The organism is Streptomyces hesseae (genome assembly GCF_031845785.1).
In the GTDB taxonomy this organism is placed as follows: domain Bacteria; phylum Actinomycetota; class Actinomycetes; order Streptomycetales; family Streptomycetaceae; genus Streptomyces; species Streptomyces hesseae.
In genome coordinates this window covers 1-57671 of sequence record NZ_JAVRFI010000018.1, presented here as the reverse complement: position 1 = coordinate 57671, position 57671 = coordinate 1, and the positions used below count along the sequence as shown (strand labels likewise).

The following is a 57671-nucleotide window of genomic DNA, read 5'->3' as shown; positions in this document are numbered from 1 at the left end:
GCCGTGAATGGCTCGGCGGACGCAGCGAAGGCCCGGGCAGAGGCCGAGCAGGCGTGGAAGGCCGTGGCCGACCACTCCGAGGCCGCACGCAAGGCGTGGCTGGCCGAGCAGGAGACGGCCTCGGCGCAGGCGGACAACTGGAAGAACATCGCCAAGGCCGCCCAGGAGAGCTCCGACGAGCTCTGGAAGAACATCGGCCGGTCGGCCGACGCCACCCAGAAGACCTGGTCCCAGGAGCAGGCCAACGCGCTGGAGACGTCCGGGTTCTGGCAGAGCATGTTCGACAAGGCCCGGGACGGCGAGATCCGCGTCAAGGGCTGACGTTTTCACGTACTTCGGCCGGCCTGACCTGTCGGCCGAATTTCCCTGACCGCCGGATTCCGTCGGTCATCCGGGCCCGGTTCTCGTGACCGGGTCCGCTCCGCCCTGCCCGCGTGCGCGGGCGGGCTCAGGGGCTTTTTTCCATTTCATTTCATTGGGGGGTTCTTCCTGTGATGGGTAGATTCCGGCCGAGAGCCGGACGACGGCTGCGTGGTGACGTGGCCGGTGTGGTGAGAAAGGCCGTCTCCACGGCCGTTGTTGTCGCGATATTGGGTGGCGCGACGGGGGAGGCCACGGCGGCCACCACGACGGCGCGTGCCCAAAGTGCCGCTTTGAAGCCGACCGAGGCGATGGCGGCACTGGACAAGCTGGCGGCGGCGCTGCCGAAGCCGGCCGCGGGTGCGGTACCGGCGCCGCGGACGGAGCTGGACAAGCTCTCCGCGGAGCGTGACCGGCAGATGGTGGAGGACTTCGCGGAGTTCGATCCGGAGCCGGAGGTCCAGGAGGCCGCGAAGAAGGCCCTGGAGAGCTCGGACCCGAACGCGATCCGGGAGTTCCTGGCGCATGGCGAGGCCGAGGCCCGCCAGCGCGCGAAGGAGAAGAAGGACGGCGCGGACGTCAAGAACCGCGCGGAGATCGAAAAGCTGCGCGGCACGGGCGGGGCGAACTTCAACGCCGAGGTCGAACGTGTCCTGGGCCCGAAGGCGACCGCGAAGGACCGCGCCGACTTCCTCGCCTTCGGCGGGGCGATCGCCAAGCAGCGTGACGAGAAGGACAAGCAGAACGCGGCGCAGCAGGCGGCGGAGAACCGCAAGCGCGTCGAGATGCTCGTGGCCTCCGGTGGCCCGGAGGTGAAGAAGGCCGCCCAGGCCGCTCTGGACACCAAGGACGACGCGAAGATCGCGGAGTTCCTGGAGAAGGGCTACCTGGTCGCGGCCCAGAAGGACGCCGACGCCCGCGCCGCCATCGAAAAGGCCCAGAAGGAGGCGCAGGAAGCGGCGGAGAAGCTGCGCGAGCTGGCCGAGAAGGCGGCGCGTGCGGCGGAGGCGCGTACGAAGCTGATCGCCGCGCACGGTGACGCGGTCAAGGCGCTGAAGAACGTCTCGAACGCGATGTCGCTGGCGGCGGGTTCGGCGCGTCAGGCGGACCGGATGCTGTCGGCCGACCGCGCCGGCAAGACGCTCTCGTCGTACGACAACGTCAAGGCCGACGTCGCCCGTCAGGTCGAGTTCGCCGGCGTCGCCGCCAAGCAGGCGCAGGTCGCCGCGGCGCAGGCGAAGGTCCAGGCCGATGTGCTGGTCGAGACCGGCCTGACGTACGGCACGCAGTGGTCGGAGGTCGCGTCGGGTATCGCTGCGGCTGCTGACGCGGCGGTGAAGGCGAGTGAGACCGCGCAGCACGCGGTGGACGCCACCGAGGCGGACGCGAAGGGCCTGAACGCCAAGAACCAGGCCGAGCTGCACGAGCAGCAGGCCAAGATGTGGCGCGCCAACGCCGAGCAGCACGCCGCCACCGCGGCGAAGCTGGCGGAGGCGGCCGACAAGCAGGCCAAGATCGCCGCCGACGCCGCGGCGCGTGCGCGGACGGCGCGGATCGCGGCGGAGAAGGCCGAGGCCGAGGCGTGGGAGCACGCGAAGAAGACGCGTGAGGCCCGCCAGGAGGCCGAGCGCCAGGCGAAGATCGCCGCCGAGCAGCGGGCTATCGCCGAGCGCGAGCGCGACCTCGCCGCCCAGGCACGTGCCCGGGCCGAGCACGAGCGCGACATCGCGGCTGCGGCGCGGGCGCGTGCGGAGGCCGAGGCCCGTGCGGCTTCCGCCGCACGGGCAGAGGCTCAGGCCGCCGCAGCGACGGCGGCGTCGGCCCGGGCGGACGCCGAGAAGCAGGACGGCATCGCCGCCAAGGCGGACGACAACGCCCGTGGCATGGAGACCCAGGCCCGCGAGGCCCGGGACAAGGCGTACTCGGCCCGGCAGAAGCACCAGGCCGAGGAGGCCAGGGCCCAGGCCACCGCGTCGATGGCCGCGGCGGCCAAGGGCACCTCGTACTCCGTCGAGTCGCAGGCCGCCGCTGCCGCCGCCCGGTCGGACGCCGACACCGCCAGTGCCGCTGCCGATCAGGCGCAGGGTGCCGCTGACACGGCCAGTGGTGCCGCTGTCCGGGCGCGTTCCGCCGCGACGGAGGCCGCCGGCGCGGCCGCTCGCGCCCGCGCCGCCGCCGCCGAGGCGACCGCGCACGCCGCGGCCGCCAACGCCGCCGCCAACAAGGCCGAGGCCGCCGCTGCCGCCGCGAACGCCGCTGCCAACCGCGCTGAAGCCGAGGCTGCGGCGACCCACGCCGCCGCCACCCGGGCGAATGTGAAGGCCGCCGAGGCGACCGCGCAGGAGGCCCGCGCCGGTGTCGCCGCGCACGAGGCCGCCCGCCTTGCCGGTCTCGCGGCGATCGAGGCGAAGAACGCGCTCCAGGCCGCGAACCGGACCAAGGACGAGGCCGAAGGCGCCACTCGCGAGGCCGCCATGGCCCGGCTCCAGGCCGGCGTCGCCGTGCAGGCGTCCAGCGCCGCCAAGGCCTCCGCTGCCGGTATCGCCGATCCGGCGAACACCGCGATCGAACTGACCGCCCCGTTCGCGGGCAAGGACATCGACGCGGACTTCGCCGCCGAGGTCGCCACCGCCGCCCAGGAGCTGGGCGAGGAGCAGGTCGCCTCCGCCCAGGCCAAGGCCACCGAAGCGGTCAAGGCCGCCGAGGACGCCGAAGCCGCCGCGAAGCGGGCGAACGCTCAGGTCGCTCCGGCCTTCAAGGCCGCGGCCGACGCCGCCCGTTCCTCCGCGAATGCCACGCGGTCCATGGCCGCCGCCATGCGCTCCGCCGCCGACGCGGCCATCGACGGCGCCAAGGCACGTGCCGCCGCTGCCCGTGCCAACCAGGCCGACGCACAGGCCCAGGCCGACGCCAAGGCAGCCCGCGAGGCCGCCAACCAGGCCTACGCCGACGCCGCGGCGGCCCGCCAGGCCGCCAACGACGCCGAAGCCGAAGCAGCCCGCGCCCGAGGCGCCGCCGCCGAAGCCGAACAGCACGCCGCGGCCGCCTCAAGCGCCGCCGACCTCGCCGAGAGCGAGGCCGCCACCGCCCAGGCCGCGGCCACCAAGGCCAAGGAGGACGCCGACGCCGCAGGCAAGCTCGCCGAATCCGCGGAGAAGCACGCCGCGTCGGCGAAGGAGGCCGCCAACAATGCCCTCGGCTACGCCAAGCAGGCCGACGAGGCCGCCAAGAAGGCCGAGGCAGAAGCACGCGAGCAGGAGCGCAAGGCACGCGAGGAAGCCGCCGAGGCGGGCAAGAGCGACAGTCCTCAACTGACCGACGACGAGCTGGAGGTCCTCGAGAAGAGTGGCATCTCCCGTGAGGAATACGAGAAGGCCCGGCAGCTCGCCGGCAAGGACTTCGCGGACCTCCTGGTGGAGATCGGTGGTGGTCTCCTCGCGGACTACTTCGACATCAAGAACATCAAGAAGTGCATCAGCGACGGCAACGTCGAGGCGTGCTTCTGGGCGCTGGTGAACAACCTCCCCTGGGGCAAGGCTCTCCGGGCCATCGAGAAGTTCCCGGAGATCGCCAAGGCCATCAAGCGTCTGGCCAACATCGGCAAGCTCCTCGAGGAGTCGGCCACGGCGAAGAAGCTCATCGACAAGGGGAAGGGCGTCCTTGATGCCCTCCGCAAGGTACATGCGGAATGCCTCATCGAAGCGGCCGAGGAACTCCCCGACAACAGCTTCACGCCGCGGACCCCGGTCCTGATGGCGGACGGCACCCGCAAGCCGATCGAGGACGTCCGGACGGGTCAGGACGTCCTGGCCACCGACCCCGGGACCGGCAGGACCGAGGGGCGCATGGTCACCAACGTGATCATCGGCCAGGGTCAGAAGAACCTCGTCGAGGTCACGGTCGACACCGACGGTGCGGCGGGCGACGCCACCGGCAAGGTCACCGCCACCGGCAACCACCCGTTCTGGGTGGACAACCAGCACCGCTGGCTCACGGCGGCGGACCTCAAGGCGGGCGACCGGCTCCGCACCCCCGACGGCGGGCTGAACGAGGTCGTCGGCACCCGGGCGTGGACCGAGACGCGCAAGGTCTACAACCTCACCGTCGAGGGCGTCCACACCTACTACGTCGGTGTCGGCACCACGGCGATCCTCGTCCACAACGCCAAGAAGAAGAAGTGCCTCGAGATCGATCACGTGGCCCAGGTCTCCGGTGACTGGGTCCACAAGGGCGCTCACGTCAATATGGCGGACGAGACCGAGGTGCTGATCCGCGCGGACGGCAAGGGTGGCATCATGGGCCTGCCCTACCGCCGAGGTGGTTCGATCGGCGAGCCCTCGCAGAAGCAGATCGACGCCGCCATCGAGGAACTCAGGACGAATCCGAAGCGGCGCGAGGACATGCTGAGAGTCGCGCGGGCCGCCAAGGAGAAGTTCGAATACAGCGCCAAGGCGATGAAGGAGGGCCGTAAGCCGGAGTGGAAGTTCGACAACGACCGGACGAAGGAAATTCAGGACCTGATCGACGCGCTGGAGAACATTCCGTAACCGGCGCATGGGAGAAGACGCGGATGTCCGACCTGGAGTTCTACGCCCACGTCGCCACTCGTGGTGACGTACTGGGGGCGGGTATCGGGTCCCCTCCTGCCGCATGGGAGGAAGAGCTGGGGCCCGACTACGCCGACAACACGTCGGCGGGCCTCATCGGCCGGGACTACGGACTGGTGCAGTTGTCGTTCCAGGAGGACGAGGGCATCTGGGCGTGCACCGATATCAAGGTGCGGGTGCGCAGCCTGATCCGCGGCGCGGGCGTCGTACCGCCGCCCCTCCGGGAGGCGTACGGTGAATTCACTCATCGAGTCGGATTCGACGACCTTCGTGCCCTGATCACGGACCTGGGGCATTCGGTCGAGCCGGACGACGACGCGTCGGTGACGGACGACTTCCACAGGTACCGGGTGTCCGGGTCCGGCGCGAGGATCTTCGTCGTCGCCGACGCGGATCCCTACGGAAACGGCGACATCGATCCGGACGACCCCACGGAAAAGCGCGTGGGGGACGTGCTGTACATCGATGTGTCACCGGCCTGGTGGTCGGACCGGGACTGATTCGGTCCCTGAACACGGCACGACAAGGAGTGGCGGGTACTCGCTCGAGTACCCGCCACTCCTTTATTTGTACACAACCGCCCGCCCACCCCCCACCGCTTCCGCCGGGACGTCCGGGAACACGCGGCGGGCCAGGCCCGCCAGGGTGCGGCCCGGGCCGAAGTCGGTGAAGCGGGCGCTGCCCAGCTCGGTCACCAGCGTGTGGAGGGTGTCGTTCCAGCGGACCGGGGAGATCAGCTGGCGCGCGCAGAGGGCCGGCCAGTCGTGGCCGTCGGTGTGGGGGCGGGCGTCCACGTTGGAGATCACCGGGGCGTGTGCGGGGCGGAATGTGATCTCGTCCAGTGCCGCGGCGAGTGCCTGGCTCGCGGGTGCCATGTACGCGGTGTGGCAGGCGGCGGACACCGGTAGGACGCTGTAGCGCCAGCCGTTCGCGAGGGCCTGCGCGCCGGCGGTCTCGACCGCGTCCGGGGCGCCCGCGATCACCGTCTGTTGCGGGGAGTTGAGGTTGGCGACCCACAGGTCCGCGCCGTCGCGGCGTACCCGGTCGGTGAGTTCCTCGACGGCCGTGGGGTCCGCGCCCATGACGGCGGCCATGGCTCCGGGCCGGTGGCGGGCGGCGTCGGCCATCGCGCGGCCGCGTACCCCGACCAGCCGGGCGCCGTCGGCGGTGGTGAGGGCCCCGGCCGCCACCAGGGCCGTGTACTCCCCCAGGCTGTGCCCGGCGAAGGCGGTGACGCGGGCCTCCGGGTGGGTGTCCCGGAATTCCGTCCAGGACAGCAACGACGCCGTGAAGACGCTGATCTGGGCGAGGTCGGTACGGGCCAGGGTGTCCGTGCCGGCCTCCAGGAGCAGTTCCGCGACATCGTGTCCCGACGCCTCGGAGACCGTGTCGACCAGGGACCACGACGGCGTGTCGCGCCAGCGGGCGCCCATGCCCTGCCGCTGTACCCCCTGCCCCGGGAAGAGGGCGGCGAACGACGTCGCACCAATGCCGTGTGTGTCGTGTGTAGCAGCCATCGGTGTTTTTCCTCCGGTCTGTTCCATGCCTCCGGTGAATCGGGTGCCGGATCGAGTGTCGGCACCCGCGACTCAAGCGGAGGACAAGCGCCGGTCATCGCCGGGCCACTGGTGCGGGACTTGAGTTGAATATTGGCCGGGGCGCTGAATGCTGGTTCTCGCACCGGGCTCGCGGCCCGGTTTTACGACCGGTGCCGACGTCGGGAGACCCTCATTACGCCCACCACCGAGATGACCAGAGAGATAGCCGGAGATTTGTACGCCGGAAACGCGATAGCGGAGGTTCTGGAGGTGTTCATGGAATCCAAGGTCCCTCGAAGCGGGCTGTCCGGAACGGATACCCTCGAATTCAACCGGACCGTCGACCGGTCCTTGCTGCACCGCTGGGCCCTGTCCGAGGTGTTCCTGACGGACGCCCGCCGGGTGAGCGAGTCCGCGTACCTCGCGGCCGCTCAACTGCCGCCGTCGCACACCTATTACACGGAGGGGTGCTCCCGGCTCGGCGTGCCGGATCCGCTGCTCCTGCTGGAGTGCTGCCGGCAGGCGGAGACGTACGGGGGCCACGCGTTCTTCGGCGTGCCCCGGGACAGCAAGTTCCTGCTGCGTTCGTGGTCGATGTCCCTGCCGGGGCTGCTGACCGCGCCCGTCACGGACCGGCCGGGCGAGCTCGCGATGCGGGTGCGTACGAGCAACCGCCGCGGGGCGGCCGGTGATGTCCGCCGGCTGACGTACGAGGCGGAGATGGAGCTCTCCCGGCACCGCCTGGGCACGGTGCGCATCGACGTCGGGTACATACCCGGCGAGGTGTACTCCATGGTGCGCGAGCGGGGCCGGGGCAGGCCGCTCACTCCGTTCGGGGACCTCCCCCGGGTGGGTTCGCGGCTGGCGCCGTCCCTCGTGGGCCGGGTGGATCCGGCCAACGTGGTGCTCGGCGATGTGCGCACCGGCCCCGACGGGGCCTCCGCGTCGCTCCGTGTGCCCGTGGACAACCGCAGCATGTTCGACCACGCGCAGGACCACGTGCCGGGCATGGTGCTGATGGAGGCGGCCCGGCAGTTGTGCCTGTTCACCGCCTCCGAGTTGCACGGCGCCTCGACGCCGCGTACCACGGTCGCCGGTTTCGACTTCTCCTTCGCTCGCTACGCGGAGCTGGACTCCCCCACGACCGTGCACGTCCGCAGGACCGAGCCGTACGCCCATGTGGACGAGCTCGGCGCCGCGCTGCCGGAACTGTGGACCTTCCACGTGGAGTTCGAGCAGGACGGCGCGGTCATCGCCACCGGCCGGATGCACACGACGACGTCCCGCGCCTACGCGGCCGCCATGCAGGAGGTGATGGTGTGAGGGCGCCCGATGGAGTCCTCCTCACTCCCGCCGAGTGGCTGCCGGCCACCACCGTCAAGGCGGTGGAGGCGCTCGCCGACGGCCTGGTCACCCGGGACGAGAGCGAGGCGATCGGCTATGACGAGCTTCCCGTGTCCGGACGCGAGTCGGCCCCCGAGATGGCGGTGCTGGCCGGCCGGGAGGCGCTGGAGCGGGCCGGAGTGGCACCGGCGTCGGTACGGGCCGTGCTGCACGCGTGGACGTACTACCAGGGGCACGACTTCTGGTCCCCGGCGCACTACGTGGCCGACCGGACCGGCGCGACCGGCAGTGTTCCCATCGGCATCCAGCAGATGTGCAACGGCGGCGCGGCGGCCCTGGAGACCGCGCTGACCCGGCTGGTGGCGATGCCGGACCACGGCCCGGTGCTGGTGACGACGGGCGACCAGTTCTGCGGCCCCGGGTTCGACCGCTGGCGCGGTGACTACGGGGTCTGGTACGGGGACGGGGCGACGGCCGCGGTGCTGGAGCGCCGCGAGGGGCCGGCGGGAGCCGCGCTCGTCCTGGACGCCCTGGTCACCGAGGCCGCGCCGGATCTGGAGGTCGTCCACCGCGATGTGTCCCGTTTCCAGGAGGCGCCCCTGTCGGCCGGTCCCACGGTCGATGTGCGGCGCACCAAGAAGGCGTTCCTGACGGGCACGGGCCGGGAGCCGTTCGTCGGCCGGCTGCGGGAGACTACGACCCGCGTGGTCGCGGCCGCGCTGGCCGAGGCGGGCCTCGGACCGGACGGCCCGGCCCCGCGCGCGGTGCTGCTGCCCCGTCTCGGGCGGGCGACGGCGCGTGACATCTACGGGCCCGCGGTGGCGGCGGTCACTCCCGCCCCGGTCGTCGACCTGGGCGCCGGCACCGGCCATCTGGGCGCGGGCGACCTCTTCTCGAACCTCGCGGCACTGGCCGGCGATGGCCCGTGGGGGCTCCGGTCCGGCGAGCACGCCGTCGTGCTCAGCGCGGGCGCCGGGTTCACCTGGAGCGGTGTCGTGGTGCACCGCCCCTGAGCCCCGGCCCCCTCCTCAGCTTCTCAGCTTGGCCCCGGGTCCGTTCGGCGATCCGGCGATAGAACGGCAAACGGAAAGGCGTGATGATGACGATTCCCCTGCGTGAGCACTCCGGTGGGGAACGGCCGGTGCTGATCGTGGGCGGCGGGCCGGTGGGTCTGGTCCTCGCGTGCGAACTCCTCGGCCAGGGTGTGCCGGTGCGGGTCGTCGACGGCACCCCGCCGGACTCCTCGCTGCACTCCCGCGCCATCGTGGTGTGGCCGCGCAGCCTGGAGCTGCTCGGCCGGATCGGGGCGGCGGAGCCGCTCGCCGAGGCGGGCAACCGGCTCGACGCGGTGACCTACTTCTCGCAGAAGCGGCCGCTCGGCTCGATCGAGATGAGCCGGCTCAAGGACACCCCCTACCCCTTCGGCCTGGTCATCCCCCAGCACCGCACGGAGGACGTGGTCCGCGACCGGCTGATCGCGCTCGGCGGGAAGGTCGAGCAGGGCACGGTGACCGGGCTCGACAACTCCGGCCGGCGGCCCGTGGTCGACGTGGCGTGGACGGACGGCCGTACCGAGCAGATCGAGGCCGACTGGGTCATCGGCGCGGACGGCGCGCACAGTTCGGTGCGCCGCTTCGCGGGCATCGAGTTCCTCGGCAGCGGTGAGGACGTGCTCTTCGCCATCGGCGACGGGCCGATCGACGGCGATCTGCACGACAACGAGCTGCTCTACTGCTACACGCGCGGCGGGGCGCTCGGCTTCGCCCCGTTCGGCGACGGCCGGTTCCGGCTGGCGGTGAGCGTGCCGGGCTGGACGGAGGACCACGCGCCGCCGCGCGAGCTGTTCCAGCGGGTGATGGACGAACGGGCCCCGCGCCCCGGCATGATCGGGCCGCTGGACTGGACGACGATCTTCCGGGCGCGGCGGCGGGTCGCCGAGACCCTGCGCGACGGCCGGGTCTTCCTCGCCGGCGACGCGGGCCACATCTTCAGCGCGGCGGGCGCCCAGGGCATGAACACCGGTATCCAGGACGCGGTGAACCTGGGCTGGAAGCTGGCGGGCGTCATCCGGGGCACCCTGGAGCCCGGGATCCTCGACACCTATGACTCCGAGCGCCGGCTGGCCGCCGAGCGGGTGGTCCTGACCACCGCCAAGCAGACCAGCTGGGGGCTGTTCCGGGGCCGCAGGGAGGTCGCCGTCCGGGACACCCTGGTGCGGTCCGCGCAGCGCACGGGCGTCCTCCAGCGGTTCGGCGCCCCGCTGATGGCGCAGCACGACGTCACCTACCGGCCCGCCGAGTCGCTGTGGCAGACGCTGCCGGGGCTCACCCGTGCCGTGCGGGCGGGCGACCGGCTGCCGGTCTTCAGCCGGCACGCCTCGGCCGGTGACGGCCCGGCGGCGGGCGGGGGCCGCTGGCCGTCCGTCGACGCGGCGGGCCCGACCGTCCTGCTGTGGGCCGGCGAGCGGCAGAACGACGAGTGGGTCCGGCAGCGCGACGCGCTGCTCGCGACCCTCCCGGCCGGCTTCCCGGCCCAGGACGTCTCGGCCTGGCCCGGCTTCGCCCCGCTGCTGGGCAAGGAGCCCCGGGCCGTACTCGTCCGCCCGGACGGCCACATCGCGGCCCTGACCGGTCTGGACCCGGCGGAGCTGCGGATGGCTCTGCGGCGCGCCCGCGTGGTGCTCTCGGCCCTGCCGCGTACCGAGCGTGTGGGCACCGAGACCGTCACCGAGATGGGCGCGAGCGCCGCGGCGGGCGCCCCGGCACCGCAGGTGATACCCAGGAAGGCGGAGAAGCCCGCCCCGGAAAAGCCCGAAAAGCCCGAAGAGCCGGAAAAGGCGGCGTCGTGAGCCGGGCCGCCGTGGTGTGCGGTCTCGGCGCCTGGGTGCCGCCGAGGGTCGTGCCCAATGACGTGCTGGCGGAGCAGCTCGACACCTCGGACGAGTGGATCCGCACCCGGACGGGCATCGAGCGACGGCACGTGATCGAGCCGGGCGACGCCACCTCCGACCTGGCGGTCGAGGCCGGGCGCAGGGCGCTGGCCTCGGCGGCCGCCCGAGGCGGGGCGGAGGCCGAGGGAATCGACCTGGTCGTCCTCGCCACCAGCACCCCCGACCACCCCTGCCCGGCCACGGCGCCCGTCGTGGCCGAGCGGCTGGGCCTGGGCGGCGTCGCGGCCTTCGACGTGGGCGCCGTGTGCACCGGCTTCGTCTACGCCCTCGCGGTCGCGGCCTCGATGCTGACGGCCGGGACGGCGCAGCGCGCGCTGGTCATCGGCGCGGACACCTTCTCCACGATCCTGGATCCCGGGGACCGCACCACCCGTGCCATCTTCGGCGACGGGGCGGGCGCGGTGGTGCTGCGCACCGGGGACGCGGACGAGCCGGGAGCGTTGCTGGGCTTCGACCTCGGCAGCGACGGCGCGGGCTCCGACATGATCACCGTCCGCGCCGGCGGCTCGCGGCAGCGCTCCACCGGGGAGCCAGCCCCCGAGGGCGACCAGTACTTCTCGATGGCCGGCCGCGCGGTCTTCACCGAGGCGGTGCTGAACATGAGCAAGTCCGCCCAGAACCTGATCGACCGGATCGGCTGGACCGGGGACGCCTCGGTCGACCGGGTGGTGGCCCATCAGGCCAATGTGCGCATCCTGCGCGCGGTCGGCGATCAACTGGGCCTGGCCGACGAACAGATCGTCGTCAATCTCGACAAGGTCGGCAACACCGTGGCGGGTTCCATCCCGCTCGCCCTCGCCGACGCGGTGGCCGCCGGGGACGTCCGGCCGGGCCACCGGGTGCTCCTCACCGGCTTCGGCGGCGGCCTGACCTGGGGATCGGCCGCCCTGCGCTGGCCGGATCTGGCCCTTGTCCCCGACCCCACGCCTACCCTACGGAAGGAACAGTCATGACCACGGCAACAGCGACGCAGAAGATCAAGGACCGTGTGGTGTCCATCCTGAGCGAGAAGTTCGGCCTGCCGGAGGAGGAGATCCTCTCCGGCGCCGTCTTCGAGGAGCTCGACATCGACTCGCTGATCCTCGTCGAGCTCGGCCTCATTCTCCGCAAGGAGATGGGCGTCGTGCTCCAGGAGGGCGAGCTGAAGTCGACCCACACGATCGACGACGCGGTGACCGTCATCGAGGCGAAGGGCCCGCGGGTGTGAGCGCCACCGCCATGGAACGCGCCGTGTCGATCACCGGAATGGGGCTGGTCACCCCCGCGGGCTCCGGTGTCGAGGACAACTGGCGGCGCGTCACCTCCGGTGTCTCCGCGGCCGCCACGGACCCCGCGCTGGAGGGCGCCGAGGTCGACTTCTCCTGCCGCGTCCCGGACTTCGACGCCGACGCCCTGCTCGGCAGGCGCACCGCGTGGAAGCTGGACCGCTTCGTCCAGCTGGCGCTGGTGGCGGCGCGGCAGGCCGTCGCGGACTCCGGCCTGGACTCCGCCTCCTGGGACGGAACACGGGTCGGCGTGGTCCTCGGCAACTCCCTGGGTGGCACCGCGACGTTCGAGAAGCAGCACCGCACGTTCTACGACGGCGCTCCCGAGGACGTGTCACCGCTGATGGTCCCGATGGGGATGGTCAACATGGTGGCCGGTTACGTCGCCATGGACCAGAAGATCCTCGGCCCGAGCCTGGTGACCGCCACCGCGTGCGCCTCCGGCGCCGCCGCCGTCGGCATCGCCCGGGACTGGCTCGCCGCCGGTCTGTGCGACGTCGTCCTGGCCGGCGGCACCGAGTCGGCGCTCAGCCCGGCGACCCTGACCGGGCTCTCCCGGATGGGCGCGCTCTCAAACCGCCGGGACGACCCGGGCGCGGCGTCGCGCCCGTTCGCCGCCGACCGGGACGGCTTCGTGGCCGGCGAGGGGGCCGCGGTGCTCGTCCTGGAGCGGGAGCGGGACGCGCGGGCCCGGGGCGCGCGGACGTACGCGCGGATCACCGGCTTCGGCGCCTCCTCGGACGCGTACCACGCCACGGCCCCCCACCCGGACGGCGCGGGGCTGGAACGGGCGTTGCGCACGGCGCTGGCCGACGCGGGGGTCGACCCGGGCGACGTGGGCCACGTCAACGCCCATGGCACGTCGACGCCGATGAACGACCTGGTCGAGGCGCGGGCCCTGCGCCGGGTGCTCGGCACCCGCCCCGCGGTGACCTCCACCAAGGGCGTCACCGGCCACACCCTGGCCGCCGCCGGGGCGATCGAGGTCGCCTACACCGCCCTGGCGCTGCGCCACGGCTCGGTGCCGCCCACGGCCAACGTGCGCGAACTCGACCCCGAGGTCGACGTCGACGTGGTCACCGGCGGCGCCCGGACGGTGGATCTGGACGTGGCGGTCAGCACCTCCCTCGGTTTCGGCGGGCACAACGCGGCACTCGTGCTCACCGCGGCCTGAGACCGGGGCGGGGCCCTCCCCGCCCCGCCCCGGGCCACTCCACCACCATCCGACGAACACATAGGAGAGCGCGTGCGCACGCGTCAGTTGAGCGGTACAGGTCCCCTGGTCGGCGCCATCGGCCTCGGCTGCATGGGGATGAGCTGGGGGTACGCGGAGTCCCGGCGCGACGACGAGTTGTCCGTGGCGGTCATCGAGCAGGCGCTCGACTCGGGTGTCACGCTCATCGACACCGCGGACGTCTACGGCGACGGGCACAACGAGTCCCTGGTGGGCCGGGTGCTCGCGCGTCGCCGGGACGAGGCCGTCGTGGCCACGAAGGTGGGCATGGTCGTCACGGACCTGGCCACGCGCGCGATGCGCCGCGACGGCTCGCCCGCGCACATCCGGCGCTCCGCCGAGGCCAGCCTGCGACGCCTGGGCACCGACGTCATCGACCTGTACTACCTCCACCGCGTGGACCCGGCCGTTCCCCTGGAGGAGTCCTGGGGGCAGCTGTCCGAGCTCGTGCGCGAGGGCAAGGTGCGCCGGCTCGGCCTGTCCGAGGTGACCGTCGAGGAGGCCGAACGGGCCCACCGCGTGCACCCCGTCTCCGCCGTCCAGTCCGAGCTGTCCCTGTGGACGCGGGACGCCCAGGCGCCGGGCACGGACGTCGTCGGATGGTGCGCCGCCAACGGCGCCGCCTTCGTCCCCTTCGCCCCGCTCGGCCGGGGCTTCCTGACCGGCTCGTTCGAGCGGCCGGACTTCGAGGAGGGGGACTTCAGGGCGACCAACCCCCGTTTCGGCGACGCCGCGTTCGCCGCCAACCTCCGCATCGTGGAGGCCGTCCGCTCCGTCGCCGCCCGGCACGGGGCGACCCCCGCCCAGGTGGCCATCGCCTGGACGCTCGCACAGGGCGAGCACGTCGTCCCCATCCCCGGTACCAAGAACCCGCGCTACCTGGCCGACAACATCGGCGCCGCCGCGCTCCGGCTGAGCCCCGAGGACCTCGCGGAGCTGAACGCGGTGCCCGCGCCCGTCGGCGACCGGTACTGACCCCCGGCGGGCCGGCCGGTCGCCGGCCGGCCCGCCCCGGAAGGCAGGAACCCCATGACAGCGAGCACTACCGGCACCGCCGCGGTCGTCGGACTCGGCGCCGCAGGCGCCGGACTGGCCCGGCGGCTTGCCGCCGCCGGCATCCGCACCATCGGCGTGGAGCCGGACGCCGAAGCCGCCGCGCGCGCCCGGCGCACCGGGGTGGAGGTGACGGCGGACCTCTCCGCCGTGGCCGCCGCCGATGTGGTGCTGGAGGCCGTGCCCGAGCCCGAACCCGGCAAACGGGAGGTACTCGCCGCGATCGCCCGCCACCGCCGGACCGGCGCGCCCGTGGTGACCACGGCGCTCACCACGCCTGCGGCCGAACTGGCCGACGTGGCGGGCGGCGAGCTGCTCGCCCTGCGCTTCGCCCGCGCCGACCGGCTCGACGCGGCCGAGCTGGCCCGCGCCCCCCATACCTCGGACGAGGCCGCGGCGAGTGTCGCCGCGCTGCTGGACCGGGCCGGGGTGACCACGCACGCCGTGCCCGACGTGCCCGGTTCCCTCGCCCCGCGGCTGCTCTTCGGCTTCCTCAACCAGGCGGCGTGGATGCGCCACGACGGCTACGCGGACCGGGACTCCCTCGACACGGCGGTACGCCTGGGCTGCGGCTGGGCCGAGGGGCCGCTGGAGATCCTGGACGCCGTCGGCCACCGCACGGCCGGGGACATCCTGCGCGGGCTCCACCGGCGTCTGGGCGACCGCTTCGCGCCGGCCCCGCCCGGCACGGACCCGGCGGGCGCGACGGCCCGCCCCCCGGCGGGCGGGGCCGGTGGACCGGCGGACCCCACCGGGACCGTAGCCGTCATCGGCTCCGGCACGATGGCCACCGGGATCGCCGAGGTGTTCCTGCGCGCCGGCTACCGCACCGTGCTCGTGGCCCGCACGGAACGCAAGGCCGCCGACGCCCGGGAGGCCGTCGAGTTCGGGCTGCTGCGGGCCGGCGCCGACGAGGAGCGGCTCGCCGAGCACCTCGGCCGGTGGACCGGCACCATCGATCTCACGGCGGTCGCCGGCGCGGGCATCGTGGTGGAGGCGGTCGTCGAGGACCTCGGCGTCAAGCGCGACCTCTTCGCCCGGCTCGGCACGCTGTGCGCCCCCGGCACCCTGCTGGCCACCACGACCTCCAGCCTTTCGGTGCGCGATTGCGCCGCCGCGTCCGGGCGCCCCGAGGACGTCCTGGGCCTCCACTTCTTCAATCCGGCGCCCGCCATGGAGCTGGTGGAGCTGGTCCGCGGCGAGCACACCGGCGAGGCCGCGGTCGCCCGGGCCCGCGCCGTCCTCGCCCGTCTGGGCAAGGCGGGCGTGGAGTGCGGCGACCGTACCGGCTTCATCGTCAACGCCCTGCTGTTCCCCTACCTGAACGACGCCCTGGCCGCGCTGCGGCACCCCTCGGTCACGCCCGCGCTGCTCGACTCCGTCATGAAGTCCGTCGGCGGTCAGCCCGTCGGCCCCACCCGGCTCCTGGACGTCGTCGGCGCCGACGTCGCCCTCGAGGTGCAGCACCGCCTGTACGAGGACTCGGGCCGGCCCGAACTGGCCCCCGCCGACCTGCTGCGGAACCTCGTGGACCACGGGTTCCTCGGCCGTAAGACCTCCGGCCGGGGCGTGCGCGCCTTCCTGGCCCACGAGGCCCGGACAGCCGCTGTCTGACCGCCCTTCCGGGCCGTCCACGCCGTCCTTCCTCTCTTTTCTCAGCGAACCTTTCTCAGCGAAATCGCCCATCACTTGAACCACATCAAGGAGCACGCGATGTCCGTTATGCCCTTTTTCCGTGCCCACCGGCGCGCGCTCGGCTACACCGCGATGGTCGCCGCGCTGTGCCTGACGGCGGGCGGGGTGGCCAACGCCGCCGCGTCGGCCGGGCAGCCGGCCCCGCAGGCCGCCCCCGGCCCGATCACCAGCGAGACCCTCTCCGAGGGCGATTCCAGCCTGCCGTTCAAGGTCGACGCCGACGGCCCCCGGCATCTGGTGTACCGCAAGGCGGTCATCCCGCCGGGCGTCGCCACCGGCTGGCACTACCACGTCGGAGCGGAGATCGCCGTCATCAAGTCCGGGACGCTGACGCGCATCAACGGCGCCGACTGCACCGTCCGCGCCATCAAGCCGGGCGACGCCCTGGTCGAGCCCACCGGCCCCGACGAGGTGCACTACGGCGTCAACCGGGGCACCGAGCCGGTGGTGCTCTACATCACGGACGTCCTGCCGGCCGGCGCCCCCTTCTCCAAGCCCGCGGCCGACCCGGGCTGCCCCACCGCGAAGTGAGCGCCCCGATCGAGCGGACGGCCCCCGCGGGCGCCGTCGACGCACCGGTGGACGTGGCCTTCTTCGACGTGGACGAGACCCTGCTCACCTTCAAGAGCATGTTCCGCTTCCTCGCCCACCACTTCGCCGAGCGCGGTCTGCCGCCGGACCGCGCCCGGCTCGCGGAGGAGGAGCTGCGCCTGCTGGCCGCCGAGGGCGTCCCCCGGGACGAGACCAACCGCGAGTACTACCGCAATTACACGGGCCGGCCGGTGGCCGAGGTCATGGCCCACGGCCGGGCCTGGTTCGCCGCGGAACTGGCGGCCGGCGGCGCGCTCCACGACCCGGCGGTGGCGGCCCTGAACCGCCACCGCGAGGCGGGGGCGCTCACCGTCCTGGTCTCCGGCTCGTTCCCGCCCTGTCTGGAGCCGGTCCGGGAACTCCTGGGCGCCGACCTGCTGCTGTGCAGCGAGCCGGAGATCGAGGCGGGCGTCTACACGGGCCGGCTGCCGACGCCCATGATCGGCCCGTACAAGGCGGCCGCGGCCCGCGGGCTGATGGCGCGCCGCGGCATTCCGCCGGAGCGGGCCGCCGCGTACGGCGACCACTCCTCCGACCTCGCCCTGCTGCGCGCCGTGGGCCATCCCGTGGCGGTGGGGGACGATGCCCGGCTGGGCGCCTACGTCCGGGAAGTGGGGGGCGGACAGCTCCCTGGCATCAGCGGCTGACCTGACGGGTCCGCCGGGGAGGGAAAGCCCGCACGGCGCGCTCCCTCTCCCGGTGGGCCCGCCGCCTTACCGGGCCGCGCCCGACAACGCCAGGAACTGCTCGTCCGGTTCGTCCTGGAGCATCACATGGTGGAGGGTGTTGACGCTCGGTGAAGGGGAGATGCCGAGCGCCTCGCCCATCCGGCTGCGCAGCCGCTGGTAGACCTCGAGCGCGGCCGCCCTGCGGCCGGCCCCGTACAGCGCGCGCATCAGCTGCGCGTGGACGTTCTCGTGGTACGGGAACTCGGAGGCGAGCTCCGTGGCCTCCTCCACGGCCTCCTGCGACCTGCGCATCCGCAGCAGCGCCTCCACCAGCAGCTCCCGGGCGCCCAGGTGCAGTTCGCCCAGGCGCTCGGCGTACGGGGCGAGGATCCTGCCGAGGCGTACGTTGCCGAGGGGCTGCCCCCGCCAGCGGGAGAGCGCCATTCTCAGCAGCCGTTCGGCCTCCGCCGCGTCGCCCTGGGCGACGGCCTCCCGGCCGCGCTGGACGAACAGGTCGAAGGCGGGCTTGTCCCATTCGTCGTCGGCGACGCGCAGCACATAGGTGTTGCCGTCCGTCATCAGCCGTTCCGCCGTGACCTGTTTGACCGTGGTGCCGCCGGCCTCGGCCATGGTGCGGCGGATGACCCCGATATAGGTCTGGAGGGCGGTCATGGCCGTGCGCGGCGGGCTGCCGTCCCAGATCTCGTCGATGAGCGTGGGCATGCTGACGCGCTGCCCGGTGCGCAGCAGCAACAGGGCGAGGGCCTGTCTCTGCTTGGGGGCGGTCGGTGTGATGTCCCGTCCGTCGATGCAAAGGGCCAGGTTTCCGAGGGTGCGAAATTCCATAGCGTCTTCCCGAGTGTGAGTCGTGGAACGGGCCCTGAGGGCTGGTCGCACGGATCAGGTGCCGGGCGTCCGTTCGTGAAGCCGGGAAACGGACGCGGAATCGGTCCGGGCGGCTTCCCGTCTGTCGAGACAGGGCGCGGCGTACGCACATGGCAGCGCCCACGGCGGGAGGGAAGGGCGGCCGACGTCATCGGCGGCCGCGGCCACGATTCGCCTGTCCGGCACGTCCCCGGACTGCAAACCCTTGCGGTGTCGCGCCTCACCAGGCGGCGCGCATCGAAGCCCTGGCACGGTCTCCGTGCCCGGGACAGAGCGAGCGGACGCGTCATGGCCCGGCAAGGCCGTCGCAGGCGCGCACGCCACTCTCATCCCCCCGTTGACAGCGCGTGTCCAGACTTGCGTCGCTGTCTGTTGCCGATTTTCCCACTGACCGGTGAGTTCAGACAACAGACCTATGCGCTTCGTTAGCTACCTTGCAATGATCGAGCCATGGTGAAAGATTCCGACATTCTCGATGAAGACGACAGACGCGTGGTCGCGGCTCTCCAGATCAGTCCGCGGGCCGGAGTGGGCGGAATCGGGCGGATCCTGGGGGAGCACGAGCGCACCGTCGCCCGGCGCGTCCACCGGCTCATCGCCTGGGGGGCCATCCAGCCGACGGCGGTCTACGACACCATGCGGTGCGGCCTGGGAAACGCTGTTCAACTGCGGCTCGAGACGGAGTGCGGGGCGCTGGAGGAGGTGGCGCGGGCGCTGGTCCGGCGGGACGACCTGCGCCGGGTCGTCGCGGTCAGCGGGCGCAGCGACGTGCTGTGGTGCGAGATGATCGTGGCGCACCGGCCGGGCCTCCACACCCTGATAGCAGAGGGGTTTCCGGAAATCCCCCGGATCAGGAAGGTCGAGGTGCACACCACCCTCAAGACCTTCGTCACCGCGGCCGAGTGGCGCGTACCGGTGCTGACGGCGGAGGAGGAGACGGCGCTGCGCAACTGCGCGATACGGCCCCTCCCCGATCCCGCGGACCGCTACGAGCTGACCGCCACGGACCGGCGCGTGGCGGAGGAGCTGATCCGGAACGCCCGGGTCAGCCTCACCGACCTGGCGCGGGAGCTGGGCTTCTCGGTGGCGACGGCGGGCCGGCGTGTCACGTCCCTGCTCGAACGGCGCATGCTCTATTTGCGCACGGAGGTCGAACCGGAGCTGCTGGGCAGGCCTGTCCAGGCTCAAATGTGTCTCAAAGTGCACCCTGCGGCGCTGGAGACCGTCGGTGTCGCGCTGGCCTCCTCACCCGAGGTGCGCTACTGCGCCGCCATCACCGGCGTCCAGAACCTGATCGTGGAGGTGTGCCTGGAGCACGAGGCGGACCTCTACCGCTTCCTGAGCGAGCGGCTGGGGAGCATTCCCAACATCACGGATGTCGCCACGGAGATCATCACCCATGCCTACAAGCGGGGATTCGTGGTCAAACCGGCCAGGAGGAGGGAACGTTGAGGCGGCCGGAACGCGGAGGGGCGGGCGACCCGGTGGGATCGCCCGCCCTGTGCACCACGGGGTACGGCCCTTACGAGAGGGTGTCCGCGGTGACCTCGTTCTTCTTCGGCCCGGCGGCCACCGGGGCGTCCGCCGTCGCGGGCTGCCGCCCGGGCTCCCGGAGCATGACGTAGATGGCCACGGACAGCACCGCGCAGATCGCGGCGCTCGCCCACAGGACCACGTGCCAGGCGTCGGTGAAGCCGTCGGTGACGAAGTCGAAGAAGCCCGGCCGGACGTTCTCCGGGAGCTTCGACAACGGTCCGGTCAGGTCGCCCGAGTTGACGCTGTTGGCCAGCTCGACGGGCTCGCCGCGGTAGGCGGGGAACCGGTCCAGGCCGTCGTTCAGCCAGTTCTGCATCAGGTTGACCAGGGCCGAGCCGGCGGCCGCGATGACGACGGCCTCGCTGCCCAGGCGGAGGGTGTTGAGGAAGCCGGCCGCCGTTCCGGTGGCCTCGGGCGGGACGACGTCCAGCACCGCTCCGTCGACCAGGCCGAAGTTGAGCCCCAGTCCCACGCCGAGCGTGATCAGGGGTCCGGCCAGCGCTCCGGCGCCGACACCGGGTTCGAGCACCAGGGCCAGCCACGCGACGCCGACCGTCAGGCACACCAGGCTCGCGGCGAACACGGCCCGGTTGCTCCAGCCCCACTTCACCAGTCGGCCGGCCAGCAGCGGGGTGATCAGGATGGGCAGGGTCATCAGCAGCATCATGGTGCCGGCCGCCTGGCTGCTCGACTTGTTCGCGACCAGCAGGTAGTTCGGCAGCAGGGGCAGCAGGATGACGAACGCGAACGTGACGACCACGGGGATCAGGCACAGCGCCATGAACCTGCCGTTGCGCAGCAGCTTCAGGTCGAACATGGGGTGCGGTACACGCCGCTCCACCAGCGCGAAGAGCGCCATCAGCAGTACCGAGCCCACGAGCATGCCGAGCACTCCGGCGCTCGCCCAGCCCCACTGCGGGCCCTCGACCATGCCGAGCATCAGCAGGAAGAGACTGCCGACGAAGGTGACGGTGCCCGCCCAGTCCACCTTGGCCGCCGACTCGTTGCGCGACTCCCGCATGAACGGGATGGCGAACAGCACCAGCACCATGAGCACGGCGTGGGCCCCGTAGAACGAGCGCCAGCCGAGCGTGTCGGCCAGCACACCCGCCACCATGGCACCCAGGGCGAGCCCGGCGCCCGTGGCGATGCCGACGGCGGCGAACGCCTTGGTGCGGGCCGCGCCGTCGAAGGTGGTGGCCAGGATGGAGCTGCCGCTGGTCAGCAGGGCGGCGGCGCCGACACCGGCCGCGCCGCGCACCAGGTCGAGCAGGATGATGTCGCTCGCCACGGCGCTCACCAGCGAGGCGACCGTGAACACCACGGCGCCGGCCACGAACATCCGCCGCCGGCCGATCAGGTCGGCCAGGGAGCCACAGGCCAGCATGAAGCTCGCGAAGGTCAGGTTGTACCCGTGCACCACCCACTGCAACGCGTCCAGCGACGCGTGGGTGTCCTGACCGATATGAGGGAGCGCCACCCCCGATCCGGTCACCGAGGTCGGCAGGATCAGCAGCGTCAACAGCACCGCGCACAAGGTGATCGCGGGACTCGTCCGGCGTGTGCGTTCGGTTAACAGGGCATCCACTTCGCGTGCTCCTTCGTCACTCGCGCATCAGCGCAGGGCTTCGGCTCGTACTTTCAGGGCGGCGTTCATCAGCAGGAAGCCCTCCTCGATGCGCCAGATCATGCCGCCGGCGAACGGAATCGTGAGGCCGCCGAAGTCCTCCCGCTGGCGGAGCCGTACACCGGAGTCGGTCTCCTCCAGGAGGAACTCGTGCCGGGCCCGGAAGACGGTGGCGTTCCGGATGACACCGGACCACTGGAGGTGGCGGTTCTTCTCCACCACGGTGACCGTGGGGGTGTGGACCTCTTCCCGCGGCTTCTTGGGGCGCTGCATGCGCAGCCACAGCTGCTGGCCGGCCTCGGCCTTGCCGCGGGCCTCCAGGATGAAGGGATTCCACTCGCCGTAGCGGTCGAAATCCACGATGACGTCCCACACCGTTTCCAGGGGAGCGTCGATATTGACGAACGTCTCGATGGAACGCATGTCCTGTCCTGACTCCTGTTCGAAGGGATCGCCGGCGGGCCGCCGGGGCGGCGCGGGAACCTACGCGGGGATGGCGTTGACGACGCCGCCGTCGACCAGGAGGTCGACGCCGTTGACGAAGGCCGCCGCGTCGGAGGCCAGGAAGGCGACGGTCGAGGCGACCTCCTCCGGGGTACCGACCCGCTTCTGCACCGACTGGGCGGCGCTGTCCTCGCGCGCCTCGGTGGTGGGGACGGACTCGCGGAACATGTCGGTGTCGATGTAGCCGGGGCTGACCGAGTTGACCCGGATGCGCCGGTCGGCGAGGTCGCTGGCCAGGGTCTTGGCGAGGTTGGCGGCCGCGGCCTTGGTCGCCGCGTAGAGGGAGCCGATGGCGAGGCCCCGGTGAAGGGTCCAGGAGGCGTTGATGACGATGGACCCGCCGTCGCGGAGCAGCGGCAGGGAGCTCTGGACGGTGTAGAAGACGCCCTTGAAGTTGGCGTCGACGACGTAGTCGACGTCCTCCTCGGTGAACTCCTCGATCCGCTTGAAGACCCCGACGCCCGCGTTGGCGAACACCACGTCGAGGTGGCCGAACCGCTCGCGCACCTCGTCCGTCAGCCGCGCGAGGTCGGCGGGCTTGGAGACGTCGGCGGCCACGGTCAGGAGGCGGTCTCCTCCGTCGAGCCGCTCGGCCGCGAGCTTGAGGCGGTCCTCGCTGCGCCCGGTGATGACGACCTTGGCGCCCTCGGCCAGGAAGAGCTGGGCGGTGGCGAACCCCATGCCGGTGGCACCGCCGGTGATCAGGGCGACCTTGCCGTCGAAGCGTGCCGCACCCGCAATGTTCAGCGTCATGAAATACCCGAATCGATCGATGGGGGATGAAATAAGTGGAGATAAAAACGACGGCCGGAAGTGCTCCGGCATATCGCCCGGCATCGCGCGGAGGCGCCGGCTGCCCGCCGGCGCCTCCGCCGCCACCCCTTGTGGGAAGCCACCCCGGGGGTTGGGCGGCTTTCCGCGCGGGGCGGGTGGTTGATCACGCCCACCATCGTGCGCGGTATTACCCGGACATGAGTAGAGCCAACTTATGGTGGTGTCATGACCACCACCCACACGACAGCAGCCGACCGGACGGAGCAGGTGCCTCAGCGGCGGGAGGAGCTGCGGGCGTTCCTGCGTTCGCGCCGTGCCAGGGTGCGACCGGAGGACGTCGGTCTTCCGGGGCGCGGACTGCGGCGTACGCCCGGCCTGCGCCGCGAGGAGGTCGCCACCCTCGCCGGTATAGGAGTCTCCTGGTACACCTGGCTGGAACAGGGGCGGACGATCAACGTATCGGACTCGGTAGTCGAGTCGATCGGTCGTGTGCTGCGCCTGGACCACGCCGAGCGGGCCTATCTCTATCAGCTGGTCGGGCTCAAGCCGCCGGAGGAGAAGATCCTCGAGAACTCCGCGCTGATGCATGAGCTGGAGCGGCTGGTGGACGCCTGGTCCCCTTATCCCGCCTATGTTCTCGACCGTTGGTGGAATTTCGTCATCATCAACGAGTCAGCACAGGCGGTTTTCGGACTGCGGGGATACGGGCAGAACTGCCTGATCTCCTTCTTCACGGACGCCAAGTACCGGTCTTTCTTTGCGAACTGGGACACATTGGCGCCGCAGGTCGTGGCCGATTTCCGGGGGTCGGCCGCGGCCTATCCCGATGACGGGCGGTTCACCGCCATCGCGAGCGAGCTCAACGCCCGGAGCCCGGAGTTCGCGAAACTGTGGGACCAGCACGACGTGCGCAAGGAGTCGAACGGTACGAAGGCCGTGCTCCATCCGGTGCTCGGTGAGATGACCTTCGACCATCTGGTGCTGCATCCGTCGAGCCGGCACGACCTGCGGGTGACCGTGCATCTGCCCCGGGAGGGTTTCGAGGCGAGGCGCCGGCTGGAGCGGCTGCTGGAGTCCCAGCCGGCGAGCTCTCTCAGATGTCTGTGAACCTCAGATATTCGCGGACCTCAGATGTTGGTGAACGCCAGCTTCGCGCCCAGCGCCACGAACGCCCCCGCGAAGGTGCGGCGCATCCAGGTCATGACCTGCGGCCGGGAGATCACATGGTCGCGGACCGAGGCCGCGAGCAGCCCATAGCCCACGAAGATGACGAAGGTCATCAGCATGAAGACAGCGCTCAGCTCGATCATGCGCGGCACCGGGTGCGCCTCGTTCGTGCTGACGAACTGCGGGAGGAAGGCCAGGAAGAAGATGGTCAGCTTGGGGTTGAGGATATTGAGCAGAATGCCCGTCCAGATCACCCGCACCACGGACGGCGGCTCGCCCGCCTGCTCCTCCACACTCAAAGTGCCCCGGTCGCGCCAGGTGTTCCAGGCGACGTAGAGCAGATAGGCCACGCCCAGGAACTTGAAGGTCTGGAAGGCCAGGGCACTGGTGTGCATCAGGGCGGCCAGGCCCATGATGGTGGCCGCCATGTGGGGAACGATGCCCAGGGTGCATCCGAACGCGGCGACGATGCTCGGGCGGAAGCCGCGAGAGAGGCCGGTGGCCAGCGTGTAGAGAACGCCGGTGCCGGGTGAGGCGGTCACGATTAAGGACGTGACCAGGAATTCGATGCCCACGGGCCATACTCCTCTTGCTGCTGTGTGTATCGAGTGACGATACGTTTCTACTCGATCTCCGGGCCGCTGTGCGGGAATTGACGGGTCAGGAGGGCCCGAGTCGCCGCCTCGATGTCCGGGTTGCGCATCAGGCTCTCGCCCACCAGGAACGTCGAGATACCCACCCGCGCGAGCCGGGCCAGGTCGGCGGGGGAGGACAGACCGCTCTCCCCCACGATCACCCGGTCCTTGGGCACCTTCGGCGCCAGCCGTTCACTGGTGGCGAGCGTCGTCTCGAAGGTGTGGTGGTCACGGTTGTTGATGCCGAGGAGGCGGGAGCGCAGCCGGGCCGCCCGCTCCAGCTCCGCCTCGTCGTGCACCTCGACCAGGACGTCCATGCCGAGGTCGAACGCGGTGTCCTCCAGGTCCTTCGCCGCCGCGTCGTCGACCGCGGCCATGATGATCAGGATGCAGTCGGCACCCCACGCGCGCGCCTGGACGACCTGGTACGGGTCGTACATGAAGTCCTTGCGGAGCACCGGGAGTTCCGTCGCCTCGCGAGCCGCGACGAGATGCTCCGGGCCGCCCTGGAAGGACGGGGTGTCGGTCAGCACCGACAGACAGGCCGCGCCCCCGGCCTCGAAGGCGCGGGCGATGAGCGGCGGGTCGAAGTCGGCGCGGATGAGGCCCTTGGACGGGCTCGCCTTCTTGATCTCGGCGAGCAGGGCGTACTCGCCCCGGGCCGCGCGACGTTCGACGGCCGTCAGGAAGCCGCGCGGGGCCGGTGCGGCGGCCGCCTCGCGTTCCAGCGACGCGAGGGGGCGGTCGCGCTTCGCGGCAGCGATCTCCTCACGCTTGGCCGCTTCGATCCTGGAGAGAAAGCCGGGCATCCGTTTACGCTCCTTCGCTTCGGTGGGCATCGTGCCGGTTGGATTCCGCTATCAGTCGTTCCAGCCTGCGGTGCGCTTCCCCGCCGTCGATCGACTCCGTGGCGAGCTCCATGCCGTCCTTCAGGTCCTTCGCCCGGCCGCCGACCACGAGTGCCGCCGCGGCGTTGAACGCCGCGATGTCGCGGTACGGCCCCTTCTCCCCCGTAAGAACGCCGCGCAGCGCCTCCGCGTTGGCTCGCGCGTCGCCGCCTTTGAGCGACTCGGGTGTCGCGCGCGGCAGTCCGACGTCCTCGGGGCTCACCCGGAAGACCCGCACCGTGCCGTTCTCCAGCGAGGCGATGGTGGTGGGCCCGGTGGTGGTGATCTCGTCGAGGCCGTCCGAACCGTGGACGACGAAGGCGCGCTCCGAGCCGAGTTCGCCCAGCACCCGCGCCAGCGGCTCGACCCACTCCTCGGCGAACACGCCGACCATCTGCCGCCGTACGCCCGCCGGGTTGGTCAGCGGTCCCATGAGGTTGAAGACGGTGCGCGTGCCGAGCTCGACACGGGTGGGGTGGACGTGCCCCGTCGCCGGGTGGTGGTCGGGGGCGAACATGAAGCCGATCCCGGCCCCGGCGATACAGCGCGCCACGTCCTCCGGCCGCAGATCGATCCGGACGCCCAGCGCGCGCAGGACGTCCGCCGCGCCGCTGCGCGACGACAGCGCCCGGTTGCCCTGCTTGGCCACCGGCACACCCGCCCCCGCGACGATGAGCGCCGCGCAGGTGGAGATGTTGTACGAGCCGGAGGAGTCACCGCCCGTGCCGAGCAGGTCCATCGCCCCGGGCGGCGCCTGGACCCCGCGCATCCTCGCCCGCATGGCGATCACCCCGCCGGTGATCTCCTCCACGGTCTCGCCGCGCATCCGCATCGCCATCAGCAGCCCGCCCATCTGGGAGGGCGTCGCCCGGCCCGCCATCATCAGGTCGAAGGCGCGGGCCGATTCGTCGCGGGTGAGGGTGGCGCCGGTCGCCACCTTGCGGACCAGGTCCTTGAACTCCTCGAACCGGGCGTCGTCAGAGCTGCCGTCCATGCCCCTGCCTCTTCTCCCGTGCCCACACACCGCCGCTGCTCAGCGGCAGCGGCTGGTCCCAGTCGAGCTCGACGTTCTCCCGCCGGTACGGCGTCTCATCGGTGATCGCGGTGTCCAGGGTGCGGGCGAACAGATGGCCGCTGTGAACGGCTGCCGCGATGATCCCCGGGCCCAGGCAGTCGCCCAGCCGGACGACGCGCCGGATGCCCGCCGCGCCCAGGACGTCCTCGCCGTACGCCCGTAGCCCGGTGTACAGCTCGTCACGCGGCACCATGCCCGTGACCAGGACGAACGCGTCGGCGGCGACCTCCGTCTCCCGGCCCGTGTACACACACCCCAGCCGGGCGGCACCGGGCTCGGCCCGCAGGAGCGCCTTCGACGTGTGGACGGCGGCGCACTTCTCCATCACCCGCCGCTGGACGCGCTTCTGCTCCGCCGTGAACTGCGTGAACGACGACACCACGCTGTCGGGCGTGACGAACGTGACCTCGCAGCCGTGCTCGGCGAGACGTTCGGCGATCACTCCGCCCATGTAGTAGTGGTCGTCGTCGAAGACGACGACCCGGCCGGACGGCAGCCGGCCGGCCATGATGTCGTCCGGGGTGAAGACGGGGGTGTCCGCCGGTATCTCCATGGGGAAGCTGTGGTAGCGGCCCACCCCGTCCGCCCGCCACGCGGCGCCGGTGGCGACGGCGACGAGCGAGCACTCGGCCTCCAGGGCCATCTCGGCGGTGATCTCGTTGTCCGGCAGCAGCTGGACGTTGGGCATACGGCGCAGCTGGGTGAGCCGCCAGTCGCGCACCCGCGCCCACTCCCCCAGCCCGGGCAGCCGGCTCTCCAGGGTGACCCGGCCGCCCAGTTCGCGGTCGCGGTCGGCGAGCATGACGTCGTAGCCGCGCTGGCCCAGGGCACGGGCGGCCTCCAGGCCGGCGGGGCCGGCGCCGACGACGAGGACGGTGTCGTCGGTGTCCTTGGGCGGGATGTACTCGGGATGCCAGCCGCGCCGCCACTCCTCGCCCATGGTGGGGTTCTGGGTGCAGCGCATGGGCACGCTCGCCTTGTCGCCGGCGACGCAGATGTTGCAGCCGATGCATTCGCGGAGGTCGTCGAAGCGTCCTTCCTCGATCTTCCTCGGCAGGAAGGGGTCGGCGATGGAGGGGCGGGCCGCGCCGATGAGGTCGAGCGTGCCGCCCTTGATCATGGAGACCATGGTGTCGGGCGAGGTGAACCGGCCGACGCCGACGACCGGTTTGCTGGTGACGCTCTTTACGAACTTGACGTAGTTCTGCTGGAAGGCCTCGTCGCTGAACCGGGACGTCTGGCCGTCGTTGTCGAAGTTGCTGAGGTTGACGTCCCAGAGGTCGGGGAGCTCGGCGAGCATCTCGACGACGTCGCGCCCCTCGTCCTCGGCGCCGATGCCGCGCGGTCCCATCAGCTCGTCGACGCCGAAGCGTACGGCGACGGCGCAGGTGTCGCCGACGGCCTCCTTGGCGTCCTCGATGAGCTCGCGCAGCAGCCGGGCGCGGTTCTCCAGGCTGCCGCCGTATTCGTCGGTGCGGTGGTTGTGGCGGCGGGAGAGGAAGTGGACGGGCAGCGTCATGTCGTGGCCCGCGTAGATGTAGACGATGTCGAAGCCCGCGCGCCTGGCGTTGAGCGCGGCCGTGCGGTGCCAGCGGCGGACGGCGCGGATGTCGTCCTTGTCCATGGCCCGGGCGGTGATGGGGAGGTTGCCCCGGACGGCCTTCAGGCTCGGGGCGACCGGTATGGTCCGGCTCTCCAGATTGCCGACGTAGGAGCCGTTGTGGGCGAGTTCGACGCCGGCGAGGGCGCCGTGCCGGTGGATCTCGTCGGTGGCCCGGGTGAGATAGGGCAGGTCCTTCTCGTCCCAGATCCTGATCTCCCGCTGGTGGTTGCCGGAGTGGTGGACGTCGCACTGTTCGGTGACGACGACGCCCCAGCCGCCTTCGGCCTTGACGCCGCGCATCGCGGCCATCGAGCTGGGGAAGGCCCGGCCCATGCCGTTGCAGTGGGGCACCTGGTAGAAGCGGTTCTTCGCGGTGACCGGGCCGATCCGTACGGGTTCGAAGAGGATGTCGTAACGGGCGGGGCGGCGGGGTGTGCGGTTCTCCATGCGAGCGGTTCTCCAGGGGCCGGTGTGTGTCGTGGACCCGGTGTTCGTCGTGGACGGATCCTCGGACGGAAGAAGGGCATGCACGGGCGGCGGCCCGGTCAGGATCCTGACCGGGCCGCCCGGTGCGGCTCAGGCCGTGCCGGAAGGATTCAGCGGAGGCCGGGAGCCGAAGATCGCGCTGCCCACGCGCACATGCGTGGCGCCGTACTCGACGGCCGTCGCGAAGTCCGTGCTCATGCCCATGGAGAGCTGTTCCAGACCGTTGCGGGCCGCGATCTTCGCCAGCATGGAGAAGTGCGGCTCCGGCGGCTCACCGGCCGGCGGGATGCACATCAGCCCCACGACGTCCAGGCCGTGAGTCTCCCGGCAGTCCGTCAGGAAGGCGTCCGTGTCGTCCGGCAGCACACCGGCCTTCTGCGGCTCCTTGCCCGTGTTGACCTGGACGAACAGCCGGGGCCTGCGCTCCTGCCGGACGCACTCGCGCGCCAGCGCCGCGCTCAGGCTGGGCCGGTCCACGGAGTGGATGACGTCGAACAGCGCCACCGCCTCGCGGGCCTTGTTGCTCTGGAGCGGCCCTATCAGGTGGAGTTCGAGGTCCGGACATCGGCCGCGGAGCTCCGGCCATTTGGCCTTGGCCTCCTGGACCCGGTTCTCGCCGAAGACCAGGTGGCCGGCCTCGATGGTCTGCTCCAGGACCTCCACGGGCACGGTCTTGGACGCGGCGACGAGCGTCACCGAGCCGGGCTCGCGGTCCGCTCGCGCGCAGGCCTCGGCGACGGCCCGCCGTACGTTGTCGAGACCGGTGGTGGGGTCGGGTATCGGATTCATGCTGTCTCCTCATCTCGTCGCGCGTACGAGAACTCCAGCCGGCGATCCGTGGTGTCGATCCTCCGGGACGCCGCGATCCGCACCCCGGCCTCCGGCAGCCCGGCCGTCAGCTCCCGCTGCAGCGCCTCGAGGTCCTCGGCGGCCGTGGGGTGCAGCGCCTCCGCCACGATGAGCGCGCGGTCCGTCTCCTTGGAGACGACGGACAGGGCGCTCTGGCGGAAGGTCCAGCGCCGGGAGTGCGCATGGCCCGCCGCGTCCGTGAAGACGATCTCCTCGGGGGCGGGGTGCTCGGTCTCGCCCTGGAAGGTCCGGTGGACCTCCGAGCCGTCGGCGTGGCGGACCGTGATGCCGTCCGTGACCTTGTCGCAGTCGAAGACGGCGATGGGGATGGCGAAGGCCATGGAGACGACGTTGAGGTAGTCGACCAGCGGGTGGAAGCCCGGCAGGTTCCGCTCCTTGCGGTAGCGCCGGAGCAGCGCCTCCGAGGCGCATCGGTACTGGGTCGGCTTGAGCCCCATCCTGGAGAACGCCTCGCGCCAGGCGGCGATCTCCGGCATCGCGGACTCGCTCGCCGCGGCCAGCCGGTCCTCGACGCGCGCGGTGAGCGCCTCCCGGCGCTCCCGGCCGCTCTCGTGGCCGCTGGTCATCCCGAGGACGCCGTCGACGGCCAGGGTGACCGCGCGCAGGCGCGGGTGGGCGTTCCAGACCGGATCGGCATGCGTGAAGTACATGGTTCTGTCCCTGCTCGCTGTACGGATGGACCGGTGGGACCGGAGGGCGGCGCCGCCGGTGGTCGCCGTCCGGGGACGGCGCCGCCGGCCCGCGCCCACGGGTGGTGCCCGCTACGGGTAGAACCGCTTACGGTCCCACTCGCCCTCCGGCTTCTCCCTCGTGAATATCAGCCGGTCGTGCAGCCGGAACGGTTTTTCGGTCCAGAACTCCACATAGACCGGCCGGACCCGGTAGCCGAGCCAGTGCGGCGGGCGCGGCACCTCGCCCTCGCCGAAGCGGGCGGTCTCGCGGGCCACGGCCGCCTCCAGCTCGGTGCGGTCGGCCAGCGGCTGGGACTGGAGGCTGGCCCAGGCGCCGATGCGGCTGTCCCGGGCGCGGGACGCGAAGTAGGCGTCGGCCTCGGCGTCGGTGACATGCTCGACCGGGCCCCGGAAGCGCACCTGGCGGCGCAGGGACTTCCAGTGCAGGGCGCCGGCGGCCCGCATGTTGCCGGCGAGCTCCCGGCCCTTCTGGGACCGGCTGTTGGTGTAGAAGACGAACCCGTCGGCGTCGAACCCCTTGAGCAGCACGATGCGGACGTCGGGCAGTCCGTCGGCGTCGGTGGTGGCGATCGACATGGCGTTGGGGTCGTTGACCTCGCTGGCTTCGGCGTCCCGGAACCATTCACGGAACAGTTCGATGGGGGCGTTCACTTCGTGCACGGAACTCACTCCTCGAATCACTCCTCGCGAAGAACGCACGCTAGAGCTTCACGGCCTGCTTCTCGTCGAGCAGATGGCGCCACTTGTCGAGGTCGCCACCGCGGGCGGTGATGAGGTGCGGCGTTCCGGCGGTGTCCACGAGGACTTCCGCCGCCGGCGGGATGTTGAGGAATTCCATGTGCTGCGTGGCGCAGTAGGCGCCGACGTCGAGGATCAGCATGTGGCTGCGGGCGTCGACGCCCTCGGGCACCCGGTACTCGCCGGGCAGGATGTAGTCGTGGCGCAGGATGCTGCGGCCGCGCAGCGCCGCTTTGACACCGCCGGTGGAGTCCCCCGCGGGGATCTCCTTCATGTCGCCGTCGAGGAAGACCACGTTGTGGCGGCGGTCGCGGAGCTGGGCCGAGGGCATCAGCATCCGGGAGCCGTCGGTGACGACGAGGCTGCCGACGGAGTTGGTGATGACGTTGCGCTCCACGCTGAGCAGGAGGGCCCCGGTGTCGGCCAGCACGTCCCGGGCCGGCTCGAAGAGGAACTTCACATGCTCCGGGATGCCCATCCGGTCGGCGCTCGCCCGCAGCGCCTTGAAGTACTGGCCCCAGTCGAAGTGCTTCTCCGTCTCGTCCCACTTCTCGTAGACGAAGCCGTGGCCGCCCGCGAAGTTGATGGAGTGGGCCTTGGGGAAGTGGGTCTGGAAGATGGTGAACATCGTCTCGATGATGCCGACCATGTCATCGAGGGAGTTGCCGCTTCCGCAGTAGACCTCAAGGCAGTCGAGGTCGCGCCCGTGCCGTTCCAGCAGGTCCGACAGGTTCTTGAGCTCGCTGAGCTTGATGCCGGGCTTCCCGGACTCGAGGCTGTCGATCCGGACGCTGATCGAGGGGGCGTCGTTGCGCAGCGAGTGGGAGACCTCGTCCAGGCTGGAGAGGAAGGTGGGGTAGCCCGCCCGGTCCCAGAAGCTGATCTCGTCGTCGGAGACATGGCCGGGGGAGACGATGAACTTGTCGAAGCCGAACTTCGTGAGGAGCTCGTACTCGCTCGGCAGCTGGAGCAGGACGCCCACGCCCAGGTCCTGGAAGGGCCGCAGGACATGGGGGTTGGAATTGGGGAAGAAGGGGACGTAGAGCTCCACGCGGGAGCCGATACCGGCCGCCTCGGCGGCGCTCTGTATGCGTCCTATGTTCTTGACGATCTGTGCTTCGCTGTAGAGGAAGACCGGTGTCCCCACTCGTTCGGCGATCGGTTGCAGATCGACCTCACCGAGCCAGGTACCGGTCAATTTACAGTCGCTCTGACAGTCGTTCGCGGACATTTCGCCGCCTCACTCTCTGGAATACCGAAGTTCCTGACCGACGCTCTTGCCGTACACGGACGTGCGAAGTGCAAGGTGGTGCGAGGTTCTCGGGTGCTGGAGATCGTGAGCTTCCGGTTCGCGGACAGGCCGGAACCGCGCGGCGCTTCGAGGGCGCCGCGAGCCGTTGGAGGGTTGTCAGGGGGATATGCCAGGACAGGCGTTCACCTACCGCGCTGGCGTTCGAAGTCTACACGCGTGGGCCGGAGTTGGCCCTGACCCGACGGCCGGAATCATCCCACCGAGCGGCTGACCTGGATGAACTCCCTGATCAAATACGGGTCCTTTACTCCGCGCCGCGCCTCCACGCCACTGGAGACGTCCACGCCCCAGGGGGTCGTGGTGCGGATGGCGTCCGCCACGTTCCCGGGGTTCAGCCCCCCGGCGAGGATCCAGCGGCCCGCCGGCGGGGTGAAGCTCCCGGCGGACCAGTCCCACGGCTCACCGGAGCCGGGGGCCGGGGCGTCGAGCAGGAGGAGGTCCTCCCCCAGCTCGCCGAGGACCGGCGGCTCACCGTGACTGGAGGTGGCGCGGATCAGCGTCCAGCCGTCGGGCCGCAGCTCCGCGTAGTGCGCGGGCCCCTCGTCGCCGTGGAGCTGTACGGCCCGGACGCCCGCGGCCCGCGCCAGCGCGCGCACCTCGGCCACGGGCTGGCCGCGGAAGACTCCGACGGTCAGGACGTGCCCGGGCACCCGCTCGGCCAGCGAACGGGCGAGGGCGGGGTCCACCGTGCGCGGGCCGCCCGGCGCGAAGACGAAGCCGATGGCGTCGGCCCCGGCCTCGACGGCCGTGTCCACGTCCTCGGCCGTGCGCAGCCCGCAGATCTTGACGAACAGCGGCGTGCGCGACGCCTCCGGCGCCTCCGACGCGTTCGAACCGTTCACGCCAGTCACGCTGAAACTCTCCCATCGCCGGATCACCCGCGAACGTACAGCACCCCGCGCCCGGTGCACAGGGCCGGACGCCTCCTTGCGCGGGCGCCCTCGGCGTCACCGGCGGCGTCACCGGCCGGTGAAGAGGTTCCGCACCCGGCGCCTGGCCCGGCGCCCCGCCGTGTAGTCGTCGTCACCGCCGTTGTCGTCGTCATCGTCCGGGCCGTGGAGCACGGTCCAGCTGACGGCGGAGACGGCGGGCTCCAGCGAGAGCCTGCTGACGGCCTCCTCCAGGAGGCTGTCGTCCCGGCGCTCGGTGCCGATCTCGGCCGAGACCGTCACCTTCCCCGCCGTCTCCGCGTCCCGGCTGTGCACCGAGCGCAGCCGGAAGCCGGGCCGGGTCACGGCCTGGACGACGAGCGTCCGGACGTGCGCCTCCTCGGGCTCGGTGCAGACCACCTCGAAGTGGTAGTCGGTGACGACCTCGGCCCCGCCGTACGCGCCCCGGTCCAGCCCCCGGGCGAGCGGGCGCAGCAGGGTGTTGGCGCCCACCACCCCGACCGTGCCGAGGGCGGCGAGGACGTACAGCCCGGTCCCGGCGAGGGCGCCGACTGCTGCCGAACACCACAGCGTGGCGGCGGTGTTGAGGCCACGCACGCTCAGTCCGTCGCGCATGATGACGCCCGCGCCGAGGAAGCCGATGCCGGAGACGATCTGCGCGGCGACGCGCGAGCCGTCGTAGCCGGTGGTGCTGGTGGCGCTGCTGAAGCCATAGGTGGAGAGCAGGACGAAGAGGGCGGATCCGGCGGCGACGAGCGCGTTGGTGCGCAGCCCCGCCATTCTGGCCCGCCACTGCCGCTCCAGCCCGATGATCGCACCGAAGCCCAGTCCGGCCCCGATGTTGGCCGCGAGCTGCCACTCGTGAACCATGGCCATGATCCGCCCCTCCCAGTCCGTTGTATCGCTCTCTTATCGGCCGCTCAGAGCCAGGTGTTGAACCTGCGGATGTACCAGGTCTTCACCCCCTGGGTCAGCAGGCAGTAGGCGAGCAGGGTGCCGGCCAGCCACGGGAAGTACGTCAGGGGCAGCGCCTGCATCCCGAGCACCCCGGCGAGCGGGGAGAACGGCACCCAGATGCCGAACGCCATGATCAGCGCGGTCATCACCAGCACGGGCGCGGTGGCCCGGGACCGCAGGAAGGGAATCTTCCGGGTGCGCAGCATATGGACGACCAGGGTCTGGGTCAGCAGGCCCTCGACGAACCAGCCGGACTGGAAGAGCGCCTGGTGCGCCTCGCTGTTGGCCCCGAAGACATGCCACATCAGCAGGTAGGTGGTGATGTCGAAGACGGAGCTGGTGGGCCCGAGGACGAGCATGAAGCGGCCGATGCCCCGGGCGTCCCAGGCGCGGGGCTCGCGCAGGTACTCCTTGTCCATCCGGTCCCAGGGGGTGGCCAGCTGCGAGATGTCGTACGCGAGATTCTGCACGAGCAGCTGCATGGCCAGCATCGGCTGGAAGGGGATGAAGGCGGAGGCGACCAGGACGGAGAAGACGTTCCCGAAGTTCGAGGAGGCCGTCATCTTGATGTACTTGATGGTGTTGCCGAAGGTCTGCCGACCCTGGATGACGCCCTGCTCCAGGACCATGAGGTCCTTCTCCAGCAGGATGATGTCGGCGGACTCCTTGGCGATGTCGACGGCCGTGTCGACGGAGATGCCGACGTCGGCGTCGCGCAGCGCGGCGGCGTCGTTGATGCCGTCGCCGAGGAAGCCGACGGTGTGCCCCTCGGTCTGGAGGGCGCGGACGATCCGGGCCTTCTGCACGGGGTTCGCCTTGGCGAAGACGGTGGTCGCGGCCGCCAGCTCGCGCAGCGCGGCGTCGTCCAGCTCGTCGATCTCCGCTCCGGTGACGACGCGGCCGACGTCGATGCCGACGTCCGCGCAGACCCGGGCGGCGACCAGCTCGTTGTCGCCGGTGACGACCTTGACGGCGATGCCGCTGTCGGCGAGCGCCTGGAGGGCGCGGGCGGCGTCCTTCTTCGGCGGGTCGAGGAACGCGAGGAAGCCGATGAGGGTGAGTTCGGCCTCGTCGGCGACGGTGTACGTCTCGCGGTCGGCGGGGGTCGTACGGGTCGCGACGGCGAGGACGCGCAGGCCGAGGCGGTTGTTGGCCTCGGCGGTCAGGGCCGCCTCACGGCGCAGCGCGTCGGTGAGGGGGACGCGGGCGCCGCGGTCGGTGATGTGGGTGCACAGGGAGAGGACTTCCTCGACGGCGCCTTTGGTGATGAGGACGTGCTCGGCGGCGGCCCCTGTGAGTTCCTTCCGGGCAAGCACGACCGACATCCGCCGCCGGGCGAAGTCGAAGGGGATCTCGTCGACCATCGTGAAACGGGCGTCGACGACAACCTCCTCGGCTTCGAGCACGCGGTCGATGACGGCCTGGTCCAGCAGATTGCGCAGCCCGGTCTGGAAGTGGCTGTTGAGGTAGGCGTATTCGAGTACCTCGCTGTCCTCGCCACCACGGACGTCGAGGTAGCGGTCGAGGACGATGCGGTCCTCGGTGAGGGTGCCGGTCTTGTCCGTGCAGAGCACGTCCATGGCGCCGAGGTTCTGGATGGCGTTGAGGCGCTTGACGACGACCTTGTGGCGGGACATGGCGACCGCGCCGCGCGCCAGGTTGGTGGTGACGACCATCGGCAGCATCTCGGGGGTGAGGCCGACGGCCACGGCGATCGCGAAGGTGAAGGCCTCGGCCCAGTCGCCCTTGGTGAACCCGTTGATCGCGAAGACCAGCGGGACCATGACGAGCATGAACCGGATCAGCAGGTGGCTGACCTTCTTCACACCCGTGTCGAAACTGGTCTCGGGGCGCTCGCCGACGAGGGAGCCCGCCATGGAGCCGAAGTAGGTGTCCGAGCCGGTGGCCACGACCACGCCGGTGGCGGTGCCGGAGGTGACGGAGGTGCCCATGAGGGCGAGGTTGTCGGCCTCGACGGGGTCGGTGGTCGTGGACTGCCCGTAGTCGTGGACGCGGGTGTCGGCCCTGGGCGCGGGCAGCGACTCCCCGGAGAGCGCGGCCTGGCTGATCATGAGGTCCTTGGCCGTGAGCAGCCGCAGATCGGCGGGGACGAGGTCGCCGGCGGCGAGCCGGACGACGTCGCCCTTGACGACCCGGTCCATGGGGATCTCGACGGTGGCGGGAGCGGTATCCCGCCCGGCCCGGCGCTGGACGGCCGTGGTGGTGGTGACCAGGGCACGCAGCGCGGCGGCCGCGGAGGAGGACCGGTACTCCTGCCAGAACCGCAGCAGGCCGCTGATCAGCACCATCGCGCCGAGGATGGGGATCTTGGGGTCGAAGGGCTCCTCGTCGGCGACCTGGAGCCACTGGGCGTACATGATCACGACGAGGGCGGTCAGGATCAGGATGAACGGGTTCCAGAAGGCCCTGGCCAGCTGGGCGTACCAGCGGGGGCCCCGGTCGTGGGCGACGACGTTGGCGCCGTCGCGCTCCAGACGCTCCTCGGCCTCGTCCTGCCGCAGCCCCTGCGGGGTGGCGCGGACGTCCTGGAGCACCTGCGCCCCGGGCAGGGCGCTGTACCGGGCGAGCCGCCCGGCGACGACACGGGTCCCGGCCTCGAGCTCGGCGGCCTTCCGCTCCCGGCGGGTCCGGCCCGGCGGTGCGAGCTTCTGGGGGGTGAGGGTGGTGTTGGTCATGGCGGAACCTCTCTCCGGGCATGACGGCATGGCGGCGTGGCGCACGGGGACGTGCCTCGCCGCGCCGTGGGCACGGAAAAGTGGGCGTGAAGATATGACGGCCCGACGCGCGGAGGGCAGCGGAAACCACCCGTGTCCGCGGGTTCAGGCGAAGAAAAAGGCCGACAACAACGGCCAGCGGGGAAGGGGAATCACACGCGACAGCGGACGGACCGTGGGCGGTCTGTCACCGATGGGCGAACGGCCGACGTGTCAGCGGAAATACGGCGTCAGCGGGCCGTGCGCGGGAGAGGTGCGCTGTGGCGAGGACTTCCCTCGGGACTCCGACTGGTCATCCCGATCACCTCCTCGCTCGTACGGACAGCGCGGGTGCCGCCGACGTACACGCCGAAGCGGGCCGGAACGGCACCTTCGGCACCCAGCATGCCACAGGAGTCGTGGGGGGCCACCTATTCGGGGTAATAAACCCGCAAAGCGTTCGGATGCCGCTTCGGGCGCCCGTCCCCTGCTCCGGGCGTCCGGAATGGCACCGGCTGCCGCCACCAGCTCGCGCAGATCGTCGTCGGCGGCGGCAGAGCGCGCGTACGCGCCGCGCGCCGCGACGCCCTCAGTCCCGGGCTGCCGCAGCGGCCAGCTCGCGCAGGGCGCCGAGGTCACAGAGGTCCGCCTCGCAGGTCGGCGGCGCGAGCAGCCAGTACGTGCCGGGTGGGCCGACACGGTGCGTCGGGGGTACGCCGAGGTAGCCGCCGGCGCCGCAGCAGGCGAGCCGGGGGGCGTCCGTGGCGGCGGATGTGCCGGGTGGCACGAGTGCGTAGTACCAGCGGTGGTGGGCGTCGGCGATGACGGCACGGACGATGCCCACCTGCCGGAATACCTCCTCGACCGCCGCCCTGTCCTCGCCGCCCGCCCGGGCGTGCACGAACCTCGCGGGCAGCCGGACGGCTTCGACGTGGATGCCCATCCTGATCATCGCGGGTTCGCCCCGCACCCACGCCTCGCGCGCTTCGCGCGGGTGGATCTCGCGAGACACGAGCCATCGCGCGGCGCAGGCTTCCCGGGCGGAGTCAGGGCTGTCGCCCCTTGGGGTCAAGCTTCCGGTCTGTTCTGTATGTTCCGTGGTCACGAAAGGGATGATGGTGCCGCACGACATACGTCGGCCAGGCCGGCGGGCGGCCACTGCGCGGCCGTTCCACGGCCACGTCCGGGAGCCCGAATGAAGCACCAGCCCACGCCCTCGAGCGGCAACACGATCCTCAAAGGCGCGCGGCTCAAACGAGGATGGCGATCCGGCGAGGCCGCTGCCAGAGGAGTCACCGATGCCGGACGCGAGGCATTGGGGGACGACACGTTCGAGGTGTCCGCACGGACATGGCGACGGTGGGAATCCTCAAGGCCGGGGTGGCCGCGCGCGGACTACGCGGTGGCTCTCCACTCGGCCTTCGGCATCTGGCCGGAGGATCTCGGTTTCGAACCACCCGCCGACTGGGTCGCCGCCGAGGAACACCCTGTCCCCGGTGGTCTGGATCAGCGCGTCTCCGTCTCGGTGACGGCCGCCGCGCTGACGGCCGGACCCGTCGCCCGACGCCATGTGGACCCGGCCCTGATCGACTACTTCGAGCAGCAACTCGAGGGCCACTACAGAGCCGACATGCTTCTCGGCCCGCACGACCTCATCGGCACCGTCTCGGCTCAGTACGAGCTCATCGACCGGCTGACGCGGGCGGCGAAGGGCGACACCCGCCGGGGGCTGCTTCGTGTCGGCGCCGCCTACGCGGCCCTGGTCGGCTGGCTCTACCAGGACGCCGGAGACCTCGGCGCCGCGACCTTCTGGCGTGGCATCACCCAGGAGATCGCGACGAGATCGCGGGACCCGCAGCTGATCGGGTACTCGCTCGTCAATCTGGCCCAGGTACGGACCGATCTCGGGGACGGGCACGGTGTCGTCGACCTGTGCGAGGCGGCACTGGAGCACCGTTCCGCCCTGGCTCCCAAGGTTCAGGTGATGGCCCTTCAGCAGCAGGCACACGGTGCGAGCCTCGGACGCGACCGGAATGCCGTGGACCGTCTCATCGACGAGGCGACAGAGCTGCTGGGCCGTGTCGACGACGACCTGCCATGGGGCAACGCCTGCCGTCGCACTCCCGGTTATCTCGAAGTCCAGCGGGCAACCTGCTACGGACGTCTCGGGCTGGGCGCGGAGGCCATGGCGTTGTGGTCGGAGGTCCTGGCGACCGTCCCTGTCACCGCTCGGCGTGACCGTGGTGTCTTTCTCGCACGGCAGGCGACGGCAGCAGCCCTGTCCCAGGCACCGGACCAGGCCGTCGAGCTCGGACGTGAGGCAGCCGGGATCGCCGTGGACACAGGGTCCATGCGCATGCGCCGCGAACTGGACACGCTGCGTCGAGCCATGGCGCCGTGGCACGATGAGCCGGTCGGGCAGGACCTCGACGTGGTGCTCGCGTCCATGACCGGAAGGGGAATGACGTGACCGAGGTGTCGGTTGAGCCGCTGCCGGAAGAGGCGATCGCCAAGCGGCTCGGGGAGTTGCCCGGTTGGCGACGTCGGCAGGACTCGATTACCCGCGCCTTCGGCATCCGCTACCACGGCGGCGTAGCCCTGATCGTGCACGTCGCGGACGTGGAGCGGCTCATCGGACACCATGCGGACATCGACCTGCGGTGGGATCACGTACGTTTCTCGATCACCACGCACGACGCCGGTCACAAACTCACCGACGCGGACTTCGACCTCGCTCGCCGTATCGACGCCATCGCCATGGCCCATGAGGCACGGCCGCTCTGAGTCCGGCCGGAGGGACGGCATGGCCGAGACGACATACCAGCGGAGCGACGGCCCTGAAGCGGCCGCCCTGCTCGACGGCTTCCTCCCGGCCTACGAGGAGGTGTACGTCGAGGCGCCCTACAACGAAGGCCCCCGGGAGGTGGCCGAGTTCATCGAGCGCTTCCAGCGCCAGGCCCTTCGCCCCGGCTTCCGGTTGCTCCTCGCCCGCGATGACGACGAAGTCGTCGGGTTCGCCTTTGGGTACCGGCTTCCGGCGGACACCTCGTGGTGGAACGGGATGTTCACGCCGCTGCCGGAGGAGTTCACCCGGGAAACCGGGGAGCGTACCTTCGCCATCATCGAGCTGGCCGTCCGCAAGCCACGGCGCCGACGCGGTATCGCCCGCGCGCTGCACGCCCGGCTCGTCGACGGCCTCGGCGTCGAGCGGGTCGCCTTGACGATGCGTCCCGAGCCGGAGGCCGCGCCCGCGCAACGCGCGTACGAGGCGTGGGGGTACGTGAAGGTCGGGCGGACACAGCCGTGGGACGAGGCACCGGTCTACGACGCGATGGTGCTCGGGCTGCGCTGAGCGCATGCGCGCATGGCCGGATCCGTATGTGCGTACGCAACGTGCCATGGACGTTCGCGATCAAGGACGCTACGTTCCCCCGCCAGGACAGGCGCGGGCGCGCTCACCGCTCCTGGGCCTTCCGCAGCCCGACAGCGCTCACGATGACGCCCGGCACGGCCAGGATCGCCGCGAGGATCACATCGACCACGCCCAGCGTGCCGAGAAGAGCCGTGTCCGCGATCATGACGACCGGCGCGGTCAGCAGCAGCCAGGCGCTGCCGGTGAAGGCCAGGGAGCGCCGGCGGAAGCACGCTGCCGCGCATACCGCCACCCCGGACAGGAGCCAGAAGCCGGCCAGGCGCCACAACAGTGAACCCCCGGCGGGCGGGAGGTAGTAGGTGGCGATACCCCCGACCTCCACGCGGGCCACGGTGCCGCGCCACAGGCGGAGGTCGGCCGGGGTGCCCCGCCGAGCGGCGTCGTACGTACTGCCCTTGACCGTCAGCCAGACGGTGTTCTGCCCGTAGCGGACGCGGAGCCGTTGTTCTTCGGGCGGGCAGCCGTCGCCGGGGCAGCCTCTGGTGCCCATGTCGACGACTTCGCCCTTCACCCACTCGAAGCAGTCGGCACCGGCCGGGCCGTCGGCGGGGCACTGGGGTGCCCGTTCGTACGTCACCCGGTCCCGGTACGCGTCCTCCACCCACGACGGGGCGTGGACGAGGCCGAGAACGCTGACCGCCAGTACCACCACCCGCAGGCACACCCATGCCCACCTGGACATCGCTGATCCCTCCCCCGCACCACCGATCACGACGCGCTCAGCGTAGGAGAACACCTCCGGCCACCCATGGTGAGGTTCCGGCCACGCTCGACCCCCGTCACTCGGTGCCACAACCGTGGCCATAAATCGCCGTTACATGCGGCCTTCGCCCGCCCCTCCCCCGCGGCTCCACACCCCATCCGCATACGGAAGCCATCGCCCCACAGGCGCACCGGCGCGCGAACCCCCCGGTGAGCGCCCCGCCGCGCCCCGCGCACCACCACCGTTGCCGGAGCGACCAGTTCGGGCCGGTGGGGCTGGCCAGGGGCGCTGTTGGCTCGTAACGTCGCCTGGGCTCCGGAGCACGTCCTGTGACAGCAGCTCCGAAACGAGGGGGAAACTCGATGCAACCACTCCGAAGTGCCGTCGCATCCGCCGTGGTGATGACCGCCTGCGCGATAGCCCTGGCGCCCACCACCGCGCAGGCGGACGAAGGACCCACCGGCAAGGGTGACATGTCCTTCTCCGTCATCGACGCGAAGTCCGCCATTCCGCGGACCGGCACCTTCCAGCTGCGTGACCTGGCACGATTCGGGATCGAGCAGAAGGCCGTGGAACGGCTGGCCGCAGGGCGGCCGTCCGCCGCCGAGGAGAGCGCCGGGAAGCCCGCGCTCGCGGCGCCCGACCCCGCCTACAACATCGTGGGCGAGTGGAAGGACAAGGACGGCTGGGACACCACGATGCGCCAGGGCAAGTGGCCCGGTGGCGACTACGGCTTCGGCCTGACGAAGGTGGACCAGAAGCACAACCTCAGCCTGGCCGCCGTCAAGGCCACCACCAAGTACCCGCGTCCCACCGGCGGGAAGAAGCAGCAGGGCGGGACGAGCTACATCTACGTCACCGATGTGCTGCACGTGAAGTGCAGCGGCTGGTGGATCTTCCGCACGTGCCGTGTCGTGGACGTGAAGGCCGTCGACGCCGTGGTGAACTTCCGTCAGCTGCGGGACGGCAAGCCGTTCGGCGTGGTCACCGCGTACTGTGAGAACACCCCCGGCCGCTGCCCCGACTGGGTGCGGCAGTCGATCAACATCTGATCCGAGAGGTCGAGAGGGGTACGGCATGGGCGCCCGACCGGTACGACCGTCCCTGCGCTGGCCGGGGGCGGAGTGGTGGGCGCCCCTGCTCGCCGGCCTCGCCGTGATCCAGCGGGCCGACGTGGTCTCTGGGCTGCTGCTGGCCGCCGTCGAGCTGGCCGGTGAGCATCCATCCGTCACGGCCGTGTGGCCGGACGGGCGCCGTACGACGATCAGCCCCGATCCCGAGGCGAGCGCGGAGGCCCTCCAAGAGGAGCTGGCCGTGTCCGGGACGGACACGGGCTACCGCGTCCCGGGCGAGAGTGACCCGTTCCGTCTCAAGTACGCCTGGTTGCTGGAGGAGTTGGGCAGCGCGAGCGACGCCTGGTTCGCGTACACCGAGCAGCCGGTCCGACTGCTGTCCGTACGCGTCGACGACACCGGCGAGATCAGGGTCGGAGTCGGCCGCCCCGGCCTGGGGGACGAGCTGAGCGTCGCGTTCCGGCTGGGGAACTGCGAGGACCTCATGGGCATCCCCTACGCCATCGCCGCACAGGCCGCGAGCGCCGGGCCGGTGCGCGTGGTGTCGCTCCGGATGCCCGGCTGACGTAGGGTCCCCGCCCCCGCCCCCGTCACCGGGCGACCGCCGGCTCCACCGCCGCACCCCAGTCGTCGTGGTGGATCGGCACCCTCCCGCCCGTCAGCGAAATCCCCGATCCTCCGCGCCGCTGCGCAATGATTTCCGCTGCGATGGAGAGGGCCGTCTCCTCCGGCGTCCGTGCGCCGAGGTCCAGGCCGATCGGGGAGCACAGCCTCGCCAGCTCCCCCTCCGACAGCCCCGCTTCCCTCAGCCGGTCCAGCCGCGCCTCGTGCGTACGCCGCGAGCCCATCGCGCCCACGTACGCCACCGGCAGCCGCAACGCCCGTTCCAGCAGCGGCACGTCGAACTTCACGTCGTGCGTCAGGACGCAGACGACCGTACGGGCGTCGACCGCCGCGCTGTCCAGATACCGGTGCGGCCAGTCGACGACGACCTCGTCCGCCTCCGGAAAGCGCTTCGCCGTCGCGAAGACGGGGCGGGCGTCGCACACCGTCACGTGGTAGCCGAGGAACTTGCCCGCCCGCACCAGCGCCGCCGCGAAGTCGATCGCGCCGAAGACGAGCATCCGGGGCGGCGGCACGCTGCACTCCACCAGGAGCCGCACCGGCTCCCCGCAGCGCGAGCCGTCCGCGCCGACATCGACGGGGGCCGTGCGGCCCGCGTCCAGCAGGGCCAGCGCCTCCCGGGCCGCCGTCGCGTCCAGCGCGGGACCGCCGCCCAGACCGCCCTCGACCGGGCCGCCGGGCCGTACGAGCAGGGCGCGGCCCGGCGTCCCGGGCGGGCCCGTCACCACGCGCGCGAGCGCCAGCGTCTCGCCGCGCGCGGCGGCGGACATCGCCGAAGCGAGCAGCACCCGATCCCGCCGTACCGGGGTCACCAGGACGTCGAGTTCGCCGCCGCAGGTGAGGCCGACGGCGAAGGCGTCCTCGTCCGAGTAGCCGAATCGTTCCAGCAGGGTCTCACCGGTCCCCAGGGCCGTCCGGCACAGCTCGTACACCGCGCCCTCCACACACCCTCCGGAGACCGAGCCGACGGCCGTGCCCTCGCCGTCGACGGCGAGGGCCGCGCCCGGCGGGCGGGGTGCGCTGCCCCGGACGGCCACCACCGTGGCCACCGCGAAGTCACGGCCCTCCGCGCACCACCGGTGCAGTTCCGAGGCGATGTCCAGCACGATCGAACCTCCTACTTCACACCCAGCCACTGCTCGATCGGGTGCAGGGCGAAGTAGCCCGCGAAGACGAGTGTCAGCACCCACATGAAGAGGCCCGGCTCGCGCCAGCGGCCCTGGCCGGCCTTGATGACGGTGTAGGCGATGACGCCGCCGCCGACGCCCACGGTGATGGAGTACGTGAACGGCATCAGCACCACCGTCAGGAAGACCGGGATGGTGACGGCCCGGTCCGTCCAGTCGATGTGGCGGGCGTGGCTCATCATCATCGCGCCGATGACGACCAGCGCCGCCGCGGCGATCTCGCCGGGGACGATCCTGGTCAGGGGCGTGAAGAACAGGCACGCCGTGAAGAACAGCCCGGTGACGACGGACGACAGGCCCGTACGGGCGCCCTCGCCCACACCCGTCGCCGACTCGACGAAGACGGTCTGGCCCGAGGCGCCGGCCACCCCGCCGATCGCGCCGCCCGCGCCGTCGACGAGCAGCGCCCGGCTCAGGCCGGGCATCCGGCCGCGCTCGTCGGCGAGTCCGGCCTCGGTGCCCACGCCGATGATGGTGGCCATGGCGTCGAAGAACCCGGCCAGTACGAGCGTGAAGACGATCATCCCCACGGTCACCCCGCCGACCTTCCCCCAGCCGCCGAACTCGACCTGGCCGAAGAGGGAGAAGTCGGGCATGGAGACGGCGCCGCCGGTGAGTTTCGGGGCGCCGTTCTGCCAGGTGCGGGGGCCCAGGCCGAAGGCCGCGTTCACGACGACGGCGAGTACGGTGCCGGCGACGATGCCGATGAGGATCGCCCCGGGCACGTCGCGCGCCTGAAGCATGAAGATCAGCAGCAGGGTGATACAGAAGAGCAGCACCGGCCAGCCGGCCAGCTCGCCCGCCGGGCCCAGGGTGACCGGTCCGCCGGACTTCGCGGCGTGCACGAAGCCCGCCTTGACCAGGCCGATCAGGGCGATGAACATGCCGATGCCCATGGTGATGGCGTGCTTGAGCTCCAGCGGGATGGCGTTCATGACGCGTTCGCGCAGCCCGGTGAGGACGAGGGCCATGATGACGACGCCGTAGAGGACGCACATGCCCATGGCCTGCGGCCAGGTCAGCTGGGGCGCGACCTGGGTGGAGAGCACCCCGGAGACCCCCAGGCCGGCCGCGAGCGCCAGCGGAACTCTGCCGATCAGGCCCATCAGCAGGGTGGACAGCGCTGCCGCGAAGGCCGTCGCGGTGATCAGGCCCGTCCGGGCGAGGGTGTGCCGCTCGGCGTCCGGGCCGGAGAGGATCAGAGGGTTGAGCAGGAGGATGTAGCTCATGGCCATGAACGTGGTGACGCCGCCGCGCACTTCGCGGGCGAGGGTCGAGCCGCGTTCGGAGATGTGGAAGTAGCGGTCGAGCGCGGACCGTCGGGCGGGCGGACGCGAGCCCGCGCCCGCGTCCTCCGCCGTGGTCCCCGGCCGCACGGGTGCATGGGTCATGGTGTGCCTGCTCCAGATTCCGGTGGGGGCTGGTGGGGGCTGCACGACCCGGGGGACGGCCCGAGGCGATGGGGGGAGAAGGGAGATCAGGTGGCGGTCAGGTGTTCCGGCCGGACCGGGACCCGGGCGAGGGCCAGGCCCGTGGCCTGCCGGATCGCCGCCACGACGGCCGGTGTCGAGGAGAGGGTGGGGGCCTCCCCCACCCCGCGCAGACCGTACGGGGCGTGGTCGTCGGCGAGTTCGAGGACGTCGACCGGGATGGCGGGGGTGTCGAGGATGGTGGGGATGAGGTAGTCGGTGAAGGAGGGGTTGCGGACCTTCGCGGTCACCGGGTCGACAACGATCTCCTCCATGACCGCGAGGCCCAGCCCCTGTGTCGTACCGCCCTGGATCTGGCCGGTCACGGACAGCGGGTTGAGCGCCTTGCCGACGTCCTGGGCGCACGCCAGCTCCACGACCTTGACCAGGCCCAGCTCGGTGTCGACCTCCACGACCGCCCGGTGGGCGGCGAAGGAGTACTGGACGTGCCCGAAGCCCTGCCCGGTGCGCCGGTCGAAGGGCTGGGTGGGGCGGTGCCGCCACTCCTCCTCGACCTCGACGACCTCGCCCTCCAGGACGTCCACGAGCGTGGCGAGGACCTCGCCGCCGTCGGTGACCACCTTGCCGTCCTCCAGCATGAGTTCGGCGGTGGCCCACGCGGGGTGGTAGGTGCCGAAGCGGGCCCGGGCCAGCTCCAGGACCTTCTCCCGCACCAGCTCGCAGGCGTGCTTGACCGCTCCGCCGGTGACGTACGTCTGCCGGGAGGCGGAGGTGGAGCCCGCGGAGCCGACGCGGGTGTCGGCGGGGTGGATCGTCACCCGGGCGACGCCCAGCTCGGTCCGGGCTATCTGGGCGTGCACGGTGACCCCGCCCTGCCCCACCTCGGCCATCGCGGTGTGGACGGTGGCCACGGCCTCGCCGCCCACCGATTCCAGCCGGACGCGGGCGGTGGAGTAGTCGTCGAAGCCCTCGGAGAAGCCGACGTTCTTGATGCCGACCGCGTAGCCGATACCCCGGACGACCGATTCGCCATGGGTGGTGTTGGACAGGCCGCCCGGCAGCGCCCGGACGTCCGGGCCGCCGCCCGCCGACTCCCACTGCCGGGCCGGTGGCAGCGGCATCGCCTTGACGCGCCGCAGCAGTTCGGCGACGGGCGCGGGCGAGTCGACGACCTGGCCGGTCGGCATCACCGCCCCCTGCGCCATGGCGTTGCGGCGGCGGAGCTCGACCGGGTCCATGCCGAGCGCGGCCGCGAGCTTGTCCATCTGCGCCTCGTAGGCGAAGCACGCCTGGACCGCGCCGAAGCCGCGCATCGCCCCGCAGGGCGGGTTGTTGGTGTAGAGGGCGAGGGCCTCGATATCGACGTGCTCGACGACGTACGGGCCCACGGCGAGGGAGGCGGCGTTGCCGACGACGGCCGGGGAGGACGAGGCGTAGGCGCCGCCGTCCAGCACGATGCGGGCCGTCATATAGACGAGGTCGCCGTCGCGGGTCGCCCCGTGCTCGTAGCGGAGCCTGGCGGGGTGGCGGTGGACGTGGCCGAAGAAGGACTCGAAGCGGTTGTAGACCATCTTGACGGGCCGGCCGGTGCGCAGCGCGAGCAAGCAGGCGTGGGCCTGCATGGACAGGTCCTCGCGGCCGCCGAAGGCGCCGCCGACGCCGGAGAGCGTCATGCGGACCTTGTCCTCGGGCAGGCCGAGGACGGGGGCGATCTGGCGGAGGTCGGCGTGGAGCCACTGGGTGGCGATGTAGAGGTCGACGCCGCCGTCCTCGGCGGGGACGGCGAGCCCGGACTCGGGGCCGAGGAACGCCTGGTCCTGCATGCCGACTTCGTATTCGCCGGTGACGACGACGGCGGCGCGGTCCTTGTGGGCGGCGACGTCGCCGCGGACGACGGGCTGGCGGTGGACGATGTTGGGGTGCGGGACGTGGGGGGCGTGGTCGTCGGTGCGGCCGGGGTGGAGGACGGGGGCGCCGGGGGCGGTGGCGCTCGCCTCGTCGGTGACGACGGGCAGCGGCTCGTAGTCGACGCGGATCTTCGCGGCGGCGCGGCGGGCGGTCTCGGGGTGGTCGGCGGCGACGAGCGCCACGGGCTCGCCGTGGTGGCGGACGACGCCGTCGGCGAGGACGGGGGTGTCCTTGATCTCCAGCCCGTAGCGGGTGGCGGCGGGCAGGTCGGCGTGGGTGAGGACGGCGTGGACGCCCGGGGTGGCGAGGGCCTCGGCGACGTCGAGGGAGCGGATGCGGGCGTGGGCGTGGGGGCTGCGCAGCGTCACTCCCCAGAGCATGTCCTCGTGCCAGAGGTCGGAGGCGTAGGCGAATTCGCCGGTGACCTTGAGGGTGCCGTCGGGGCGGAGGGTGGATTCGCCGATGCCGCCCTTGGTGTCGCCTGCCTGGGTGAGTCCGGTGGGGGTCAGGTCGCGCATCGGGTCAGCCCTCCGCTCCGGTGCGGGCCGCCGCGAGGCGGACGGCGTCGAGGATCTTCTCGTATCCGGTGCAGCGGCACAGGTTGCCGGAGAGGGCCTCGCGGATGTCGGCGTCGGAGGGGTCGGGCCGGTGTTTGAGCAGGTCGTCGGCGGCGACGAGGAGCCCGGGGGTGCAGAAGCCGCACTGGACGGCGCCGGTCGCGATGAACGCCTGCTGAACAACGGAGAGTTCGCCGGTCTCCTGGTCGGTCAGGCCCTCGACGGTGTCGACGTCCCGGCCCTCGGCCTGGCCCGCCGCCACGAGGCAGGCACAGACGGGGATGCCGTCGAGGCGCACTGTGCAGGAGCCGCATTCGCCTTGTTCGCAGGCGTTCTTGGAGCCTGGCAGGCCGAGCCGCTCGCGCAGGACGTACAGCAGGGACTCGCCCTCCCAGACGTCGTCGGCCTGCTGGGTACGTCCGTTGACCGTGAACGTCACGCGCATCGCGTTTCCCCTTCCCCCGTCGTGTACGCGTCCCACACCCAGCCGAGGGTGCGGCGGGCCATGACGCCGACGGCGTGGCGGCGGTAGCGGGCGCTGCCGCGTACGTCGTCGATCGGGTTGCAGGCGCCCGAGCACAGCTCGGCGAACTGCCGTACGGCGGACGGGGTGATGGGGCGCCCCGAGTGCCAGAGGCCGTCCTCGTCCAGGACCGCGGCGAGGAAGTCCTCGGCGGCCCGGGCGCGGACCGGAGTGGGCGCCGCCGAGCCGATGCCGGTGCGGACCGTGCGGCTCTCGGGGTGGAGGGCGATGCCGAAGGCGCAGACGGCGATGACCATGGCGTTGCGCGTGCCGACCTTGGAGAACTGCTGTGGCCCGGTGGCCTTGCGGATACGGACGGCGCGGATGAGCTCGTCCGGGGCGAGGGCGTTGCGTTTGACGCCGGTGTAGAACTCCTCGACGGGGATCAGCCGGGTGCCGCGCACCGACTCCGCCTCCACCCGGGCGCCCGCGGCGAGCAGCGGGGGGTGGCTGTCGCCGGCCGGGGAGGCGGCGCCGAGGTTGCCGCCGACGCTGCCCCGGTTGCGGATCTGCGGGGAGCCGACGGTGTGGGCGGCGAGGGCGAGGCCGGGCAGCGGGGTGCTGAGCTCGTCGAGGACGCGGGTGTACGGGACGGCGGCGCCGAGGCGGATGTCGGGGCCGTCCTCGTCCCACTCGTGGAGTTCACCGATGCGGGTGAGATCCAGGAGGTGTGCCGGACGGCGGTGGTCGAAGTTGATCTCGACCATCACATCCGTGCCGCCCGCGATGGGCACGGCCGTGGGGTGCTCGGCCTTGGCGGCCAGCGCTTCCTCCCAGACGGCGGGGCGCAGGAATTCCATGGGCGGTCTCTTCTCGAGAGGATCGAGGGGGCTTCAGGTCCTGTGCGATGTCCTGTTCACGCGGCGCACCGCCAGTACAGCGACGTGTGACCGGCCCGGTGCAGTCACCGAAAACATGAAGCTGGTTGGCTGGCCAGGCCCCATGTCTTGTAGATTCGAACGAAAGACGGGATGCAGAAACCTCACTGCATTCCACGGGTTACCTGAGGACAGATCGGCGGCGACGAGGATGCGGCTGCGCGCACTGCTGGAGACGGACGCGCTGGGCCTTCGGCTGCTCGGCGGCGAGGACGAGCTGGACCGCACCGTACGCGGCGTGATGACCACCGACCTTCGCGACCCGAGCCGCTACCTGTCGGGCGGCGAGCTGGTGCTGACCGGCCTGGCCTGGCGGCGCGAGCCGGAGGATTCCGAGCGATTCGTACGGATCCTCACGGGGGCGGGCGTGGCCGGGCTGGCGGCGGGCGAGGCGGAGATCGCCTCGACCCCCGACGACCTGATCGCGGCCTGCGCCCGGCACCGGATGCCGCTGTTCTCCGTGAACGAGACGGTCTCCTTCGCCTCGATCACCGAGCACGTCGTACGGCAGGTCTCCAGCGAGCGCGCCGGGGACCTGGCGGCCGTCGTGGACCGCCACCGGCGGCTGATGACGGGCGGCCCGGCGGGCGGCGGCCCCGAGGTCGTCCTGGACCTCCTCGGCACCGACCTGGACCTGCGCGCCTGGGTGCTCTCCCCCACCGGCCGCCGGATCGCCGGCTCCTCGCTGGCGGACGCGGGCCCCGGCCTGTCCCCCGAGACGGGCGCGGCCCTCGCGGGCGAGCACCTGGCCGCCTCGCGCACCGGCCGGCGCGGCCCCCACCGGGTGACCACCGGCGGCAGCACGTACTCGCTGTTCCCCGTGGGCGGCACCGCCCGCGCGGCGTCGGCGGCCGACGTGCGCGAGACGGTTCTGTCGGACTGGCTGCTGGCCGTCGAGGCCGACGCGGGCGACTGGCCGGCGGAGCGCCTGGACCTGCTGCACGGGGTCACCCAGCTGATCGCCGTCGAGCGGGACCGCCGCGACGCGGCCCGCACGGTGCGCCGCCGGCTCGCCCAGGAGGTGCTGGAGCTGGTCCAGGCGGGCGCCGCGCCCGCCGAGATCGCGGCCCGACTGCGGGTGGCGGCCCCGGTGCTGCTGCCCGGCCTGGGCACCGCCCCGCACTGGCAGGTCGTCGTGGCCCGGGTGGAGTGGGAGGGCGGCGACGTCCCCGGCGGCCCGGTGGCGCAGGCGCTGCTGGAGGAGGTCCTGGTCGACCAGGACAGCACCGGCCCCGAGCCCACCGACCGGATCGCCGTCGCCCACACGGGCGACGAGGCCGTCGCGCTGGTGCCGCTGCCCGCCGTGGTCACCGGGCCCGACGAGCCGCTGACCGGCGCGGGCCTCCACGCCGACGCGCTGCTCGCCGCCGTCCGCGAGCCGCTGGAGCGCGGGCTCGACGGGGACGGGCGCCTCACCTTCGGCGTCAGCGCCGCCGTGCACTCCGCGGAGGGCCTGCGCGGCGCCCTGGAGGAGGCCCGGCACGCCCGCCGCGTCGCCGCCGCGCGCCCGGGCCGGGTGTGCGCCGCCGGCCACCAGGAGCTGGCCTCGCACGTCCTGCTCCTGCCGTTCGTCCCGGACGACGTGCGCCGCGCCTTCACGGCCCGGCTGCTGGACCCCCTGCGCGACTACGACCGGCGCCACCGCGCCGAGCTCATCCCCACTCTGGAGGCCTTCCTCGACTGCGACGGCTCCTGGACGCGCTGCGCGACGCGGCTCCATCTGCACGTGAACACGCTGCGGTACCGGGTGGGACGCATCGAGCAGCTGACGGGGCGCGATCTGTCCCGGCTGGAGGACAAGCTGGACTTCTTCCTGGCGCTGCGCATGAGCTGAGGACAGCCCCTCCCCGGCGACCAGATGAGCGGTCTCCCGCTCATGAAGCCGATCATCTTTGGGTAGCCTTCGCCCCGGAGTTTGTGAATTGGTTCACACCTGACCCTTGGCCGCGTGCGGTTCGCCGTGCTGTGATCGAGGCAGGCTTCCAGCTCGACGGCGCGCTTGGGGAGGGCACTGTGGCGGACACCGCCATGCGGAATTCTGGGTTGTCGGAGCCACACGTCCCGGGGGACGACCCCCTCGAACACGCCGTCTGGCGGCTGCGGTCGCGGGCCTGCTGGGAGGACGCCGCCGCATTGCTCGCACCCCGCGCCACGACCGAGCCGGGGGCCGCGCTGCGGCGGACGGCGGTGCTGATCGAACGGTGCGTGTTCACGGCGGAGGGCTGGGCCCCGGCGGAGGCCGCGCTCCGCGAGGCGGAGGCCCTCGCCACGGACGACGAGGAGCGCGGCGCGGCCGCGTGCGAACGCGGCCACCTCGCCTACGCGTCGACCCTGCTGGGCGTACGGGACCGGGCCGACGAGGCACGGTCCGCGCTGGGCCGGGCGGCGGCCCTGCTGGCCCCGCACTCACCCACCCGCCCGCTGCTGGACTTCCGCCGCGGCCTGATCGCCCAGCACCTGTCCGGCAACCCCTCCGACGCCACGGCCGTTTTCCAGCGCGCACACGCGGGGGCCGCCGCGCACGGGCAGCGGCTGCTGCTCTCCTTCACCTGGCGCCACGTGGCGGCGATGGCCGAGCACGACGGCGACCTCCCGGCGGCCCGGCACGGCTTCGCGGAGTCGCTGCGGATCCGCGAGGAGCTCGGCTACCTCGTCGGCATCGCCCCCGCCCTGGCCTCCCTCGCGGCGGTCGTGGCCGACCCGGAGGAGGCGGAACGACTGCGGGAGGAGGCGCGGCGGTTGGTGCGGTTGCTGGGGGGCGTGCCGGGGTGGCTGGCGGAGCGGCTCCGCCACTGACCGGCTGAGCACCGTCGCCGGGTGCGGCCCGGTGGGCGGTTTGTGCCCACCCTCCCCCAGCTACCGCTGGGAGGTGCCCCCAGCCCTGCGGAACGATTGCCCACAAACGGGGCGGCTCCCCCTACGCGGGGCCCGCGCAGTGACGCGTCACCAGCGCCTCGACCCCGGTCATGTCCCGCGCTTCCAGCGCGTCGAGCAGCCGCAGGTGCTCCGCCGCGTGCGCCGCGAGCCCACCGGCCGGCATCCCAGGGCACTGCGCCCGACGGTGCAGTTCCTCCGCCACGATCACCAACTGCCGGTTGCCGGAAAGTTCCAGCAGCGCCCGATGGAAGGCCCGGTCGGCCTCCGCGTAGGCCGCGCGGTCGCCCTCGGCGGCCACGGTGGCCGTGCGCTCGGCCAGCGGCCGCAGCTCACGCCAGCGGGTCGCCGGCACGGTGCGGGCGACCCGGAGCAGGGCGGGCACCTCCAGCAGGGCACGGACCTCCGCGAGCTCCGCGTGGTCGCGCTCGGTACGGCTGGCGACGCGGAAGCCCCGGTTGGGGACGACCTCGACCGCGCCCTCCAGGGCCAGTTGCTGCATGGCCTCCCGCACGGGAGTCGCGCTCACCCCGAAACGCTCGCCGAGCGCGGGCCCGGAGTAGACCTCTCCGGGCACGAGCTCACCGCTGACGAGCGCCTTGCGCAGGGCGTCGAGCACCTGCCCCCGGACGGAGTAGCGCTGTGGGACCCGGGGTGCGGGGCGGGCGCCCGGGGCGTAGGCGTACTCGCTCTCGTCATGGGTGTGCTCACCCCGCGCGCTCGGCGTGGCCTGCGCGGGTACACCGGTATACGGCCGCGATACTGCGCTGTGGGGTCTGCCCTGCTCCATTGAGGTCCTCCTGGTGTCCCATCCGAACCATAGGCGGCGAATCCGGCAGTTCAAACCCCGATACGGCTGGGTAAGGTTAGGCTTACCTGTTTACGATCGGGATTCGGTGGTCCCCTCGATGTCCGCTGCCTCGGCTGCACCTCCCTCTTCCGCCCCGTCCGTCTCCCCCGTCGCGGACGCATACGCCCGGCTGACGGAGGCCCTTCCCGCGATCACCGTCCGGTGCGGACCGCCCGGCCGGGGCGAGGGCTGGGTGACGGCCGCGGAGCTCGCCGCGGGCGGCCCGGCACTGGACGCGTTCCTCGCATGGGACGAGGCGCAGGTACTGCGCGAGTACGGGCAGGAGCCCCGCCCGGACGTCGTCGCGAGCTTCGGGCTGCACCGCTACGCCTGGCACGTGTGTCTACTGTTCACCCTCCCGTGGTTCCTCCACCGCCGGGTGCCCCGGCTGCCGGTGGAGGCGGTGTCCCTGCACCGCGCCTCGGGGCGGATCACGGCGGACGTCGCGGCGTTCGCGTGCCTGCCGGGCGACCCGGCGGCCGGACACCCGCACGCCGTGACCACTGCGGACGAGGAGTCGCTGCGCGCCGAGCTGCGCTCGGCCGTGGCGGCCCATATCGAGCCACTGCTGACGGCGTTGGGGCCGCGCATGCGACGCGGTGGGCGTGCCCTGTGGGGCATGGTGACGGACGAGACCGCCGAGGGGCTGTGGCACGTGGGGCGGCTACTGGGCGAGGAGCGGCGGGTCCGGCACGAGCTGGAGCTGCTGCTTCCGGGGAACACCGCCCCGTACGTCGGTGACGCGGCCTTCCGCGAACTGACCGGCCCCCGGGGCGAGAAGCTGCTCACCCGGGACCGGGCGAGCTGCTGCTTCTTCTACACCCTCCGCCCCGAGGACTCGTGCGCGACATGCCCACGCACCCTCGATGCCGTCCGCATCGAGCGGCTGTCAGCCGACCGAATCGACTAAGCCACTCGATCGAGTGGATTGTTAGAACTCAATTCACTTACTGCTGGCGGGCGTTCGAATTCATTCGTCGCTCTCCGTATATCCTTGCCGTCCATTGGCGGTGAGTTACCGCGAAACCCCTTGGCATCCGGCGCGAGTCCGTCAGGATGGCGCGCGAAACGCCGTACTGCATGCAAGGGACGAAGATGAGAGTGACCGACATACCGCTGAATTGGGCGCTCCCCAGTGCCGTGGCGCTCATCGGGGCAGTGGTGGCGGTGACGGTGTACACGCGCGGCCGGAACGCCGTCCGGGAGGACGGGGCCGCCGGCACGGACTCCTGGGAGCGCAACGAGGAACGCAGACGCCGCAAGGAAGCCCTCTACGGCAGCGCCTCGTACGTACTCCTCTTCTGCTGCGCAGCGGTCGCCGCGGCCCTCTCCTTCCATGGCCTGGTCGGCTTCGGGCAGCAGAACCTGGGGCTGACGGACGGCTGGGAGTACCTGGTGCCCTTCGGTCTCGACGGCGCCGCCATGTTCTGCTCGGTGCTGGCGGTGCGCGAGGCGAGCCACGGCGATGCCGCGCTGGGCTCCCGGATGCTGGTGTGGACGTTCGCGAGCGCGGCCGCCTGGTTCAACTGGGTGCACGCGCCGCGCGGGCTGGACCACGCGGGGGCTCCGCAGTTCTTCGCCGGCATGTCGCTGTCGGCGGCCGTGCTCTTCGACCGGGCGCTCAAGCAGACCCGCCGCGCGGCGCTGCGCGAGCAGGGCCTGGTGCCCCGCCCGCTGCCGCAGATCCGGATGGTGCGGTGGCTGCGGGCACCCCGGGAGACCTTCGGCGCCTGGTCGCTGATGCTCCTGGAGGGCGTACGGTCGCTGGACGAGGCCGTGGAGGAGGTCCGCGAGGACAAGCGCCAGCAGGCCCAGCACCGGATGCGCCGCCGGGAGGCCGGCAAGCTGGAGCGCGCCCGGCTGAAGGCCTACAACCGGCAGCACCGGATGTGGCCCCGGGTCCGCGGCGGACGACAGGTCGAGGTGACCGGCCCGGCCGTGCCGGCCGCCCCGCAACCCGCCCAGATCGGCTCGCAGGCGGGGCCGGAGCCCTCCATAGTCGAGCCGGGGCAGCTTCCGGTACGTTCTCGCCCGCTGCAGTCGGTGGACAGGCCAGTCCCCATCGACCTCACAGCGGAGGACGACACCCAGGCCATCCCGCGGCTCGACTCACTGGAGGAGAAACTCGCCCGGATCGAGCGGCAGTTCGGCTGACGAAGCCGGCACCGCCGACGATCGTCACAGCGGCCCCGGAGCCCTGATCCGCCTCATGGAGGCGGATCAGGGCTCTTGTGCGTTTCAGGACTCTTGCGCGCCTCAGGGCTCCTGCGCGTCCAGCTCGAACCAGACGGACTTGCCCACGCCGTGGGTCCGCACCCCCCAGCCGTCCGCGAGGGCGTGGACGAGCAGCAGGCCCCGCCCGGAGGTGGCCGCCGTGTCCACGTCCGCCTCTCCCCCGCCGCCCCGCTCGCCGTTGCGGCCCCGGGGGCCGATGGCGGGCGCCCGTAGCGTCGGATGGCGGGCGAGGAAGTCCCGCACCTCCACGCGCAGCCGGCCCTTGACGGACGCGGCCGGACCGCCGGTGAGGCGGGCGGTGACCACGGCTCCGCCGTCGGTGTGCACCAGGGCGTTGGTGACCAGTTCGCTCACCAGCAGCTCGGCGGTGTCGGCCCGGCCCGGGGCGCCCCAGCGGGCGAGCAGCGCGCGCAGCCCGGCGCGGACGTCGTGGACGGCCGCCAGATCCTTGCCCCGCAGTCGTCTCTCCCAGTGCGGTGCCTGAGGCGCCTGAGTCGCCGCACCGGATTCACCGGATCCCTCCGTCGCGGTGCCTTCCGCGGACCCTTCCCTGCCCTCGCGCCGCTCCGCGCCCGTCCAGTGTGCAGTCCGCCTATTCATCCCTCGCCGACCCGACCCCTCCCCGGCGCCCCGGCCTCGAACACGCTCACGGCAAATGCATGCCCCAAGGCCGTCGGGTCGACGCCTGTTGACGCGTCAACATGGTTATACGACCGGAATCCCGAAGCCTGTTGTGCAGCCCGGGAATTGCTGCGTCAAGGGACTCCTAGCCCTCCCAGACCGCGCAGGCCGTACGGTCGTCGGCGTACCCCTTCACCCTCAGCTGGACATCCGCCAGGAACTCGGCCAGCCCGGGCGGCTCCGGCCGGGCCCACCGCTCGGCCAGCCGCACGCCCAGCTCCGCCTCGCCTCGCAACGGATCGGCCAGGCCCGCGCTGCACAGCAGCAGGGCGTCGCCGGGCCGGGCGATCGAGGCGCGGAAGCGGAAGGGCTCGGAGGGCACTTCGGCGGGGTCGATGACGGGCGCGGTGCCGGGCGTGGGGATGCCGAGGTCGACGGTGATCCGGTCGGCGACGTCATAGCCCGCCAGCGGCTCCGCCTCCGCCTCGGCGGCGGGGGTCCGCGGCTCCGGGTCCAGGTCCTGCCAGGTGCCCTCACGCAGCCGGAAGAGCCCGCCCGGGCCCACGCCGAAGAACACGCGCGTCCGGCAGCGCATGTCCACGGGAAGGAGCAGACAGCGCAGCCCCGCCGTGTACTCGGCCGGCCGCAGGCCCAGTTCGCCCGCGCGGACGCGCAGCCGGCCGTACGTACGGTCCGTCAGCCGGTGCAGCCCGGACTTGAGCTCGTCGCGGCGGCCCGCGTGGATGTCCTCGACCAGCCGGGCGTGGCTGCGCCCGACCGCGCCGCCCAGCCAGGCGCAGATCTCCCGCGCCGCCCGGTGGGCGCCCTCCGCCGCACGGGCCCCGCTCGCCATGGCGACGAGCAGCAGCGCGTCGTCGCCCGTGCCGAAGCGCGCGGTCAGCAGGGCGTCCCGGCGGGGCTCGCCCCGGAAGCGGGCGGAGTCCCCGCGCAGCGAGCCGGCCCGCAGCGTCATCGCCCCGTACCGGGCGCCGTCCAGCACAGTGTCGGGCACGAGGTCCTCCAGCCCGCCGGGGTCCGCGGGCGGCCAGGAGGTCGGCTCGGCCTCATAGGTGGGCGGCCGCCGCCCCACGTACTCGGGGGTGCGCAGCCGCGCGCCGTTCCGGCGCGGGGACCCGGCGACGGGCGACCGCTCGGGCGGGGGCAGTTCGGAGGCCTCGGTGGTCTCCAGGGCGGTGCCGGGGGCGGCCGCCGTCCGGGAGAGGCCGGGGATGCCGGAGAGCCCGTGGTAGTCGGAGAGGTCGGGGAGCTCCGGCAGCTCGGGGAAGCCGGGCGGCTCCGGGGCATCGGGGGTGCCGGGGCCGCCCGGGCCGCGTTTGCGCTTGGTCAGCTCCGCGCGTTCGGCCGGGCCCGGGTACCGGTCCGGTTCCGCGCTCGCGAGGGTGTCGCGGTTGTCGGTGACGCCGGGCGGTTCCGGGGGGTCCAGGGGCACCGGCAGAGGGGGAGGAGGCGGGGAGACACGGGTCCTGGGGTCGGGGGGCGGCGGACCGTCGGGGAGCCGCTCCGGCCCTACGGGCGCGGTCAGTTCGGGAGGCGGTGGCGGGGGCTGCCGCCGGGGGACGGCCGGAACGGGCAGGGCGGCATCCCTGGAGCGATCGGCTCCGCCGGTGCCGTTGGTTCCACCGGTGCGGTGGGGTCCGGCGGAGCCGTTGGGCGCGATTGCGCCGTTGGGCCCGGCGGAGTCGCGCGCTCCGCGACCGGCGCGCCCTCCGAGGCCGCCATTGGATCCGACGTCGTCGCTCGCCGCGAGGCGGCCGTTGGGCTCAAGGCCGTCGCCCGCTCCAAGGCCACCGCCGCGCCCGAGGCCCCCGTTCGCCGCACGGCCGTCGTTGGGCCCGAGAGCGCCGCTCGATCCAAGGCCACCGCTGGGCCTGTGACCGCCGTTCGCCGCACGGCCGTCATTGGGGCCGAGACCGCCGCTGGGTCGGGGGTCACCGCCGGAACGGGGGCCGCCCCTGGATCCATTGGCCACGGCCCCGGCCGTGCCGTTGGCCGCGCCCGCGCCCGTACCGTTGGCCCCGTTCGTGCCATTGGCCGTGCCCGCCCCGGAGCCGGCCCTGCCGGAGCCGTTCGCGCCGTTGACGGTGGGGGGCTCGGGGC

The 57671-nt window shown here is 72.0% G+C and carries 50 protein-coding genes (1 of these 50 running past the window's edge); 24 read left to right on the top strand and 26 right to left on the bottom strand.

The annotated features are described in order from the left end of the window. The 3 genes from RM609_RS24275 to RM609_RS24265 all read left to right on the top strand — a co-directional run. Positions 1-321 carry the 3' end of a hypothetical protein gene (locus RM609_RS24275; protein WP_311613663.1) on the top strand. The gene continues 819 nt to the left of window position 1, outside the view, so only the last 321 of its 1140 coding nucleotides appear in the window; its start codon lies off the left edge, out of view; the stop codon is at positions 319-321. A gap of 332 nt (positions 322-653) precedes the next feature. Then, positions 654-4907: a polymorphic toxin-type HINT domain-containing protein gene (locus RM609_RS24270; RefSeq protein ID WP_311613662.1), complete on the top strand. Its 4254-nt coding sequence runs from the start codon at positions 654-656 to the stop codon at positions 4905-4907. A 23-nt stretch (positions 4908-4930) separates the two neighbouring features. Continuing rightward, positions 4931-5467, top strand: coding sequence for a hypothetical protein (locus RM609_RS24265; protein ID WP_311613661.1), 537 nt, complete (start codon positions 4931-4933; stop codon positions 5465-5467). A 63-nt stretch (positions 5468-5530) separates the two neighbouring features. Here the strand turns inward: RM609_RS24265 and RM609_RS24260 are convergent, their stop codons facing one another. Continuing rightward, positions 5531-6484: an ACP S-malonyltransferase gene (locus RM609_RS24260; protein ID WP_311613660.1), complete on the bottom strand. Its 954-nt coding sequence runs from the start codon at positions 6482-6484 to the stop codon at positions 5531-5533. 297 nt (positions 6485-6781) lie between these two features. Between RM609_RS24260 and RM609_RS24255 the strand changes: the two genes are divergently transcribed. From RM609_RS24255 to RM609_RS24210, 10 genes are all read left to right on the top strand, one after another. Beyond that, on the top strand, positions 6782-7828 hold the full coding sequence (locus tag RM609_RS24255) for an AfsA-related hotdog domain-containing protein (protein WP_311613659.1): 1047 nt from the start codon (positions 6782-6784) through the stop codon (positions 7826-7828). Continuing rightward, positions 7825-8862: a ketoacyl-ACP synthase III family protein gene (locus RM609_RS24250; RefSeq protein ID WP_311613658.1), complete on the top strand. Its 1038-nt coding sequence runs from the start codon at positions 7825-7827 to the stop codon at positions 8860-8862. Before RM609_RS24255 ends, RM609_RS24250 begins: the two co-directional genes overlap by 4 nt. 86 nt (positions 8863-8948) lie before the next feature. Next, positions 8949-10697 (top strand): FAD-dependent monooxygenase, encoded by a 1749-nt coding sequence (locus RM609_RS24245; protein WP_311613657.1) that lies wholly within the window; start codon positions 8949-8951, stop codon positions 10695-10697. Beyond that, positions 10694-11752, top strand: coding sequence for a beta-ketoacyl-ACP synthase III (locus tag RM609_RS24240; protein WP_311613656.1), 1059 nt, complete (start codon positions 10694-10696; stop codon positions 11750-11752). Before RM609_RS24245 ends, RM609_RS24240 begins: the two co-directional genes overlap by 4 nt. Further along, a complete protein-coding gene (locus RM609_RS24235; protein ID WP_311613655.1) occupies positions 11749-12006 on the top strand; it encodes an acyl carrier protein in 258 nt (85 codons plus the stop codon). Before RM609_RS24240 ends, RM609_RS24235 begins: the two co-directional genes overlap by 4 nt. An 11-nt stretch (positions 12007-12017) precedes the next feature. Further along, positions 12018-13238: a beta-ketoacyl-[acyl-carrier-protein] synthase family protein gene (locus RM609_RS24230; protein ID WP_311613745.1), complete on the top strand. Its 1221-nt coding sequence runs from the start codon at positions 12018-12020 to the stop codon at positions 13236-13238. A 72-nt stretch (positions 13239-13310) separates the two neighbouring features. Continuing rightward, a complete protein-coding gene (locus RM609_RS24225) occupies positions 13311-14273 on the top strand; it encodes an aldo/keto reductase (RefSeq protein ID WP_311613654.1) in 963 nt (320 codons plus the stop codon). 54 nt (positions 14274-14327) lie between these two features. Next, the gene (locus RM609_RS24220; protein WP_311613653.1) at positions 14328-15965 is read left to right on the top strand and encodes a 3-hydroxyacyl-CoA dehydrogenase family protein; all 1638 of its coding nucleotides are present in this window, start codon (positions 14328-14330) and stop codon (positions 15963-15965) included. Positions 15966-16064: 99 nt separating this feature from the next. After that, positions 16065-16577, top strand: coding sequence for a cupin domain-containing protein (locus RM609_RS24215; RefSeq protein WP_311613652.1), 513 nt, complete (start codon positions 16065-16067; stop codon positions 16575-16577). Continuing rightward, a complete protein-coding gene (locus RM609_RS24210) occupies positions 16574-17284 on the top strand; it encodes an HAD family hydrolase (RefSeq protein ID WP_311613651.1) in 711 nt (236 codons plus the stop codon). Before RM609_RS24215 ends, RM609_RS24210 begins: the two co-directional genes overlap by 4 nt. Before the next feature lie 66 nt (positions 17285-17350). Here the strand turns inward: RM609_RS24210 and RM609_RS24205 are convergent, their stop codons facing one another. Continuing rightward, positions 17351-18151 (bottom strand): AfsR/SARP family transcriptional regulator, encoded by an 801-nt coding sequence (locus RM609_RS24205; protein WP_311613650.1) that lies wholly within the window; start codon positions 18149-18151, stop codon positions 17351-17353. Positions 18152-18640: 489 nt separating this feature from the next. Here RM609_RS24205 and RM609_RS24200 point away from each other — a divergent pair, with 489 nt between their 5' ends. Then, entirely contained in the window at positions 18641-19642 is a 1002-nt protein-coding gene (locus RM609_RS24200; RefSeq protein WP_311613649.1) for an Lrp/AsnC family transcriptional regulator, read from the top strand. 70 nt (positions 19643-19712) lie between these two features. On the opposite strand, the gene RM609_RS24195 is transcribed toward RM609_RS24200, so the two are convergent. From RM609_RS24195 to RM609_RS24185, 3 genes are read right to left on the bottom strand one after another with little or no spacing between them, the layout of a single operon-like run. After that, positions 19713-21314: an MFS transporter gene (locus RM609_RS24195; protein ID WP_311613648.1), complete on the bottom strand. Its 1602-nt coding sequence runs from the start codon at positions 21312-21314 to the stop codon at positions 19713-19715. Positions 21315-21341: 27 nt separating this feature from the next. After that, the gene (locus RM609_RS24190; protein WP_311613647.1) at positions 21342-21776 is read right to left on the bottom strand and encodes an SRPBCC family protein; all 435 of its coding nucleotides are present in this window, start codon (positions 21774-21776) and stop codon (positions 21342-21344) included. A gap of 60 nt (positions 21777-21836) precedes the next feature. Then, on the bottom strand, positions 21837-22610 hold the full coding sequence (locus tag RM609_RS24185; RefSeq protein WP_311613646.1) for an SDR family NAD(P)-dependent oxidoreductase: 774 nt from the start codon (positions 22608-22610) through the stop codon (positions 21837-21839). Positions 22611-22856: 246 nt separating this feature from the next. Between RM609_RS24185 and RM609_RS24180 the strand changes: the two genes are divergently transcribed. Then, entirely contained in the window at positions 22857-23738 is an 882-nt protein-coding gene (locus RM609_RS24180) for a helix-turn-helix transcriptional regulator (RefSeq protein ID WP_311613645.1), read from the top strand. 20 nt (positions 23739-23758) lie between these two features. Here RM609_RS24180 and RM609_RS24175 read toward each other — a convergent pair whose 3' ends face one another. The 12 genes from RM609_RS24175 to RM609_RS24120 form a co-directional block, all read right to left on the bottom strand. After that, the gene (locus RM609_RS24175; protein WP_311613644.1) at positions 23759-24373 is read right to left on the bottom strand and encodes a LysE family translocator; all 615 of its coding nucleotides are present in this window, start codon (positions 24371-24373) and stop codon (positions 23759-23761) included. A gap of 47 nt (positions 24374-24420) precedes the next feature. After that, the gene (gene trpC, locus RM609_RS24170) at positions 24421-25242 is read right to left on the bottom strand and encodes an indole-3-glycerol phosphate synthase TrpC (protein ID WP_311613643.1); all 822 of its coding nucleotides are present in this window, start codon (positions 25240-25242) and stop codon (positions 24421-24423) included. Positions 25243-25246: 4 nt separating this feature from the next. Next, positions 25247-26314 carry an anthranilate phosphoribosyltransferase gene (gene trpD, locus RM609_RS24165; RefSeq protein ID WP_311613642.1) on the bottom strand — a complete coding sequence of 356 codons (1068 nt, stop codon included), beginning with the start codon at positions 26312-26314 and terminating at the stop codon, positions 25247-25249. Next, complete coding sequence (locus RM609_RS24160; protein WP_311613641.1) at positions 26298-28445, bottom strand: oxidoreductase; 2148 nt, start codon at positions 28443-28445, stop codon at positions 26298-26300. Before RM609_RS24160 ends, trpD begins: the two co-directional genes overlap by 17 nt. A gap of 129 nt (positions 28446-28574) precedes the next feature. Beyond that, the gene (locus RM609_RS24155; RefSeq protein ID WP_311613640.1) at positions 28575-29273 is read right to left on the bottom strand and encodes a YggS family pyridoxal phosphate-dependent enzyme; all 699 of its coding nucleotides are present in this window, start codon (positions 29271-29273) and stop codon (positions 28575-28577) included. Further along, a complete protein-coding gene (locus RM609_RS24150) occupies positions 29270-30004 on the bottom strand; it encodes a B3/B4 domain-containing protein (protein ID WP_311613639.1) in 735 nt (244 codons plus the stop codon). The genes RM609_RS24155 and RM609_RS24150 overlap by 4 nt, the downstream gene beginning before the upstream one ends. Positions 30005-30115: 111 nt before the next feature. Further along, on the bottom strand, positions 30116-30706 hold the full coding sequence (gene pdxH / locus RM609_RS24145) for a pyridoxamine 5'-phosphate oxidase (RefSeq protein ID WP_311613638.1): 591 nt from the start codon (positions 30704-30706) through the stop codon (positions 30116-30118). 40 nt (positions 30707-30746) lie between these two features. Further along, positions 30747-31982 carry a hypothetical protein gene (locus RM609_RS24140; protein WP_311613637.1) on the bottom strand — a complete coding sequence of 412 codons (1236 nt, stop codon included), beginning with the start codon at positions 31980-31982 and terminating at the stop codon, positions 30747-30749. Positions 31983-32287: 305 nt separating this feature from the next. Continuing rightward, a complete protein-coding gene (locus RM609_RS24135; RefSeq protein ID WP_311613636.1) occupies positions 32288-32938 on the bottom strand; it encodes a phosphoribosylanthranilate isomerase in 651 nt (216 codons plus the stop codon). A gap of 117 nt (positions 32939-33055) precedes the next feature. Then, positions 33056-33862 (bottom strand): MgtC/SapB family protein, encoded by an 807-nt coding sequence (locus RM609_RS24130; protein WP_311613635.1) that lies wholly within the window; start codon positions 33860-33862, stop codon positions 33056-33058. Between the two features lie 44 nt (positions 33863-33906). Next, a complete protein-coding gene (gene mgtA / locus RM609_RS24125) occupies positions 33907-36639 on the bottom strand; it encodes a magnesium-translocating P-type ATPase (RefSeq protein ID WP_311613634.1) in 2733 nt (910 codons plus the stop codon). Positions 36640-37246: 607 nt separating this feature from the next. Further along, positions 37247-37669: a hypothetical protein gene (locus RM609_RS24120; protein ID WP_311613633.1), complete on the bottom strand. Its 423-nt coding sequence runs from the start codon at positions 37667-37669 to the stop codon at positions 37247-37249. A gap of 183 nt (positions 37670-37852) precedes the next feature. Here RM609_RS24120 and RM609_RS24115 point away from each other — a divergent pair, with 183 nt between their 5' ends. The 3 genes from RM609_RS24115 to RM609_RS24105 are packed head-to-tail and all read left to right on the top strand — an operon-like array spanning position 37853 to position 40009. Next, the gene (locus RM609_RS24115; protein WP_498073171.1) at positions 37853-39127 is read left to right on the top strand and encodes an NsdA family TPR-like regulatory protein; all 1275 of its coding nucleotides are present in this window, start codon (positions 37853-37855) and stop codon (positions 39125-39127) included. A 5-nt stretch (positions 39128-39132) separates the two neighbouring features. Further along, positions 39133-39441 (top strand): 4a-hydroxytetrahydrobiopterin dehydratase, encoded by a 309-nt coding sequence (locus RM609_RS24110; protein ID WP_311613744.1) that lies wholly within the window; start codon positions 39133-39135, stop codon positions 39439-39441. 19 nt (positions 39442-39460) lie between these two features. Next, a complete protein-coding gene (locus RM609_RS24105; protein ID WP_311613631.1) occupies positions 39461-40009 on the top strand; it encodes a GNAT family N-acetyltransferase in 549 nt (182 codons plus the stop codon). 103 nt (positions 40010-40112) lie between these two features. Here RM609_RS24105 and RM609_RS24100 read toward each other — a convergent pair whose 3' ends face one another. Continuing rightward, positions 40113-40772, bottom strand: a complete 660-nt coding sequence (locus RM609_RS24100) for a hypothetical protein (protein ID WP_311613630.1) — start codon at positions 40770-40772, stop codon at positions 40113-40115. Between the two features lie 383 nt (positions 40773-41155). Here RM609_RS24100 and RM609_RS24095 point away from each other — a divergent pair, with 383 nt between their 5' ends. Then, a complete protein-coding gene (locus tag RM609_RS24095; protein WP_311613629.1) occupies positions 41156-41845 on the top strand; it encodes a hypothetical protein in 690 nt (229 codons plus the stop codon). Between the two features lie 25 nt (positions 41846-41870). Beyond that, positions 41871-42431: a hypothetical protein gene (locus tag RM609_RS24090; RefSeq protein ID WP_311613628.1), complete on the top strand. Its 561-nt coding sequence runs from the start codon at positions 41871-41873 to the stop codon at positions 42429-42431. A gap of 25 nt (positions 42432-42456) precedes the next feature. On the opposite strand, the gene RM609_RS24085 is transcribed toward RM609_RS24090, so the two are convergent. From RM609_RS24085 to RM609_RS24065, 5 genes are all read right to left on the bottom strand, one after another. Continuing rightward, a complete protein-coding gene (locus RM609_RS24085; protein ID WP_311613627.1) occupies positions 42457-43596 on the bottom strand; it encodes an XdhC family protein in 1140 nt (379 codons plus the stop codon). An 11-nt stretch (positions 43597-43607) separates the two neighbouring features. Then, the gene (locus tag RM609_RS24080) at positions 43608-45068 is read right to left on the bottom strand and encodes an NCS2 family permease (protein ID WP_311613626.1); all 1461 of its coding nucleotides are present in this window, start codon (positions 45066-45068) and stop codon (positions 43608-43610) included. 86 nt (positions 45069-45154) lie between these two features. Further along, positions 45155-47533 carry a xanthine dehydrogenase subunit D gene (gene pucD, locus RM609_RS24075; protein ID WP_311613625.1) on the bottom strand — a complete coding sequence of 793 codons (2379 nt, stop codon included), beginning with the start codon at positions 47531-47533 and terminating at the stop codon, positions 45155-45157. Positions 47534-47537: 4 nt separating this feature from the next. Next, a complete protein-coding gene (locus RM609_RS24070; protein ID WP_311613624.1) occupies positions 47538-48017 on the bottom strand; it encodes a (2Fe-2S)-binding protein in 480 nt (159 codons plus the stop codon). Further along, positions 48008-48895 (bottom strand): FAD binding domain-containing protein, encoded by an 888-nt coding sequence (locus RM609_RS24065; protein ID WP_311613623.1) that lies wholly within the window; start codon positions 48893-48895, stop codon positions 48008-48010. Before RM609_RS24065 ends, RM609_RS24070 begins: the two co-directional genes overlap by 10 nt. 229 nt (positions 48896-49124) lie before the next feature. Here RM609_RS24065 and RM609_RS24060 point away from each other — a divergent pair, with 229 nt between their 5' ends. Further along, positions 49125-50807 (top strand): PucR family transcriptional regulator, encoded by a 1683-nt coding sequence (locus tag RM609_RS24060; RefSeq protein ID WP_311613622.1) that lies wholly within the window; start codon positions 49125-49127, stop codon positions 50805-50807. Between the two features lie 194 nt (positions 50808-51001). Next, positions 51002-51769: a hypothetical protein gene (locus tag RM609_RS24055; protein ID WP_311613743.1), complete on the top strand. Its 768-nt coding sequence runs from the start codon at positions 51002-51004 to the stop codon at positions 51767-51769. A 121-nt stretch (positions 51770-51890) separates the two neighbouring features. Here the strand turns inward: RM609_RS24055 and RM609_RS24050 are convergent, their stop codons facing one another. Beyond that, on the bottom strand, positions 51891-52637 hold the full coding sequence (locus tag RM609_RS24050; protein WP_311613621.1) for a GntR family transcriptional regulator: 747 nt from the start codon (positions 52635-52637) through the stop codon (positions 51891-51893). Positions 52638-52755: 118 nt separating this feature from the next. Between RM609_RS24050 and RM609_RS24045 the strand changes: the two genes are divergently transcribed. Together RM609_RS24045 and RM609_RS24040 are read left to right on the top strand one after the other, a co-directional pair. Further along, positions 52756-53607, top strand: coding sequence for a (2Fe-2S)-binding protein (locus tag RM609_RS24045; RefSeq protein WP_311613620.1), 852 nt, complete (start codon positions 52756-52758; stop codon positions 53605-53607). 185 nt (positions 53608-53792) lie between these two features. After that, positions 53793-54851, top strand: coding sequence for a DUF2637 domain-containing protein (locus RM609_RS24040; protein WP_311613619.1), 1059 nt, complete (start codon positions 53793-53795; stop codon positions 54849-54851). A gap of 102 nt (positions 54852-54953) precedes the next feature. On the opposite strand, the gene RM609_RS24035 is transcribed toward RM609_RS24040, so the two are convergent. Beyond that, on the bottom strand, positions 54954-55532 hold the full coding sequence (locus RM609_RS24035; RefSeq protein WP_311613618.1) for an ATP-binding protein: 579 nt from the start codon (positions 55530-55532) through the stop codon (positions 54954-54956). Positions 55533-55698: 166 nt separating this feature from the next. Beyond that, entirely contained in the window at positions 55699-57003 is a 1305-nt protein-coding gene (locus RM609_RS24030; RefSeq protein WP_311613617.1) for a protein phosphatase 2C domain-containing protein, read from the bottom strand. Positions 57004-57671 lie beyond the last annotated feature (668 nt).

Excerpts from the sequence above, each read along its gene's own strand:
- RM609_RS24265 (WP_311613661.1), top strand. The coding sequence starts at position 4,931 with ATGTCCGACCTGGAGTTCTACGCCCACGTCGCCACTCGTGGTGACGTA.
- RM609_RS24260 (WP_311613660.1), bottom strand. The coding sequence starts at position 6,484 with ATGGCTGCTACACACGACACACACGGCATTGGTGCGACGTCGTTCGCC.
- RM609_RS24255 (WP_311613659.1), top strand. The coding sequence starts at position 6,782 with ATGGAATCCAAGGTCCCTCGAAGCGGGCTGTCCGGAACGGATACCCTC.
- RM609_RS24245 (WP_311613657.1), top strand. The coding sequence starts at position 8,949 with ATGACGATTCCCCTGCGTGAGCACTCCGGTGGGGAACGGCCGGTGCTG.
- RM609_RS24235 (WP_311613655.1), top strand. The coding sequence starts at position 11,749 with ATGACCACGGCAACAGCGACGCAGAAGATCAAGGACCGTGTGGTGTCC.
- RM609_RS24230 (WP_311613745.1), top strand. The coding sequence starts at position 12,018 with ATGGAACGCGCCGTGTCGATCACCGGAATGGGGCTGGTCACCCCCGCG.
- RM609_RS24220 (WP_311613653.1), top strand. The coding sequence starts at position 14,328 with ATGACAGCGAGCACTACCGGCACCGCCGCGGTCGTCGGACTCGGCGCC.
- RM609_RS24215 (WP_311613652.1), top strand. The coding sequence starts at position 16,065 with ATGTCCGTTATGCCCTTTTTCCGTGCCCACCGGCGCGCGCTCGGCTAC.
- RM609_RS24205 (WP_311613650.1), bottom strand. The coding sequence starts at position 18,151 with ATGGAATTTCGCACCCTCGGAAACCTGGCCCTTTGCATCGACGGACGG.
- RM609_RS24200 (WP_311613649.1), top strand. The coding sequence starts at position 18,641 with ATGGTGAAAGATTCCGACATTCTCGATGAAGACGACAGACGCGTGGTC.
- RM609_RS24190 (WP_311613647.1), bottom strand. The coding sequence starts at position 21,776 with ATGCGTTCCATCGAGACGTTCGTCAATATCGACGCTCCCCTGGAAACG.
- RM609_RS24185 (WP_311613646.1), bottom strand. The coding sequence starts at position 22,610 with ATGACGCTGAACATTGCGGGTGCGGCACGCTTCGACGGCAAGGTCGCC.
- RM609_RS24180 (WP_311613645.1), top strand. The coding sequence starts at position 22,857 with ATGACCACCACCCACACGACAGCAGCCGACCGGACGGAGCAGGTGCCT.
- trpC (WP_311613643.1), bottom strand. The coding sequence starts at position 25,242 with ATGCCCGGCTTTCTCTCCAGGATCGAAGCGGCCAAGCGTGAGGAGATC.
- trpD (WP_311613642.1), bottom strand. The coding sequence starts at position 26,314 with ATGGACGGCAGCTCTGACGACGCCCGGTTCGAGGAGTTCAAGGACCTG.
- RM609_RS24160 (WP_311613641.1), bottom strand. The coding sequence starts at position 28,445 with ATGGAGAACCGCACACCCCGCCGCCCCGCCCGTTACGACATCCTCTTC.
- RM609_RS24155 (WP_311613640.1), bottom strand. The coding sequence starts at position 29,273 with ATGAATCCGATACCCGACCCCACCACCGGTCTCGACAACGTACGGCGG.
- RM609_RS24150 (WP_311613639.1), bottom strand. The coding sequence starts at position 30,004 with ATGTACTTCACGCATGCCGATCCGGTCTGGAACGCCCACCCGCGCCTG.
- RM609_RS24130 (WP_311613635.1), bottom strand. The coding sequence starts at position 33,862 with ATGGCCATGGTTCACGAGTGGCAGCTCGCGGCCAACATCGGGGCCGGA.
- mgtA (WP_311613634.1), bottom strand. The coding sequence starts at position 36,639 with ATGACCAACACCACCCTCACCCCCCAGAAGCTCGCACCGCCGGGCCGG.
- RM609_RS24115 (WP_498073171.1), top strand. The coding sequence starts at position 37,853 with ATGAAGCACCAGCCCACGCCCTCGAGCGGCAACACGATCCTCAAAGGC.
- RM609_RS24105 (WP_311613631.1), top strand. The coding sequence starts at position 39,461 with ATGGCCGAGACGACATACCAGCGGAGCGACGGCCCTGAAGCGGCCGCC.
- RM609_RS24100 (WP_311613630.1), bottom strand. The coding sequence starts at position 40,772 with ATGTCCAGGTGGGCATGGGTGTGCCTGCGGGTGGTGGTACTGGCGGTC.
- RM609_RS24095 (WP_311613629.1), top strand. The coding sequence starts at position 41,156 with ATGCAACCACTCCGAAGTGCCGTCGCATCCGCCGTGGTGATGACCGCC.
- RM609_RS24090 (WP_311613628.1), top strand. The coding sequence starts at position 41,871 with ATGGGCGCCCGACCGGTACGACCGTCCCTGCGCTGGCCGGGGGCGGAG.
- RM609_RS24080 (WP_311613626.1), bottom strand. The coding sequence starts at position 45,068 with ATGACCCATGCACCCGTGCGGCCGGGGACCACGGCGGAGGACGCGGGC.
- pucD (WP_311613625.1), bottom strand. The coding sequence starts at position 47,533 with ATGCGCGACCTGACCCCCACCGGACTCACCCAGGCAGGCGACACCAAG.
- RM609_RS24070 (WP_311613624.1), bottom strand. The coding sequence starts at position 48,017 with ATGCGCGTGACGTTCACGGTCAACGGACGTACCCAGCAGGCCGACGAC.
- RM609_RS24065 (WP_311613623.1), bottom strand. The coding sequence starts at position 48,895 with ATGGAATTCCTGCGCCCCGCCGTCTGGGAGGAAGCGCTGGCCGCCAAG.
- RM609_RS24060 (WP_311613622.1), top strand. The coding sequence starts at position 49,125 with ATGCGGCTGCGCGCACTGCTGGAGACGGACGCGCTGGGCCTTCGGCTG.
- RM609_RS24055 (WP_311613743.1), top strand. The coding sequence starts at position 51,002 with ATGCGGAATTCTGGGTTGTCGGAGCCACACGTCCCGGGGGACGACCCC.
- RM609_RS24050 (WP_311613621.1), bottom strand. The coding sequence starts at position 52,637 with ATGGAGCAGGGCAGACCCCACAGCGCAGTATCGCGGCCGTATACCGGT.
- RM609_RS24045 (WP_311613620.1), top strand. The coding sequence starts at position 52,756 with ATGTCCGCTGCCTCGGCTGCACCTCCCTCTTCCGCCCCGTCCGTCTCC.
- RM609_RS24040 (WP_311613619.1), top strand. The coding sequence starts at position 53,793 with ATGAGAGTGACCGACATACCGCTGAATTGGGCGCTCCCCAGTGCCGTG.
- RM609_RS24035 (WP_311613618.1), bottom strand. The coding sequence starts at position 55,532 with ATGAATAGGCGGACTGCACACTGGACGGGCGCGGAGCGGCGCGAGGGC.